This window comes from Thermococcus alcaliphilus, from assembly GCF_024054535.1.
GTDB classification, from domain to species: domain Archaea; phylum Methanobacteriota_B; class Thermococci; order Thermococcales; family Thermococcaceae; genus Thermococcus_A; species Thermococcus_A alcaliphilus.
This window is the reverse complement of the sequence record NZ_JAMXLV010000020.1, coordinates 56,363-112,916: the sequence shown is the minus strand read 5'-3', so window position 1 is coordinate 112,916 and position 56,554 is coordinate 56,363. Positions and strand designations below refer to the sequence as shown.

Annotated in this window: 56 protein-coding genes and 3 tRNA genes (1 of these 59 only partly in view); 31 read left to right on the top strand and 28 right to left on the bottom strand. The window is 42.4% G+C overall.

The genetic code is table 11. The features are described 5' to 3' along the window. Together NF859_RS05225 and tes are read right to left on the bottom strand one after the other, a co-directional pair. A protein-coding gene (locus tag NF859_RS05225) for a DUF3213 domain-containing protein (protein ID WP_252743316.1) crosses the window boundary here: on the bottom strand, positions 1-118 show its beginning. 155 nt of this gene lie to the left of the window's left edge; 118 of the gene's 273 nt are visible here — the first part of the coding sequence; its start codon is at positions 116-118; its stop codon lies beyond the left edge, outside the window. A 5-nt stretch (positions 119-123) separates the two neighbouring features. Then, the gene (gene tes / locus NF859_RS05220) at positions 124-1,875 is read right to left on the bottom strand and encodes a tetraether lipid synthase Tes (protein ID WP_252743315.1); all 1,752 of its coding nucleotides are present in this window, start codon (positions 1,873-1,875) and stop codon (positions 124-126) included. Positions 1,876-2,074: 199 nt separating this feature from the next. On the opposite strand from tes, the gene NF859_RS05215 reads away from it, so the two are divergent. The 3 genes from NF859_RS05215 to NF859_RS05205 all read left to right on the top strand — a co-directional run bounded on the left by NF859_RS05215 (position 2,075) and on the right by NF859_RS05205 (position 4,943). Then, positions 2,075-2,443, top strand: coding sequence for a hypothetical protein (locus tag NF859_RS05215; protein ID WP_004068096.1), 369 nt, complete (start codon positions 2,075-2,077; stop codon positions 2,441-2,443). Further along, positions 2,430-3,017, top strand: coding sequence for a type-4 uracil-DNA glycosylase (gene udg, locus NF859_RS05210; protein WP_087037833.1), 588 nt, complete (start codon positions 2,430-2,432; stop codon positions 3,015-3,017). Before NF859_RS05215 ends, udg begins: the two co-directional genes overlap by 14 nt. A 327-nt stretch (positions 3,018-3,344) precedes the next feature. After that, on the top strand, positions 3,345-4,943 hold the full coding sequence (locus tag NF859_RS05205) for a Na+/H+ antiporter NhaC family protein (RefSeq protein WP_252743314.1): 1,599 nt from the start codon (positions 3,345-3,347) through the stop codon (positions 4,941-4,943). A gap of 72 nt (positions 4,944-5,015) precedes the next feature. Here NF859_RS05205 and NF859_RS05200 read toward each other — a convergent pair whose 3' ends face one another. Further along, positions 5,016-5,807 carry a dimethylarginine dimethylaminohydrolase family protein gene (locus NF859_RS05200; RefSeq protein ID WP_252743313.1) on the bottom strand — a complete coding sequence of 264 codons (792 nt, stop codon included), beginning with the start codon at positions 5,805-5,807 and terminating at the stop codon, positions 5,016-5,018. A gap of 144 nt (positions 5,808-5,951) precedes the next feature. Here NF859_RS05200 and NF859_RS05195 point away from each other — a divergent pair, with 144 nt between their 5' ends. Genes NF859_RS05195 through NF859_RS05185 form a run of 3 tightly spaced genes read left to right on the top strand, consistent with a single transcriptional unit; the run spans position 5,952 to position 8,818 of the window. Then, on the top strand, positions 5,952-6,866 hold the full coding sequence (locus NF859_RS05195) for a pantoate kinase (protein WP_252743312.1): 915 nt from the start codon (positions 5,952-5,954) through the stop codon (positions 6,864-6,866). Then, positions 6,863-7,093, top strand: a complete 231-nt coding sequence (locus tag NF859_RS05190; RefSeq protein WP_252743311.1) for a hypothetical protein — start codon at positions 6,863-6,865, stop codon at positions 7,091-7,093. Before NF859_RS05195 ends, NF859_RS05190 begins: the two co-directional genes overlap by 4 nt. A gap of 42 nt (positions 7,094-7,135) precedes the next feature. Then, positions 7,136-8,818 (top strand): ATP-dependent DNA ligase, encoded by a 1,683-nt coding sequence (locus tag NF859_RS05185; RefSeq protein WP_252743521.1) that lies wholly within the window; start codon positions 7,136-7,138, stop codon positions 8,816-8,818. 25 nt (positions 8,819-8,843) lie between these two features. Here the strand turns inward: NF859_RS05185 and NF859_RS05180 are convergent, their stop codons facing one another. After that, on the bottom strand, positions 8,844-9,374 hold the full coding sequence (locus NF859_RS05180; protein ID WP_252743310.1) for a flavin reductase family protein: 531 nt from the start codon (positions 9,372-9,374) through the stop codon (positions 8,844-8,846). Between the two features lie 100 nt (positions 9,375-9,474). Here NF859_RS05180 and NF859_RS05175 point away from each other — a divergent pair. The 3 genes from NF859_RS05175 to NF859_RS05165 all read left to right on the top strand — a co-directional run bounded on the left by NF859_RS05175 (position 9,475) and on the right by NF859_RS05165 (position 10,750). Then, a tRNA-Ala gene (locus tag NF859_RS05175) sits at positions 9,475-9,552 on the top strand. Positions 9,553-9,565: 13 nt separating this feature from the next. Next, a tRNA-Val gene (locus NF859_RS05170) sits at positions 9,566-9,643 on the top strand. A gap of 51 nt (positions 9,644-9,694) precedes the next feature. Continuing rightward, complete coding sequence (locus NF859_RS05165) at positions 9,695-10,750, top strand: hypothetical protein (protein ID WP_252743309.1); 1,056 nt, start codon at positions 9,695-9,697, stop codon at positions 10,748-10,750. Between the two features lie 242 nt (positions 10,751-10,992). On the opposite strand, the gene NF859_RS05160 is transcribed toward NF859_RS05165, so the two are convergent. The 4 genes from NF859_RS05160 to serK all read right to left on the bottom strand — a co-directional run bounded on the left by NF859_RS05160 (position 10,993) and on the right by serK (position 14,692). Next, positions 10,993-11,658: an HAD family hydrolase gene (locus tag NF859_RS05160; protein WP_252743308.1), complete on the bottom strand. Its 666-nt coding sequence runs from the start codon at positions 11,656-11,658 to the stop codon at positions 10,993-10,995. 126 nt (positions 11,659-11,784) lie between these two features. Further along, positions 11,785-12,744: a threonine/serine dehydratase gene (locus NF859_RS05155; protein WP_252743307.1), complete on the bottom strand. Its 960-nt coding sequence runs from the start codon at positions 12,742-12,744 to the stop codon at positions 11,785-11,787. A gap of 1 nt (position 12,745) precedes the next feature. Next, the gene (locus NF859_RS05150; RefSeq protein WP_252743306.1) at positions 12,746-13,873 is read right to left on the bottom strand and encodes an aminotransferase class I/II-fold pyridoxal phosphate-dependent enzyme; all 1,128 of its coding nucleotides are present in this window, start codon (positions 13,871-13,873) and stop codon (positions 12,746-12,748) included. An 87-nt stretch (positions 13,874-13,960) separates the two neighbouring features. Continuing rightward, positions 13,961-14,692 carry an L-serine kinase SerK gene (serK, locus tag NF859_RS05145; protein WP_252743305.1) on the bottom strand — a complete coding sequence of 244 codons (732 nt, stop codon included), beginning with the start codon at positions 14,690-14,692 and terminating at the stop codon, positions 13,961-13,963. 186 nt (positions 14,693-14,878) lie between these two features. Between serK and psmB the strand changes: the two genes are divergently transcribed. The 8 genes from psmB (at position 14,879) to NF859_RS05105 (ending at position 21,330) form a co-directional block, all read left to right on the top strand. Next, the gene (psmB, locus tag NF859_RS05140; RefSeq protein ID WP_252743304.1) at positions 14,879-15,502 is read left to right on the top strand and encodes an archaeal proteasome endopeptidase complex subunit beta; all 624 of its coding nucleotides are present in this window, start codon (positions 14,879-14,881) and stop codon (positions 15,500-15,502) included. Positions 15,503-15,519: 17 nt separating this feature from the next. Beyond that, a complete protein-coding gene (locus NF859_RS05135) occupies positions 15,520-17,466 on the top strand; it encodes a beta-CASP ribonuclease aCPSF1 (RefSeq protein ID WP_252743303.1) in 1,947 nt (648 codons plus the stop codon). 24 nt (positions 17,467-17,490) lie between these two features. Further along, a complete protein-coding gene (locus NF859_RS05130) occupies positions 17,491-18,822 on the top strand; it encodes a pyridoxal-phosphate dependent enzyme (RefSeq protein ID WP_252743302.1) in 1,332 nt (443 codons plus the stop codon). Positions 18,823-18,871: 49 nt separating this feature from the next. Further along, complete coding sequence (locus NF859_RS05125) at positions 18,872-19,195, top strand: hypothetical protein (protein WP_252743301.1); 324 nt, start codon at positions 18,872-18,874, stop codon at positions 19,193-19,195. A 3-nt stretch (positions 19,196-19,198) separates the two neighbouring features. Then, positions 19,199-19,882: a ribose-5-phosphate isomerase RpiA gene (rpiA, locus tag NF859_RS05120; RefSeq protein WP_252743300.1), complete on the top strand. Its 684-nt coding sequence runs from the start codon at positions 19,199-19,201 to the stop codon at positions 19,880-19,882. A gap of 150 nt (positions 19,883-20,032) precedes the next feature. Continuing rightward, positions 20,033-20,120 (top strand) — tRNA-Leu (locus NF859_RS05115). A gap of 59 nt (positions 20,121-20,179) precedes the next feature. Continuing rightward, positions 20,180-20,761, top strand: a complete 582-nt coding sequence (locus tag NF859_RS05110) for a hypothetical protein (RefSeq protein WP_252743520.1) — start codon at positions 20,180-20,182, stop codon at positions 20,759-20,761. Continuing rightward, positions 20,758-21,330, top strand: coding sequence for an aldolase (locus tag NF859_RS05105; RefSeq protein ID WP_252743299.1), 573 nt, complete (start codon positions 20,758-20,760; stop codon positions 21,328-21,330). Before NF859_RS05110 ends, NF859_RS05105 begins: the two co-directional genes overlap by 4 nt. Here NF859_RS05105 and NF859_RS05100 read toward each other — a convergent pair. Beyond that, positions 21,323-21,577, bottom strand: a complete 255-nt coding sequence (locus NF859_RS05100) for a stationary phase-response protein (RefSeq protein WP_435371997.1) — start codon at positions 21,575-21,577, stop codon at positions 21,323-21,325. The genes NF859_RS05105 and NF859_RS05100 overlap by 8 nt on opposite strands. A gap of 89 nt (positions 21,578-21,666) precedes the next feature. Further along, positions 21,667-22,206, bottom strand: coding sequence for a cob(I)yrinic acid a,c-diamide adenosyltransferase (cobO, locus tag NF859_RS05095; RefSeq protein WP_353936093.1), 540 nt, complete (start codon positions 22,204-22,206; stop codon positions 21,667-21,669). A 79-nt stretch (positions 22,207-22,285) separates the two neighbouring features. On the opposite strand from cobO, the gene NF859_RS05090 reads away from it, so the two are divergent. Beyond that, on the top strand, positions 22,286-23,374 hold the full coding sequence (locus NF859_RS05090; protein WP_252743296.1) for a DmpA family aminopeptidase: 1,089 nt from the start codon (positions 22,286-22,288) through the stop codon (positions 23,372-23,374). A gap of 9 nt (positions 23,375-23,383) precedes the next feature. After that, positions 23,384-24,580 (top strand): aminotransferase class V-fold PLP-dependent enzyme, encoded by a 1,197-nt coding sequence (locus NF859_RS05085; protein WP_252743295.1) that lies wholly within the window; start codon positions 23,384-23,386, stop codon positions 24,578-24,580. Here the strand turns inward: NF859_RS05085 and NF859_RS05080 are convergent. From NF859_RS05080 to NF859_RS05065, 4 genes are read right to left on the bottom strand one after another with little or no spacing between them, the layout of a single operon-like run. After that, on the bottom strand, positions 24,570-25,415 hold the full coding sequence (locus NF859_RS05080; RefSeq protein WP_252743294.1) for a deoxyribonuclease IV: 846 nt from the start codon (positions 25,413-25,415) through the stop codon (positions 24,570-24,572). The two genes, NF859_RS05085 and NF859_RS05080, sit on opposite strands and share 11 nt — an antisense overlap. A 42-nt stretch (positions 25,416-25,457) precedes the next feature. Then, positions 25,458-26,522, bottom strand: a complete 1,065-nt coding sequence (locus tag NF859_RS05075) for a hypothetical protein (RefSeq protein WP_252743293.1) — start codon at positions 26,520-26,522, stop codon at positions 25,458-25,460. Continuing rightward, entirely contained in the window at positions 26,491-27,618 is a 1,128-nt protein-coding gene (locus NF859_RS05070; RefSeq protein ID WP_252743519.1) for a DUF373 family protein, read from the bottom strand. Before NF859_RS05070 ends, NF859_RS05075 begins: the two co-directional genes overlap by 32 nt. 7 nt (positions 27,619-27,625) lie before the next feature. Next, positions 27,626-27,937, bottom strand: a complete 312-nt coding sequence (locus NF859_RS05065; RefSeq protein ID WP_252743292.1) for an MTH1187 family thiamine-binding protein — start codon at positions 27,935-27,937, stop codon at positions 27,626-27,628. A 96-nt stretch (positions 27,938-28,033) separates the two neighbouring features. Between NF859_RS05065 and NF859_RS05060 the strand changes: the two genes are divergently transcribed. Then, positions 28,034-28,651: a TIGR00296 family protein gene (locus tag NF859_RS05060; RefSeq protein WP_252743291.1), complete on the top strand. Its 618-nt coding sequence runs from the start codon at positions 28,034-28,036 to the stop codon at positions 28,649-28,651. Positions 28,652-28,765: 114 nt separating this feature from the next. Beyond that, the gene (locus NF859_RS05055) at positions 28,766-29,836 is read left to right on the top strand and encodes a choice-of-anchor L domain-containing protein (RefSeq protein WP_252743290.1); all 1,071 of its coding nucleotides are present in this window, start codon (positions 28,766-28,768) and stop codon (positions 29,834-29,836) included. 4 nt (positions 29,837-29,840) lie between these two features. Here NF859_RS05055 and NF859_RS05050 read toward each other — a convergent pair whose 3' ends face one another. Then, the gene (locus NF859_RS05050; protein ID WP_252743289.1) at positions 29,841-31,193 is read right to left on the bottom strand and encodes an RsmB/NOP family class I SAM-dependent RNA methyltransferase; all 1,353 of its coding nucleotides are present in this window, start codon (positions 31,191-31,193) and stop codon (positions 29,841-29,843) included. An 81-nt stretch (positions 31,194-31,274) separates the two neighbouring features. Here NF859_RS05050 and NF859_RS05045 point away from each other — a divergent pair, with 81 nt between their 5' ends. After that, positions 31,275-33,599 (top strand): DNA-directed DNA polymerase, encoded by a 2,325-nt coding sequence (locus NF859_RS05045; RefSeq protein WP_252743288.1) that lies wholly within the window; start codon positions 31,275-31,277, stop codon positions 33,597-33,599. Here the strand turns inward: NF859_RS05045 and NF859_RS05040 are convergent. Both NF859_RS05040 and NF859_RS05035 read right to left on the bottom strand, forming a co-directional pair. After that, positions 33,589-34,161 carry a dephospho-CoA kinase gene (locus NF859_RS05040; protein ID WP_252743287.1) on the bottom strand — a complete coding sequence of 191 codons (573 nt, stop codon included), beginning with the start codon at positions 34,159-34,161 and terminating at the stop codon, positions 33,589-33,591. The two genes, NF859_RS05045 and NF859_RS05040, sit on opposite strands and share 11 nt — an antisense overlap. A 41-nt stretch (positions 34,162-34,202) precedes the next feature. Next, the gene (locus NF859_RS05035) at positions 34,203-36,377 is read right to left on the bottom strand and encodes an ATP-dependent DNA helicase (RefSeq protein ID WP_252743518.1); all 2,175 of its coding nucleotides are present in this window, start codon (positions 36,375-36,377) and stop codon (positions 34,203-34,205) included. Between the two features lie 58 nt (positions 36,378-36,435). Between NF859_RS05035 and NF859_RS05030 the strand changes: the two genes are divergently transcribed. Next, positions 36,436-37,023 (top strand): hypothetical protein, encoded by a 588-nt coding sequence (locus tag NF859_RS05030; protein ID WP_252743286.1) that lies wholly within the window; start codon positions 36,436-36,438, stop codon positions 37,021-37,023. Here the strand turns inward: NF859_RS05030 and NF859_RS05025 are convergent. The 5 genes from NF859_RS05025 to NF859_RS05005 are packed head-to-tail and all read right to left on the bottom strand — an operon-like array spanning position 36,990 to position 43,288. Next, positions 36,990-37,964 carry an ABC transporter ATP-binding protein gene (locus NF859_RS05025; protein WP_252743285.1) on the bottom strand — a complete coding sequence of 325 codons (975 nt, stop codon included), beginning with the start codon at positions 37,962-37,964 and terminating at the stop codon, positions 36,990-36,992. The two genes, NF859_RS05030 and NF859_RS05025, sit on opposite strands and share 34 nt — an antisense overlap. A gap of 9 nt (positions 37,965-37,973) precedes the next feature. Continuing rightward, positions 37,974-38,951 carry an ABC transporter ATP-binding protein gene (locus NF859_RS05020; RefSeq protein ID WP_087037876.1) on the bottom strand — a complete coding sequence of 326 codons (978 nt, stop codon included), beginning with the start codon at positions 38,949-38,951 and terminating at the stop codon, positions 37,974-37,976. Further along, positions 38,944-40,098 (bottom strand): ABC transporter permease, encoded by a 1,155-nt coding sequence (locus NF859_RS05015; RefSeq protein WP_087037878.1) that lies wholly within the window; start codon positions 40,096-40,098, stop codon positions 38,944-38,946. The genes NF859_RS05020 and NF859_RS05015 overlap by 8 nt, the downstream gene beginning before the upstream one ends. An 11-nt stretch (positions 40,099-40,109) precedes the next feature. Then, positions 40,110-41,111: an ABC transporter permease gene (locus NF859_RS05010; RefSeq protein WP_087037880.1), complete on the bottom strand. Its 1,002-nt coding sequence runs from the start codon at positions 41,109-41,111 to the stop codon at positions 40,110-40,112. A 59-nt stretch (positions 41,112-41,170) separates the two neighbouring features. Then, entirely contained in the window at positions 41,171-43,288 is a 2,118-nt protein-coding gene (locus NF859_RS05005; RefSeq protein WP_252743284.1) for an ABC transporter substrate-binding protein, read from the bottom strand. Between the two features lie 243 nt (positions 43,289-43,531). Here NF859_RS05005 and NF859_RS05000 point away from each other — a divergent pair, with 243 nt between their 5' ends. Next, positions 43,532-43,771: an Lrp/AsnC family transcriptional regulator gene (locus NF859_RS05000; RefSeq protein ID WP_087037882.1), complete on the top strand. Its 240-nt coding sequence runs from the start codon at positions 43,532-43,534 to the stop codon at positions 43,769-43,771. A 2-nt stretch (positions 43,772-43,773) separates the two neighbouring features. On the opposite strand, the gene NF859_RS04995 is transcribed toward NF859_RS05000, so the two are convergent. Continuing rightward, a complete protein-coding gene (locus tag NF859_RS04995) occupies positions 43,774-44,082 on the bottom strand; it encodes a signal recognition particle protein Srp19 (protein ID WP_252743283.1) in 309 nt (102 codons plus the stop codon). 55 nt (positions 44,083-44,137) lie between these two features. Here NF859_RS04995 and NF859_RS04990 point away from each other — a divergent pair, with 55 nt between their 5' ends. The 5 genes from NF859_RS04990 to NF859_RS04970 all read left to right on the top strand — a co-directional run bounded on the left by NF859_RS04990 (position 44,138) and on the right by NF859_RS04970 (position 48,916). Beyond that, the gene (locus tag NF859_RS04990; RefSeq protein ID WP_252743282.1) at positions 44,138-44,755 is read left to right on the top strand and encodes a DUF257 family protein; all 618 of its coding nucleotides are present in this window, start codon (positions 44,138-44,140) and stop codon (positions 44,753-44,755) included. 13 nt (positions 44,756-44,768) lie between these two features. Next, the gene (locus NF859_RS04985; RefSeq protein ID WP_252743517.1) at positions 44,769-45,530 is read left to right on the top strand and encodes a tRNA (adenine-N1)-methyltransferase; all 762 of its coding nucleotides are present in this window, start codon (positions 44,769-44,771) and stop codon (positions 45,528-45,530) included. Positions 45,531-45,703: 173 nt separating this feature from the next. Continuing rightward, positions 45,704-46,573 (top strand): sulfide/dihydroorotate dehydrogenase-like FAD/NAD-binding protein, encoded by an 870-nt coding sequence (locus tag NF859_RS04980; RefSeq protein WP_252743281.1) that lies wholly within the window; start codon positions 45,704-45,706, stop codon positions 46,571-46,573. Continuing rightward, entirely contained in the window at positions 46,570-48,000 is a 1,431-nt protein-coding gene (gene gltA / locus NF859_RS04975) for an NADPH-dependent glutamate synthase (RefSeq protein WP_252743280.1), read from the top strand. The genes NF859_RS04980 and gltA overlap by 4 nt, the downstream gene beginning before the upstream one ends. A 166-nt stretch (positions 48,001-48,166) precedes the next feature. Continuing rightward, positions 48,167-48,916: a class I SAM-dependent methyltransferase gene (locus NF859_RS04970; protein WP_252743279.1), complete on the top strand. Its 750-nt coding sequence runs from the start codon at positions 48,167-48,169 to the stop codon at positions 48,914-48,916. Here the strand turns inward: NF859_RS04970 and NF859_RS04965 are convergent. Together NF859_RS04965 and NF859_RS04960 are read right to left on the bottom strand one after the other, a co-directional pair. Next, complete coding sequence (locus NF859_RS04965) at positions 48,909-49,274, bottom strand: DUF7132 family protein (RefSeq protein WP_252743278.1); 366 nt, start codon at positions 49,272-49,274, stop codon at positions 48,909-48,911. The genes NF859_RS04970 and NF859_RS04965 overlap by 8 nt on opposite strands. 47 nt (positions 49,275-49,321) lie before the next feature. Continuing rightward, positions 49,322-50,623 (bottom strand): TldD/PmbA family protein, encoded by a 1,302-nt coding sequence (locus tag NF859_RS04960; protein WP_252743277.1) that lies wholly within the window; start codon positions 50,621-50,623, stop codon positions 49,322-49,324. A 304-nt stretch (positions 50,624-50,927) separates the two neighbouring features. Between NF859_RS04960 and NF859_RS04955 the strand changes: the two genes are divergently transcribed. Together NF859_RS04955 and NF859_RS04950 are read left to right on the top strand one after the other, a co-directional pair. Continuing rightward, complete coding sequence (locus tag NF859_RS04955; protein WP_252743276.1) at positions 50,928-51,443, top strand: hypothetical protein; 516 nt, start codon at positions 50,928-50,930, stop codon at positions 51,441-51,443. Positions 51,444-51,628: 185 nt separating this feature from the next. Next, positions 51,629-52,207 carry a hypothetical protein gene (locus NF859_RS04950; protein WP_252743275.1) on the top strand — a complete coding sequence of 193 codons (579 nt, stop codon included), beginning with the start codon at positions 51,629-51,631 and terminating at the stop codon, positions 52,205-52,207. Here the strand turns inward: NF859_RS04950 and NF859_RS04945 are convergent. The 3 genes from NF859_RS04945 to gcvPA all read right to left on the bottom strand — a co-directional run bounded on the left by NF859_RS04945 (position 52,187) and on the right by gcvPA (position 56,489). Continuing rightward, entirely contained in the window at positions 52,187-53,554 is a 1,368-nt protein-coding gene (locus tag NF859_RS04945) for a TldD/PmbA family protein (RefSeq protein WP_252743274.1), read from the bottom strand. The genes NF859_RS04950 and NF859_RS04945 overlap by 21 nt on opposite strands. 69 nt (positions 53,555-53,623) lie before the next feature. Next, a complete protein-coding gene (gene gcvPB / locus NF859_RS04940) occupies positions 53,624-55,123 on the bottom strand; it encodes an aminomethyl-transferring glycine dehydrogenase subunit GcvPB (RefSeq protein WP_252743273.1) in 1,500 nt (499 codons plus the stop codon). A gap of 10 nt (positions 55,124-55,133) precedes the next feature. Next, entirely contained in the window at positions 55,134-56,489 is a 1,356-nt protein-coding gene (gene gcvPA / locus NF859_RS04935; protein ID WP_252743272.1) for an aminomethyl-transferring glycine dehydrogenase subunit GcvPA, read from the bottom strand. Positions 56,490-56,554 lie beyond the last annotated feature (65 nt).

Genomic DNA, 56,554 nt, shown 5'->3' with positions numbered 1-56,554 from the left:
TCTTGGAATATCCATTGATAAAGACTCTGTAGACCGCTAGATCTAGTGAGAGTTTGTACTGCATCTCTCTGGCTTCGTCTGGGGTTATTTTGCCGAATTTAAGATCTACCCTTATCATCCCCATCACCCGAAGTAGTTCTTTATGTCGACGTAGGTCTTTCTATAGAGCTCACTCTCCTTCATTTTTTCAATGAACTCCTTGGTTCTCACGTATTTGTCCTTCTGATACTCCCAGTCTGGATGGAGGGCTTTCCATTCTTCCCAAGTGTAGCTGAATTGGGCTTGAACTTTGTCCCTGTAGAGCTCTGGTATTACGTTAAAGGTACAGAAGGGCACAATTCTTCCGTCGGGCATTGCATAGTGAATTACACAGCGCTCCACTCTTTCAACATCGTAGTTGTACTCGTCCATGAAGTGCATCATTCCGAGGAAGAGCGTCTTGTAGTGGAACTGACCAAGTGCCTCGTAAGTTCCATGAGTGAACGCTTCTCTCATGATCTTTAACACGTCAAAGCTTTTTGGAGCGTATTTTTCGTCATAGAAGCTCTTGAACTTGAGGAATATCTCCGCCCCAAGCTTGAGCTTCTGAAGCTTTCCTAGAGTTTTCCATTTTTCAATCTCCTCAGCCTTGCTCTCAAGGAACTCCACGAATCCCTCAACGTCGAGGAATCTCGAAATCGGGATCACTCTGTCCTCATCGAGGAAGACATATGTTGCAGCTCCACAGCCAAAGTGGGATGTCATATAGTATTTTCTACCGGCAAATGCTTCAAAAAACCTTGCAATATGCCCGGCAATTGGTATTGGGTACCAGTCCTCCTTTGCTATGGCACCGTTTGTCTGTTCCTCTATTCTCTTTATTGCCCCAGGAATGGTAATCCTGAAGCGCTGTCTTTCTTTCTTTGGAACTCTTCCCACAAGGGAAATCGGTTGGAAGTTGACTCCTCTAACTATGTCGAGGTGGTTGAGGCCGAAGTTAATTATAGCCCCAAGCTCGTGGTCGTTTACGTTTCTTATGGTTGTGGGCACGAGAACGATTCCAGGTCCGCCAGCTTTTCTCACGTTTTCGAAGATCAACGGAATCTCCCAGTGGTTCTTCCAATTTGTTTTTGGAGTCATTCCATCGTAGCTTAGGTATAGGGTATTGACGCCTGCTTCCCTAATCTTCTTTACAAGCTCAGGATCAAAGGCAAGCTTTATTCCATCAGTATTAAGCTGAACGTGGTCGTACCCTTCTTCCTTTGCAATCTTTATGATCTCTATGAGGTCATCCCTCAGTGTTGGCTCCCCTCCAGTGAACTGGACGGCATTAGCTCCAATGGGTTGCTCTTTCTTTGCGTTGCGGAGCATCATGCGTATCTGCTCGAGAGTGGGCTCATAGATTGGCTGGCCCTCCTTGGCGTAGAAGAAACAATACCAGCAGCTCAAATTACATCTATTTGTCAAAACTATGTTGAGCAAGCTGGTGTGGGAGCGGTGCCTTGGACAGAGACCACAATCAAAGGGACAGTTTACACCGGTGTTCTCAACGTTGTAGCTCTTTATCTTAAAATCATACCTCCACTCCTCAAAACGCTTATACATCTCGGCGTCTTCATAATAAACATCAGTTATCATGCCCTCTGGGCATTTTTTCGTTATCCATACTTTTCCATCCTTTTCCCAAACCACAGCAGGGACAACTTTTCTAGTCTCGGGGCAGAGGGACCATGTTCTATGGGGGAGAGGTCCACCGTAACCTCTGCTGGCTTTTGTAAGGAGCTCGTGAAATTCCTCCTCACTTATTTCGGGGTATTCGATGAGATCGCGAACCCTTTTAGTAAGCTCACCAAATTCTCTCTCCCCACTAGGTACTCCCTCTGTTATCTCTTCCATTCTAATCACCTCTACAATTTTTTTACAAGTATGGAGTATAAAAACTTTTGCGTAAATATGAAGATTTACTTTCATAGGTGTACCAAAAGTCCTGTAGTATAATCCCTACTGCGGAATATTTATAGATATTCCCTCACATGTGCGATCCCTTGAAAAGGGTTAAAAACACCAAGACTCCCAAATAAGATGGTGGTGAAAAATGCCAGCACGGGAGATGAGAATGGAAATGTTCCTCAGAGCACTGATGAGGGGGGACTACACCAAGGCGAAAGCTCATCTGGACAAACTTGAGAAGATAGTGGGAGATGACGAGTGGGGTAGGGGATACAGCAAGGCTATAAATGGCTTTTTATCTGCGTTAAAGGACAATGATACTGATTCCCTGATAGTCCAGCTTGTAAGAAATCCGGACAATGAAAAAGCTCAAAAACTCCTTGAACATTTTGAGAGCATACTCCAGCATGAATTTAGGGATGATTATGAGAAGGGATACTACACGGCATGGAAAGAACTTTTGACAGCTTATCTCTCTCAAGAAAGGCTGGGTGTTAGGCATGGGAAAAAATGAAGCTATGAAAAAGCTTGAAGAAAAGATAAAAGCTTGTAAAAAGTGTCCATTGGGAGAATTAAGGACAAACGCAGTCCCCGGCTCGGGAAGTTATGATGCTAAAATAATGTTTGTTGGAGAAGCCCCGGGTTACTGGGAAGATCAAAAGGGCTTGCCTTTTGTTGGAAGAGCCGGGAAAGTGCTTGATGAGCTTTTAGAAAGTATTGGGCTTAGGCGGGAGGAGGTGTATATTACTAACGTTGTAAAGTGCCGACCTCCCAATAATAGAGATCCAACGGAAGAGGAAATCAAGGCTTGTTCTCCATATTTGGACAAGCAAATAGACATAATCCGGCCGAAAGTCATAGTTCCCCTGGGAAGACATTCAATGGCTTACATTCTTAAGAAATTTGGCTTTGAGCCCGAGCCCATAAGTAAAATGCATGGAAAAGTACTTGAAGCTAGAACCCTTTTTGGGAAGATTGTCATTATGCCAATGTACCATCCAGCGGTGGCTCTTTATAAACCCCAGCTTAGAGAAGAACTTGAAAAAGACTTTAAAAAGCTGAAAGAAACATTGGAGAGCTTATCTTAACTTTGTAATTTCACTTCGAATTCTTTTTTGCTATTGCTCTCTTTAATCTAATAACCTTCGTGAGGATTTTCAAAAAGCGTCAAAAAACGTTAGGAAAACGTTTTTATGGTAAGAGAGCAGTATTGTATAATGTTAAACACAATGTACCGTTGGCATGCAATGAGGAACAAAAACCTGCAACATTTTACCCCGAATTTATTTCAGTAAATCGCGGCAAATATACAAAAAAATTCGGAAATTACCACAGAGACAACAATATTTGCGAAAAACTTATAAAGAGTTCGAAAAATTTGAGCTCACGAAAAATGTGTATGGAGGTGTTAAATGGTGTCGGACTTTGGAGTGCTGTCTCTGCTACCACCGCTGGTAGCTATTATATTGGCTATATGGTCCAAAAGAGTGTTGTTCGCTTTATTTGCTGGTGTTTGGGTTGGCGGAGTTATGGCCTCCGGATGGAATCCAGTAACGGGTACTATAACAACTTGGCAGTGGGTTATTGAGAATGTGACAGACAGCTGGAACGCAACGATATTGGTTTTTGATTTTCTGATCGGTGCTGGTGTTGGATTGATTTACAAATCAGGAGGCGCTCATGCAATCGCAAGAGCTTTGACAAAGAGAGTGAACAGCAGCAGAGCAGCTTCAGTACTTGGATGGCTCCTTGGTGTTCTTGTGTTCTTTGATGACTATACCAACACAATCATTGTTGGTAACACAATGAGACCAATAACAGATAGAGCAAGAGTTTCAAGAGAAATGCTTGCCTACATCGATGACTCTACTGCAGCTCCTGTAGCGGGATTGGCATTGGTCTCTACATGGATTGGTTACGAGATAGGGCTTATTGGTGAGTCCTTTGATAGCCTTGGAATTACTCTCGGTTCATACGCAGCGTGGCTTTCTAGCGTTCCCTACAGGTTCTACTCAATACTTGCGATACTCTTGGTGCTTATTGTCGCTTATACTCACAGGCACTATGGCCCAATGCTTCATGCCGAGTATAGGGCTAGAACAACAGGTAAAGTCCTCCGTGATGGGGCAAAGCCATTGATGACAACCGAAGTAGACTTGGGAGCACCCAAAGAAGGAGGGGACGTCTGGAACTTTATCTTACCCATCTTCAGCCTTGTCTTTGTAACACTCTATGGAATGTGGTACACTGGTGGTGGAGGTGCCACATATGCAGAAGAGGGCTTAATGGGAGTACTCTCAAATTCTGATGCTGCAACTGCACTTCTATGGGGATCATTCAGCATGGTGCTTGTTGGACTAGTATTAGTACTTGGAAGGAAGCAAATGACAGTTGAAGAGGCTGAGACGGCAATTGTACAAGGTATGAAACAAATGATGATGGCTACTGCAATTTTAGTCCTTGCGTGGAGTATCAAGAGCGCCACAAGCGCTGTTGGAACGGCAGACTATGTAGTAAACTTGGCCACCAGCGCAAACATCCCAGCGGGTATAGTTCCGCTTATAGTGTTCTTGGTTGCAATGTTCATATCATTTACAACGGGAACTTCATGGGGAACATTCGGTATTTTAATGCCAATTGCAATTCCCTTGGCATACCAAATTACAGGTGGGCAAATCGGCCCAGTGTTGTATGCATCAATAGGTGCCGTCTTTGCAGGCGGTATTTTCGGTGACCACTGTTCACCAATAAGCGATACAACAATCATGAGTTCAATGTTCTCTGGAAGTGACCACATAGACCACGTTAATACTCAAATTCCATATGCAGTAACCGCTGCAGGAAGTGGAATAATACTTTACCTCCTCTTTGCTATAGGAATCCACAGCTGGCCAATTTTGCTTCCAATAGGAATAGTTCTCTTAGTAGCTGCATGGTACGTCCTCAGCGAATGGTACGGCAAGAAATACGGCATTCCGCACGGAAAAGTGCCAATATACGTTGTTGAAGAGTGAACTCTTTTATCTTTTTTCTTCTTCAATTGAACTTTTTTCTTTGAAAACTCTGTTTCAATGTGAGATCAGCTGTTATAAAACTGTATAAAATGGGGAACTAAGGCAGGTGACACCTCCATCTCCTTTCCAAAACTCGGAAACATCCACCTCAACAGGTTTAAACCCTGCTTTTCTCAATTTTTCTTTAGTTTTTGGATATCCCGCGGGTATTAGAACATTTTTGTCGCCGAGATACAGCATATTGTTTGCGTATAGCTCGTCTTCTGGTATCGTGATAAGTTTAAATCCTCTGAAATAATCCACATCGACAACCTGAGGGGATATTGCAACTGTTTTATCTCTTAAATAACTTACTCCTGAGAGAAGATGGAATATTTTTGTAATTGGAATAGCAACAACTTTTACATGGGGGAAATATCGAGCAAATTGGCTTATCCCCTCTTCGTTGGTTCTTTGAGAAAGTCCGATAAACACAATATTGTGATCCGTTACTAAAACGTCTCCTCCCTCTAAGGTTCCTGGAGCTTTGATAGCCTTTATTTCGAATCCTTCCTTTTCCAGAACTTCTTTAATGCCCTCTTCTTCCCCTCTTCTGCTTGGCTCCCCAAACCTGCTGATAACTGCAACATTTGACTTAACTCCTACAACTGCCGTATCTTGAACGAAAACGCTGTCTGGGTGGCTTTCAAGAGGTTCAAGCTCAATGACGTCTATTCCATACTCCTTCAGGATTTTAACATATTCTCTGTGTTGCTTTTTAGCTAAGCGGACATCAATGGTTTCATGCTCGGGGTTTGTTGAAACACAATTCACATAGCTTTTTTCAGGTGGTCTAACAATTATGCGATCGAACAATCTGTCCATTGGTACCACCAAATTTTACTCAAATTTTTTTGTCCTAAAATCTAAAAAAGGTTTCTGGCATTATATTCCAGCACTTGCCTTAACAGTTTAGACTTAGGCTCACATTTAAAAGCATGATGTATAAGTGTTCAGAGGGGTGAGAAAATGCTAATAAGGGCTTTCGTTCCTGCACACATTACAGCTTTTTTTGTTCCCAAATTCAATGAAGAACCTCTTTTAGCCGGTTCACTTGGAGCCGGCATAAATTTAAGCAAAGGAACCAACGTCTTTGTAAGCTTGGAAGAAGGCTTAGAGAAGCATATACACATTGCTTTTAATGGAGAACCCGTTAAAAAAGAAAATGCCATTATCAGCTACTCCGTCGCTAATGAAATTGTTCCGGAGAATTTTATCGGAGAGGTTGAAATCTGGCAGTATTTTGACTTTCCAAATGGTCATGGTTTTGGAAACAGTGCTGGTGGGGCTCTAGGGAGTGCTCTTTCTTTGGCTTTTGCCTTTAAAGAGAAAACTTTTCTCCAAGCCGCTCAAATAGCCCACAAGTATGAGGTCATTCACAAAGGCGGGTTAGGGGATGTTATAGCCCAAATTCATGGAGGGATAGAAATTAGGATAAAACCCGGTGCACCAGGGATTGGAATAGTAGATAACATCTTTTTCGAAGGATACAAGGTTCTGGCAGTGCCGATGGGAAGGCTATCCACAAGAGAGGTGCTTGACAGCGACGTTATTAGACTAATTGAGAAAGAGGGAGAGAAAGCTCTTAACGCACTTCTCTCAAATCCTAAGGTTGATGTTTTGATGAAAGAGGCTAGAGGATTTGCTGAGCGTACGGGTCTGCTCTCCGGTGAGCTCTTGGAAATTGCTAAGGAAATTGATAAGGTTCTTCATCTGCCATCATCAATGATCATGCTTGGAAAGAGCTTATTTGCTCTTTTGAAGGAAAATGAGGTAGAGAATGTGAAATCCCTCTTAAACGATCTTTCCATAGACGAGTACCACATATGTGAGGTTTACACCCAAAGGCCTGGTGTTGAAAGATGGGTGGGGGATGGGAGATGAACCCGTTGTATCTTACCCTTTCAATCCTCTCCCTTCTTTTAGCAATATACTTGAACAAAAGCAACCAGCGAGAAATTGGTCTCCTTGCATCCGGGTTTGCTGGAGGGTTTGCATTCTTATTTGCTTTTGAAAAAAGCGGATACCCTCTCCCACTTATATTTGCTGGTGGCTTTGTGGCAACGATATTTTTTGAATTCCTGAGGTTCAGACCAATGCAGAGAGACTAATCTTTTTATCCTTTGATGCGATACTTCAGTATGGTGGTGTTGATGCTATACAAAGAGCTTGCTGAACTGTATAAAAGACTTGAAAAAACAACCCTAAAGACCCTTAAGACAAAATTTGTGGCGGACTTTTTAAAGAAAGTTGAAGACCCAGAGCTGTTGGAAATTGTTCCCTATTTAATCCTTGGAAAGGTCTTTCCAGATTGGGACGAGAGAGAGCTTGGCGTAGGTGAGAAGTTATTGATAAGAGCCGTTTCTATGGCTACTGGAATAAACAGCGAGGAAATAGAAAACTCCGTAAAAGATACTGGAGATTTGGGAGAGAGTGTTGCACTCGCTCTTCAAAGGAGGAAGCAAAAAAGCTTTTTCTCCCAGCCGCTTACAATAAAAAGGGTCTATAACACTTTAGTTAAAGTTGCCGAAACCACTGGCGAAGGAAGTCAAGATAGAAAGCTGAAATACCTCGCCAATCTCTTCATGGATGCTTCTCCAGAGGAAGGGAAGTATTTGGCAAGGACGATACTTGGGACTATGAGGACGGGAGTTGCGGAGGGGCTACTGAGGGATGCAATAGCAGAGGCGTTTAGGGTAAAGGTTGAGCTTGTTGAGAGGGCTTACATGCTTACGAGCGACTTCGGATTTGTGGCTAAAGTAGCAAAGCTTGAGGGAGACGAGGGGCTTTCGAAAGTAAAAATCCAAGTAGGGAAACCAATTAAGCCGATGCTCGCCCAGATGGCAGCCAACGTTAGAGAGGCTCTAATGGAAATGGGTGGAGAGGCAGAGTTTGAGATTAAATATGACGGTGCGAGGGTTCAGGTTCACAAAGACGGAGAGAAGGTTATCGTTTATTCAAGGCGTCTTGAAAACGTTACGAGATCAATCCCAGAGGTCGTTGAGAGGATTAAAGAGTCTCTAAAGCCAGAGAAAGTTATCGTAGAGGGCGAACTTGTTGCTGTTGGAGAGGAAGGAAGACCGAGACCGTTCCAGTACGTGCTGAGGAGATTTAGAAGGAAGTACAACATAGATGAGATGATTGAAAAAATACCCCTCGAGCTCAACCTTTTTGATGTTCTCTACGTTGATGGCAAAAGCATGATAGACGTTCAGTTCATAGAGAGGAGGAAAACCCTTGAGGGCATTGTGACCACAAACGAATGGATAAAAATCGCTGAGAATTTGATAACAAAGAATCCAGAAGAGGCTGAGGAGTTCTATCACAGAGCCCTTGACCTAGGTCATGAAGGACTAATGGCAAAAAGGCTCGACTCAGTTTACGAACCCGGTAACAGAGGAAAGAAGTGGCTGAAGATTAAGCCAACAATGGAGAATCTCGATTTAGTTATTATAGGCGCGGAATGGGGCGAAGGGAGGAGAAGTGGAGTCTTGAGCTCGTTCCTTTTAGGTGCATATGATCCTGTAAAGGGAGACTTCGTTCCTGTTGGTAAAGTCGGGAGCGGATTTACTGATGAAGACCTAGTAGAGTTCACAAAGATGCTTAAGCCCTTGATAAAAAGAGAACACGGCAAGTTCGTTGAAATAGAGCCTAAGATCGTGATCGAGGTAACTTATCAGGAAATTCAGAAGAGCCCCAAGTACGAGAGCGGCTTTGCACTGAGGTTCCCGAGATACGTTGCGCTAAGAGAGGATAAGGGACCGGAAGATGCGGATACCGTACAGAGGATAGCTGAGCTCTATCAATTGCAGGAGAGAATGAAGGGGGGCAAGTGATCGCCCTTTCACTTTTTTAAATCAATTAAAGCTCTCTGGTTGGGATTTCATATATTTTGTCATCAAACACCACGAACTTGTTCGTTCCGGGGGCTAAATGCGCCATAAAGCCGAATTTTACGTCCGGCTGGTTGTTTTTGAAAGCCTCTTCGTTTTGGACAAAGTTAACTATCTCCGCGGCAAAGAAAGTATAGTTGCCGTAGGACTTTTCTTCTATAACCTTACATTCAATGTTTGCGGCAGCTTCTTTTATGCTTGGCGTTTTTACTTTCTTTGACGGAATAAAGGTTATATTCATTTTCTTGAGCTTTTCTGGACCGCTTTTCCTTCCGGCGATCAAAACATCTCTGAGCATGTTTATCGTGGGAACGCTGATCACAAACTCTTTGTACTTCTTTATTAAGCCATGAGTATAACGGGCTGGGTGGATAGATACTCCGATAATCGGCGGCTTTGTGGAGAGATACGTTAACCAGTCAGCCGCCATCACGTTTAGTTCATTCTCCTGCCCTGAAACTATCAAAAAAGTTCTCATTGGGTACAAAAGATGCCACATAGAATCACCTCACTTATTGTTATTATGTTTTCTTTAAAAAGTTGCTTTAGCGTAAAGTTTTTAAACTCATTTCTAGGATACGTATCTGGCTTGAAGAAGTGGGCCGGTAGCTCAGCCTGGGATGAGCGCCGCCTTGGCAAGGCGGAGGCCCCGGGTTCAAATCCCGGCCGGTCCACCATAACTTTTAGGGCGGGCCCGTGGTCTAGACTGGTTATGACGCCACCCTGACAAGGTGGAGGTCCGGGGTTCGAATCCCCGCGGGCCCACCAATCACCGAAAAGAATTTTTGTGAAAAGTTCCTAATTTTCTGATGATGCCTTATGATAAGTAGACTTTATTATGCCGCTAAAGTTTATTTTTCCAGCTATGGAATTGCATGGTTCGATGTAGACACCTTTTTGAAACTTCTTAGTTTCATTGACTCAAAGAAGGTTTTGAGCACTAATGAAATGGACTCTTTTTTAAAGAAAAACAGCCAACATCCATTTGCTAAGACCGGAAGGGAAGGTTATTACTTCGCTAGACTATTATGGCATCTGGGGATTTTGGTCAAAAGTTCTGGAAGCAGATATAAACTAAGCTCGTATGGTCAGAATTTGTTGGATAAACTAAAGGGCAATCGAGAGAATATTTTAAGATTGATTTTCAAAAAATGGTACCCTCTGATAGTTTTTCTAAAATACATTGATTACAAAGGCTCAGTAGGTATGCGAGTTATATCTTCTGAACTAGGAGGAGAAATGAAACACTGGACATCGATACTTCATCAGTTGGGAGTTCTTAAGAGGGGGAACATTGCAAAACCTTATAATAAATTTGTTGTAAGTTCTCTTTTCATACCCCTTTCCTTAGACTTAGGGTTAATAGACAAGAAAGGTAATGAAGTAAAACTGACAAAAGATGGAAAGGAAGTAATTAGAGATCGTGTTGAGTCTTCTGATATAATTCGAACAATGCCTGGTGATTACACAATTTATGCTGGAATAGCTGATGTCCTTTATGATGCTGAGGAACCGGTAATAGTCTCTCCATGGATAAACGGCACTGTTGAGAAGTTAATAATGCTTATAGGCAGTATCAATGAAGATTTGTCTAAAATAACTCTTGTTGTTAGGAACACCCAAAAGAACAGGGATGTTATAAAGAGAATATCAAAAACTACTCCCCTCGATGTTGAGTGCCGATATTATCAAAATTTGCATTCCAAGATTACCGCAAATTATCAAGGGCCGAGTATAGAGTCCTCCGCAAATTTACTTATCACTAGTCTTAAAAGAAACTATGAAATCGGTACATATTATCCTAAAACCCCGGAAGAGCTAGCACTAGCTGTAGAGGAGCTAATCTCCATATCCAAACCATTAGAAATTTTCTAAGAAAATGTGGCCCGCCCGTAACGACCGCTCTCATTGAAGCCATAGGGCAATCTCAAGCGGCTTAACCCAGGCGGGCCAGAAGAGTGTACTCGGCCAGGGTTACCCACGGTCATGGGGCTCCGTGACGCGGAATGCTCTCCCGTGGGGACCTCGCTATGGCCGAGCTGTTGCCCCCGCATCGCCCCCACCTTCATTAATTAGGTGGGTCCTCGCGCAGGGGCATTATAAATTAGGTCGTTCCTTTATAAATCCTTATCCATTAATGACCTCACTAATTGTACAAGTTCGTTCAAATCTTTCACGTAATAGTCTGCCCCCTCTATTTTCCCGAACCTCATCACTTGAACAGCTTTAACACCAGCACCATGGGCTGCTAAGATATCCGATGCAGAGTCTCCCACAACCAAAGCTTCACTTGGAAGAACTCTGAGGGCATCGAGGGCTTTTTTGATTAGATACGGATTCGGCTTAGCACCATCCAAATATCTGTAGTCCTTTCCAAGAATGACATCAAAATATTTCTTCAAGTCATAAAGCTCCAGCACGAATTCCGTGCAATCTTGGGAAGCATTGCTAACAGCCGCCATCTTTAGGCCTATTTGCTTGAAATTCTCCAAATCATCCACATCGGGAAAGGCTTTTATTAATCCCCTTTCTGCGGCCCATTTTCTGTAGTCGAGTTTTGCCCTGTCTATGGCTTTCCAGAATTCCACATGATCAACTCCAAGCTTTTCGACCCAGCTCCTTGGGAGTTCTCCTTTAACCATTTTTTTGTACGTTTCGTAGTCAACGCTTATCCCAAGTTTTTCTATCTCCCTCTTCCCCCATTTTTCAAACCATTCCCTATCGTTGTAGTGTTCATAATAAACAAGCGTTTCATCAACGTCAAATATCAATGCCTTCAACATCCTTATCCCCCGGATGCATCTCAGATAGGCTAGACTTCCTCATCTTTCAGTCGGTTGATCCTTCATCATCGATTGAAAGAATATAAGGCGTGATGGATAAAAAGTTTTGGAAAGGGCATTGTCCTATCAACATCCCAAGACTTTTCTAAGGGTGTCCAAACTTATTCTGCACCCACTGATAACCAAAACGATATTTCTGCCTCTAAAACGCTCTAACTCTTTTAGATAGGCTGCAACTGGAAGTGCCGCTGCTCCTTCAATTAGCATGTGGTGCCTCTCCAGCATTAAAACAATCGCCTTTGCTATCTTATTTTCATTCACCAGAATGAAATCGTCCACGTATCTCCTGCAGAGTTCAAATGTTATGGAGTCTTTCTCGACTCCTCCAGCCGTGCCGTCTGCCAACGTAGGCTTTGACTCCATTTCAACGATTTTTCCCTTTTCTATTGAATGATACATAACGGCAGAATTCTCTGGTTGAACTCCTATTACTTCTATGTTTTTGGTTTTTTCCTTTAGATATCCGGCAATACCGGAAATAAGGCCTCCTCCGCCAACAGGGGCTAAAACAACGTCAATGTTTTCAAGCTGTCTTTCTAGTTCAAGGGCTATAGTGCCTTGACCACCTATGATTTTTGGGTCGTTGTAGGGAGGTACATAGATCATCCCATTTTTCTCGGCAAACTTTCTAGCGAATTCCTCTGTTTTGACAACATCATTTCCATAAAACCTAATTTCCACACCATATTGCCCTATATCTTGAACTTTTGCAGGGGATGCGTTTTCTGGAAGAAAAACAATTCCTCTAAGACCTAAGAAGCTGGTAGCATAGGCAAACGCAACTCCATGGTTTCCGCTAGATGCTGTAACAAGTCCTTTTCTTTTCTCTTCTTCGCTCAGTGAGAGCAATTTGTTAAGAACACCTCGTATTTTAAACGACCCCGTTACTTGAAAATTCTCAAGCTTCAAATAAACGTTTGTGTCTTCTTTCTTGCTTAAAAATGGGGAATATTCCAAGGGAGTCTCTCTTATGTGCTCTCTAATCCTCTTCTCTGCTTCTAAAACTTCCTTGAGTATATCAATCACTTTAACTTGCCTCCAAAGCCCTTAGGAACTCTTTAAAGCGTTTAAGCCCTTCTATCATAACCTTCGTTGGGTTCCCGTAACCAATTCTGAGGTGCTTCTCTATTCCAAAGCACGATCCGGGCACAAGGAACGTACTCTTTTCTTTTATGAGCCTTATGGCAAGTTCTTCCGATGGAATCTCAAGGTTGTATCTCAAAAAGGCAACGGTGCCAGCTTTGGGAGGAACCCACTCTATCAGGGGCTCTTCTTTTATCCATTCCTCCAAGAGCTTAAAGTTCGTGCGAAGTATCTTTAGGTTGCGGTTGTATATTTTTTCCGAATTTTTGACTGCAAGGGCGGCTAATTTTTCTATGAGAATGCTAATGCTTATCGTGGTATAATCCCGATGAAGGGTTAATTCCTTAGCAACCTCTTCACTGGATGTGGCTATCCATCCAAGGCGTAGACCCGTTAGAGATAGAGGCTTTGAGAAAGAGCTCGTTGCTATTGCCCTATCGGAGATATCCACTATCGACGGTACCTGATCTTTTGGATCAATGTAAAGCCCCCTGTAGGATTCATCATTTAGAACGTAAGCCCCTGCATCTTCGGCTATCTCGGCAATTCCTTTCAGCATTTTCTCGTCCAAGAGGGCTCCGGTTGGATTGTTGGGGCTGTTTATCACTATGAGCTTTGTATTTTTGTCTACCAGTTCGTTTAGCTCGTCAAGATCGGGCATCCAGTTTTTCTCTTCGTAGAGATGCCAAAACTTCACCTTAGCCCCAAATGATTCTGGCACACCATAAAGTTGCTGATAGGTAGGGAATATAGAGATAACCATATCTCCGGGCTCAACGAGGCTGTAAAAAACCTGAAAGTTTGCATCTATTGCGCCGTGTGTTATAAAGATGTTCTCGGGTTTTATGTTTTGATAAAACCTGCTTAAGCCCTCTTTTAGCTCCGGAAGTCCCTCAACGTATCCATAAGTTAGTTTCAAATCTTTGATCTTTTCGAGAAAATCTGGTTCACCTACAAATTCTAGAAATTCTCTTAGAGTGAAGGGCTGCACACACGTTTCTGCAATGTTTACCTCTACTTGGTGTTCATATTCCCCCATAAATCTTTCAACAAGAAACGGCTTGACTTTCAAGACAGATGCACCCTTTTACAACTATGCATGGATGTATATAAGCGTTGCTTAAAGTCCTAGTAAGACGAGAAAGAAAAGGGAAGAACATCAGAAGAGATCCTCAAGCTTTACGTCAATTTTATCCGGGATAAATGGCAGAACGTGTCTGGTTGTCTTTGGAGAATATACTTCCCCTCTCTTTACGAGTTCCATGACCTCCTCTTTGCTTGGGGCCTTTCTGATGAAGACATAGTCAATTTCGCCCTTGTCCATATCTTCTCTAGCATCTTCTTTGAGACCATAGTAAATAAGCTCTATCTCTCCCTCAACACTCATTTCATCAAGCACTTTGCTGACCTTCTTCTGTTCATCGAGTGCTCCTGGAATGGCAAAGCTCTTCTCTTTGCCAACAAGGGCAAAAGCTATTTCTCCCTTTTCTGCCTTTTCTTCAGCCTCTTCGTCCTCAATTATTTCCAGGCCTTCTGCTTTTAATCTTTCCAGAACCTTGTTGAGGTCTCCTTTAAACGCCGGATACCAGGTGTATACTTTAACATCATCACTGAAATAGTCGAGAATTACAGAAGGAGCCCTCTTTGCTCCGAGTTTCTCTAAGCCCGCCCATCTGTGGTGACCATCAACGATGAGGTACATATCTTCCCCGGGAACTTTTGCCAAAAGCATTGGCTTCCAGAAAATACCGGAGCCTGTTACGCTTTCAATAAATGCCTCAAGCTCTTTTTGGACGAGCTGCTCGTGAGGTTTCATCTTCTCCAGCTCAATAAAAACATATTCGACTTTCTTTACTGGCATGTCGTATTTAGGAACTTTTTCGACACCCATTTTATCATACCTCCTAAGGGTTACACTATTGTAAAACAATTCATGGAATAAAAACCTTTTTCTTTTAGCTGCCCATCTGAAAGGGAGCAACTCATATTGCTTTGCGAAAACTTTAAATACTCCCTCAGTCAAACCCCCATTGTAACATTTGTTTCTATTCTCAGGCAAAACGAATATCCTAAAGGGGTGTTGGCTTTGGACAAAATTAAAGGGACAACAACAGTAGGCATTGTTTGTAAGGATGGGGTAGTATTAGCTGCGGACATGAGGGCTTCACTGGGCAACATGGTCTTATCCAAAGGAGTTAGCAAGATATTCCAAATAGACGACCATCTGGCACTAGCAGGAGCTGGAAGTGTAGGAGACATACTGAGCCTTGTAAGGCTTTTGAGGGCAGAAGCAAAGCTTTACAGAGCGAGAGTTGGCAGGGAGATGAGCACAAAGGCATTGGCAACGCTGACTTCTAACATCTTAAGTGGAAGAAGGTACTTCCCCTATTTTGGCTGGTTTTTAGTAGGAGGTTACGATGAGAAGCCAGGTCTTTATTCAATTGATATGGCTGGAGGAATTACTGAAGATAAATATGTTTCTGCAGGTTCTGGTATGGAGTTTGCTTACTCTGTTTTGGATAACGAATACGATGAAAAAATGACTGTTAAAAAAGGCGTTAAATTGGCCATAAAGGCTATAAATACCGCAATAAAAAGGGATGTCTTTACTGGAGATGGTATAATGGTTGTTGTTATTACAAAAGAGGGCTATAGCGAGCTTTCTAAAGAAGAAGTCGAGAAGATCATTAAGAAGCTTTGATTCTAGGGGTGATTGGTGTGATAAAAAGAGAAACAAACGTTGATGAAGTTCTAAAGGAAATTAGAGAGATTATTAACCAAATGGTGCCTAAGGAAGCCAAGATAACTGAAGTTGAATTTGAGGGACCGGAGCTGGTTATTTACGTGAAAAACCCTGAAGTTGTAATGCAGGATGGAGATCTTATAAAAAACCTTGCAAAGGTTCTCAAGAAGAGAATTAGTGTGAGGCCGGATCCAGATGTTCTTCTTCCCCCTGAAAAGGCTGAGGAGTTAATTAAGCAGATAGTTCCGCCAGAAGCGGAAATAACGAATATAAGTTTCGATCCTTCTGTTGGTGAGGTAATAATTGAAGCTAAAAAGCCTGGACTTGTAATTGGAAAGAATGGAGAGACACTTAGGGAGATAACCCAAAAAGTTTACTGGGCGCCAAAAGTCGTTAGAACACCGCCTTTGCAATCCCAGACCATATACTCTATTAGGGGGATTTTGCAGTCTGAGAGTAAAGATAGGAGAAAATTCCTGAGACAGGTTGGGAGAAACATCTATAGGAAGCCGGAACTTAAGAGTGACTGGATAAGGATAACGGGGCTTGGAGGATTCAGAGAAGTTGGAAGAAGTGCCCTCTTGCTCCAAACAAATGAGAGTTTTGTGCTGGTTGACTTTGGTGTTAACGTTGCGGCGTTGAATGACCCCAAGAAGGGATTCCCGCACTTTGATGCTCCAGAATTTACTTACGTTCTTAAAGAAGGACTTTTGGATGCGATAATAATTACCCACGCACACCTTGACCACTCTGGTTTGTTGCCTTACCTCTTCAGGTACAACCTATTTGATGGCCCCATTTATGCAACTCCGCCTACGAGAGATTTAATGGTTCTTCTTCAAAAGGACTTCATTGAAATACAGCAGAGCAACGGTATTGATCCGCTTTACAGAATGAGAGACATAAAAGAGGTCGTTAAGCACACAATAACCCTTGATTATGGAGAAGTTAGAGACATCTCGCCAGATTTGAGACTTACCCTGCACAATGCGGGTCACATTCTGGGCTCTTCAATAGTTCACCTTCACGTTGGAAACGGTCTCCACAACATAGCTGTCACTGGAGACTTTAAGTTCATTCCGACAAGGCTCTTTGAGCCAGCAAATGCAAAGTTCCCAAGACTTGAGACTCTAATAATGGAATCAACTTATGGAGGAAGCAGAGATTACCAGATGCCGAGAGAAGAGGCTGAAAAACGGCTTATAGAGGTTATTCTTCAGACGATCAAGCGCAAAGGAAAGGTCCTCATCCCTGCAATGGCCGTTGGAAGGGCTCAAGAGATAATGATAGCCCTTGAAGATTATGCGAGGGTAGGGGGCTTGGACGTTCCAATATATTTGGATGGCATGATATGGGAGGCGACGGCAATCCATACGGCATATCCCGAATATTTAAGCAAGAACCTCAGAAATCAGATATTCCACGAAGGCTATAATCCGTTCTTAAACGAGATATTCAAACCGGTCGCAAATGCAAACGAAAGGAAGGACATAATAGAGAGTGAAGAACCAGCAATAATCATAGCTTCCTCTGGTATGTTGGTTGGTGGACCTAGCGTGGAGTACTTTAAGCATCTTGCCCCCGATCCTAGGAACTCCCTAATATTCGTAAGCTACCAGGCAGAAGGGACTTTGGGAAGACAGGTTCAAAGAGGCTTGAGGGAAATACCAACAGTCGGTGAAGGTGGAAAGACGGAAGTTATTCAAGTAAACATGGAAATCCACATGATAGATGGATTTTCAGGTCACGCCGATAGAAGGGAGTTAATGAGCTATGTGGCGAGGGTAAAGCCAAGGCCAGAAAGGGTAATAACAGTTCACGGAGAACCTCAAAAGTGCCTTGACTTGGCTTCAAGCATCCACAAGAAGTTTGGTCTTTCTACAAGAGCCCCGAATAACCTTGACGCCATCAGGCTCAAGTGATTTTTAATTTTTTGGTGGGTGATGATGATAAAGTGTCCCAAATGTGGAAGAGAGTATAAGCAGATAATACCCCCAAGATGTTCATGTGGGGCTTTCCTTGAGGTGTCATATGATTATTCTAAAGTAGATGTCAAAAGATGGAAAAACAGAGAGAAAGGGGTATGGAGGTACAAAGAGTTACTTCCCAATGTAACCAAGATAATTTCCCTAAAAGAAGGTGGGACACCTTTAGTTAGAGCAAAACTCAGCGAAGAGCTCGGAGTAGACGTTTTTATTAAAGACGAGACGAGGAATCCAACGGGCTCATTTAGGGATAGGCTTGCTACGGTAGGGGTTTCATATGGCTTGCCATATGCCGGCAATGGATTCATAGTTGCCAGCGATGGCAACGCAGCAGCTTCCCTAGCAGCTTACGCCGCTAGAGCCAATAAAGAGGCCTTTGTTGTTGTTCCCAAAAAAGTTGACAAGGGAAAGCTCATTCAGATGATAGCTTTTGGTGCTAAGATAATTCGCTATGGAGACAGCGTGGATGAGTGTATAGAATATGCTAGAGAACTCTCCCGGTTAAATGGTCTCTATGACATAACTCCTGAAAACAATATAATCGGGCTTGAAGGACAGAAAACCCTCGCGTTTGAGCTATGGGAAGAAATAAACCCAACCCATGTAATTGTGCCAACGGGAAGTGGAAGCAACATCTACAGCATCTACAAGGGCTTTAGGGAGCTTTTAGAAATTGGGGCTATTGAAGAGCTCCCCAAACTAATTGCAGTGCAAACTGAAAACTGCTCTCCAATAGCGGCAGAGATATTGGGAAAAGAAAGTAGAAGGGAGTTTACCAAAGCCCTTGGATTATACGTCAAAGACCCAATAAACAAGGAACTTGCAATAAAAGCTGTTAAAGAAAGCAATGGAACAGCCGTGGTTGTAAGTGAAGATGAGCTTGATTTTGGAGAGAGGGCTCTTGCCAAAGAGGGCGTTTTTGCTGAGTATTCTTCAGCCGTTGTTATTCCGGCTCTAGTAAAGCTCCACGAAAGCGGGTATTTTGAAAAAGGAGACAAAGTGGCTTTGATAGTTACGGGCTCGGGATTAAAAAGCTACTATGTAGAAGAGAGGGAGCGTTTTTCAATTGGCGGGACAAAGCTGGAAATTCTAAAGCTCCTAAGAGAGAAGCCCATGTATGGTTATGAAATCTGGGAGAACCTCGAAAAGCCAATGAAGTATCAAGCAGTTTATCAGCACATAAAAGAACTCGAAGCCCTTGGTTTGATAGAAGAGGCGTACAAGAGGGGAAGAAGGGTTTACTATAAGCTCACTGAAAAAGGGGAGCGACTGCTAGAGAACTTTGAGGAGTAATGGAAAGTATTTTAAATGAATCCTTAAACTAAGTTTTAGGTGATAGAGGGTGAATGCTGAAAACAAGATGTCGCTCATATTTTACGCAATCGGAACAATAGCAGGGATAGTGAGTGGAATCCTGTCAACTCAAGCTCAAATGGGTTACATCGCAGGTTTGTTAATTTATCTGCTCTCACCAAAGATAGTCATCGCTCTCGTTAAGGATCTTCCAGATGAGTTGAAAGACGAGAGAGTTCTGCTTAAGAAAGGCTTCTGGGGATTCTTCTTGTTCTGGCTGTACTTCACGATCTTTAGCTATAACCTCATCCTGCAGCCTGAACCGAAATTTTACTCAAACCAATCCCTCCTATACAATATAACGAAGGGATGAAGGATGGAAGAAATGAAAAGAATGGTCGCTAAGGAAGCCCTAAAATACATTGACGATGATATGATAATCGGGTTAGGTACAGGTTCTACAACGGCTTACTTTATTCAAATGCTTGGAAAAAAGCTCATGACTGGGGAACTTGAAGATGTTTATGGCATCCCTACCTCACATCAATCACGCCTTTTGGCTCTTGAGAGTGGAGTTCCCGTTGTGAGCCTTGATGAAGTTGATGCCATTGATTTAGCTATAGATGGTGCGGATGAAGTCGACCCTCACCTTAATCTCATCAAAGGAAGGGGTGCGGCATTAACGATGGAAAAAATCATCGAGTATAGGGCTGGAACGTTTATAGTGCTCGTTGATGAGAGCAAGCTTGTAGAATATCTCGGCCAGAAAATGCCAGTCCCCATAGAAGTTATCCCTGTAGCATGGAGAGCTATTAAGGAGGAACTCGAAGTCTTCAATGCAACGGCTGAGCTTAGGATGGGTGTTAAAAAAGACGGGCCCGTAATAACTGACAACGGGAACTTTATCCTTGATGCAAAATTTGAAAAAATCGAAGACCCACTCGACATGGAGATCGAGCTGAACAACATTCCTGGAGTTGTCGAAAACGGCATCTTTGCAGATATCGCGGATATCGTTCTTGTTGGTACGAAGGATGGCGTTAAGAAAATGGAGAGATGATGCTTTTTTGTTCTGAACTTATAACTTATCACTTGTAAGTTATAACTTATAACTCTTGTGATATATCAAGTGAGGCAGGCCTATAATCAAGATTTGGGACCACAAGGTTTTTAAAACCGAATTGGTGTATAGAGAAATGAAGCCCCACGCGCGGGGGTTGCCGAGCCTGGTCAAAGGCGGTGGACTCAAGATCCACTCCCGTAGGGGTTCCGGGGTTCAAATCCCCGCCCCCGCACCAAATCTCTTGTAACAACAAAATCTAAAAGCCAAGACTACCACTCTTCTATGGTGATAGCAATGATAATCTACGAACCAATAATGCTTGCGATGCCCCTTGCGGAAAAAATTAAGGATCAGATATTACAAGAAAAGGAAATCCCGGATGGAGAGAGTCTTCGAAAAATATTAGTCTCTCTTGGTCTCGAAGAGGTGTGTTTGGGAAAAGGGCTTGCCCTATTCCGTTCTAAGTATGTTCTCGCCCTTTTGATCCCATCTGCAAAGTATATAACTGTGGATATATTCTCTTCCTCCGGAGATCTAAGCGATGCCCTGCAACTCATGGTGTATTACGACAAAACACTCAATGCCTATATAGTTGATATAATACCAGCTAATGAGCTCGAATTTGAAGGAAACATTGGCTTAGAGCCTGTTATAATAGACGCAGAGACCTTTGAACTAAAAAGCACTCCTGTTTTGGGATATTTTGAAAAAGATGGGGATATCCTTCTTGTAATAAGTGAGAAAACCTATGAGGCATGGAAAGAAAGCGGTAAACTTGAAGTGTGCCCTGTATGTGGGGCTGATGAGCTCGTCTGGCAGAAAGATATTGCTTACTGCAACTCTTGTGGCTTTGGAGTAAAGGTGGTGAAAAAATGAGTAGAATTGTTAAGGAGATGCTTGTTAGGTACTCTAGACTAGCTCACGAAAGAGGGCTAACCGCAGCATTTGGAGGCAATTTAAGTGTTCTTTTTAACGGAAAAGTTTTCATAAAGGCAACTGGGTCTGTTATGGATGAACTTACGCAAGAGCAAATATCCGTAATTGACCTTGATGGGAACGTTCTAAGCTTAGTAAGGCCTTCTTCAGAATGGAAGCTTCATGTTGAAAGCTACAAGCGGAGAGGGGATATAAGAGCTATAGTTCATCTCCATCCCCCTTATTCGATAGTTGCATCTACGTTGCTTAGTGAAGAACTCCCCATAATAACACCCGAGGCTGAGATATATCTAAAAAAGATTCCCATAGCTGAGTTCAAACCAGCTGGGAGCTGGGAATTGGCTAAAGAGACTGCAAAGTATCTAGAATATCATGATGCAGTTATTTTACAGAATCATGGAATAGTAACCGTCGGAAAAAGCTTAAGGGAAGCTTATTACAAAGCGGAATTGGTAGAAGAAAGTGCAAAGCTATGGTATCTAAAAGAAAAAGGCAAGCAAATCATTTAATCTGCTCCAAAGCGCCCAATACTTCCCAGATTATAGTTCTCGTGTGCATTGGCATGTTTGGATCCTCGCTAATCTCCTCAAGAATAGCGATAGCATCCGCGGCTCTCACAGTTGGATCTTTGCTGGTATCCATTAGGGCTTCAATGGCTTGTTCAGCAGCCCTCCTAATATTTCTTGGGACGATTGTATCTTGAACAACCTGCTCTTTCAGAACTTGGATAATCTGTTGGATCCTTTCCTCGCTCATTTCCATCACCTCCAATTTAAGTAAGAATTCGTAACTAAAATTTTCCCACCATATATTGCACATTGGTTATTAAAACCTTTTCGGTTCTTTTAGTACTCTACACCCTTTCTGGCAACTACTCCCTTGGTATAGGGATGTTTTATTTCCCTCATTTCCGTTACATAGTCTGCTAATTCATAAAGCTCTTCCGGACAATATCTGCCTGTTAGAACAAGTTCAGTATTTGGAGCTTTTTCTTTTATGAGCTCTTTAACCTCTTCGATTTTTATCATCTCAAATCCCAAAGCTACGCATATTTCGTCTAGAATTACGAGATCCCATTTGCCACTTTTAACAACTTCCTTAGCTCTTTCTAATGCTTTTTTTGCAGCTTCAATCTCTTCTGGCTCAGGTTTTCCGTGAACGAACTTTGGTAAACCATAGGATTCAACAACAACCCCGCATTCTTTGGCTTTTCTCTGTTCGCCATAGACATTAGCTGATTTCAAAAACTGTATCATAATCACTTTTCCTCCGTTTCCAAGCATTCTTAATGCTAAGCCCAAGGCAGCTGTGGTTTTTCCTTTTCCGTTTCCTGTGTATATGTGTACCAAGCCGAGTTTCTCTTTCCAGTCAACCATTTTAGTCACCGAAGAAACTTGGTGTTGGAGTATTTATCCATTGCGGAAGAGCTTTTATTTTTCGGGCGTATTCTTATTGGTGGTTTGTATGAAAGCCCCTGAACTTGGCATCAAGATTGGAGTTTTTGAACATGGAAAGAAAAACTCAATGAGCGATGTTAAAGGCGTCAAAGTTGGTCACGTCACGCTAATCCGAGGCGAAGGAAAACTTATCCCAGGTAAAGGTCCTGTAAGAACGGGAGTGACAGCGATAATCCCTCATAATGGAAACATCTATAAGGAAAAGCTTCTGGCAAGTGCTTTCGTTATGAACGGTTACGCCAAACCAGTTGGCTTAGCTCAAGTGCAAGAACTGGGAACCCTTGAGACGCCGATAATACTAACCAACACTCTAAGCATCGGCACTGTTGCTGATGCCCTTATAGATTACATGCTTGAGCAAAATGAGGACATAGGAGTGAGTACAGGTTCAGTTAATCCAGTGGTCATGGAATGCAACGACTCCTACCTAAATGACATCAGAGGTAAGCACGTCAAAAGAGAGCACATATTTGAAGCAATTGAAAATGCAAAAGAAGACTTTGAAGAAGGTGCCGTTGGCGCTGGAACTGGGATGAGTGCCTTCGAGTTTAAGGGAGGTATTGGCTCTTCTTCTAGGGTTGTGCATATTGAGGGCAGAAAGTACACCGTTGGAGCTTTGGTTTTGAGCAATTTTGGTAAAAGGGAGGATTTAACGATAGCTGGAGTTCCCGTAGGGCTGGAGCTGAAGAACTGGCCTGGAAAAGGGGGAGAAGGAAAGGGAAGCATAATAATGATTGTTGCAACAGATTCTCCTCTTACTTCAAGACAGCTGTACAGGGTCGCTAAGAGGGGAACCGTAGGGTTAGCAAGAACCGGGGGTTATGCATATAATGGAAGCGGAGATATAGTTTTTGCCTTTTCGACTGCTCAGAGAGTAAAACACTACCAAAACGATCCGCTAAGCATAAAAGCACTCCCTGATAGCATCCTGTCACCCCTCTTTAAAGCTACAGCTGAGGCTGTTGAGGAGGCGATAATTAACTCCCTTCTCCATGCAAAGACCATGAGCGGAAGAGACAATCACATCCGCTACGCTCTTCCCAAAGAAGAGCTCATAAAAATAATGGAAAAGTATGGAAGGTTAGAAAAAAGCTGAGGTGGAAGCATGAGCATTAAACATCTTTTTCCCGGATTAAAGAATTTTAAAGCTTATTTGAACACGGCAAGTGCTGGATTTTTGCCTTTAACTGCTCTCAAAAGAATTATGGATTTTTCGTCTTATCTGGCAGATTTCAAGGAAGGAGCTGACTCAGTGGACTTTTTAGACAGAGAAATCATGGAAAAAGTCCTCGAAGAGGGAGCAAAGCTTTTTCATACCAGCAAAGAGAATCTAACCCTAACAATCCAGACAACAGAGGGGCTGAAAAGATTACTCTCATCGCTGGAGCCGAGAAAGGGTATGAATATTGTTTCCTTTGATATAGAGTTTCCCTCACTCGCCTGTCTTCTTAAAAGCTATGCAAAAAAGCACCGTCTGGAGCTCAGGATCGTCAAAAACAGAGGTGGCTGGTACTTCATTGAAGATGCTGAGAAAGCTGTAGATGATAACACCTTTGCAGTAATCGGGAGCAGTGTCCAGTGGATCTCGGGCCAAAGGATGAACCTAAAGGAAATATCCAAAATTGCCCACGAGCATGGGGCATGGCTCATAGCGGATGCTGTTCAGCATGCTGGTGGTTTGGTATTATATCCAGAAAGAGAAGGAGTTGATGCCTTTGCTGCTGGGGGTGAGAAGTGGTTACTTAACCCCTCTATTGGTTCAGGGATTATGTATATCTCCAATGAGCTTATCGAAGAAGCCTCGCCACTGCCCGGACTGTTGAATATGAAGCCTCCTATGGGAGAGTGGTCATCGTGGTGGGGAATGCCTGAAAAGAATCCTTGGGGAGAATTCGAGCTTAAAAACGATGCGAGAAAGCTTGACTTTGGTGGTGGCCCGCCTTACCTTATGGCAACAGCTCTCTGGGGAGCCCTTGAGTTGATAAACGCTCTAAACATAGAGAAAATTGAGAAGCACAACACCAAGCTCGCAGGAAAGATTAGAGATGAAGCTCTGAGCTTGGGGTTAGAGGTTATTGGTAACGAAAACTGGGAAAACTCGGCAATAGTTACAATAAAAACAGGCTTGAGCTATGAGAAAGAAGAAGAAATTTACCAACAGATGATCGCTGAAGAGATAAAGGTCAGTCACAGGGGAGCGTTGGGTCATTACGGTATACGGGTTTCTCCTCACTTGTACAACGAAATGGAGGATGTTGAGATATTTTTGAATTTCCTCGTGGATTATCTTTCTAAACTCTGATTTCCTCATATTTTTTCTTCATTAACAGAGCATCGCCCTCTATGTTGGGGCTCTCGCTTATAACGACTCCTTTAACCCTGAACTCTTTCAAAACCCTTAGCAAATCCTCCCACTTCATGTCACTTTCTTGCAGATTCAGATGATTCTTTTCGCCCTTTTCGGAGTAGTTTATTCCGCTTATGTGGATATGCATGTTATCTAAAGCCTCTCTTCCAAGTTCCTTCTCGATGAGTGACAGCATCTCCCTCCACTCTTCAGCACTGTTGTACTTTCCTTTGTTTCTAGCATGACAGTGGGCGAAATCTATAGCCGGTAAAACTTGTTCAACATCTTGGCTTAGCTTTATTAGCTCCTTAAGGTTTCCAAACTGGGTTGGCTTTCCAGTCAGCTCTGGCCTTATCCACACGTCTATTCCTTTGTCCTGCAGGACTTTCACAATGTCCTTTATTTCATTCTTAATTTTCTCATAGACCTTTGAAGGGTCTTGTTTTAAATAGTAGCCTGCGTGAAACACTACGCTCCAGCCTCCAGCCTCGTGCAAACGCTCGGCACTCTGGATTATCCTCCTTTTGCTTGCTTCCACTTTCGCTTTCTCTGTTGCGTTTAGGTTTATGTAATAAGGCGCATGTGCCGTGAGAAGAACATCGTTCTTTTGTGCAACATATTTTATTTTTTTGGCCATTTCGGGTTTTATATTAACTCCCCTCACAAACTCAAGCTCCATTGCATCTAAGCCAAGCTTTCTAACCTGTTCTATGCCAGAGATCGTTGAGGGCTTTGGTGTTGAAAGAGGTATTCCGGCTGTTCCGAATCTCAGCCTGTCAATCTTTATCATTTTCACCACCCAGAATTAGGTAATCCTAAAAATATAAAAACTTTAACTCCTCTCGATTTTTTCTCCCAAGATGCGTTCAAGTTTTGAAATGCTTTTTCTAAGCTCTTCCTCTAGCTCATGTATCTGCTTCTTGAACGATCTTATTTTTTCTTCCTTTTCTTGGATTTTTTTCTTTAGCTCCTCAATTTCCCGTTTTTTGGCTTCTTCTTCACCTATGAAAGTTGAGAGTTTCTCTTCGATTTTTGTTAATCTTTCTTTCATCACAGCCAGTTCTTGAGACTCCTTTACCAAATTTGTCTTAGCCCATTCTGCAGTTTTCCTATACTTTTTGTCAAGATTGTCTTTAATTTTATCGAGCAGCTTCAGAAACTCTTCTGGATGATGAATGGCATAGGCAGAGTTCTCTAAAAATTCTCTCGCAGTCGCATCTGGCATTCTCATTCTTTTTATTGGTTTTTGAAGCTTGGAAACCTTAGAACGGATCTTTATTTCCTTTTGCGATATTTCTCTTTTGAGCTTTTCTTCTGATTCTTTAAGGGCTTTAAACTCTGGCTTATTTTCGAGCTCCTCAATCTGTTCCTGAAGCCTTTTTAACTGCGTCATGAGATTTTCTTTTGAACGTTCCTCATCTTTTATATGGCTTTTAAGATCTTCCAATTCTTTTAGTAGCTCTTTAGCCTTCACGTTTTCAATACCAACTTTATTTATCTCTTCAAGGTATGTGGAATACTCCTTAGATAGGGACTTTAAAAGGGCGTTTATTTCATACACTTCCTTCTCAAAGATCAGGAGTAAATGACGCCCATGGGCAACATGAAACTTGGAGATTTCTGGCAGTATCTTTTTGACATCTTCAATGTTTTCTATCTTTTTCACCATATTTCGAAGCGCAGTTATGTATCTCTCCTTCTCAACCTCTACAATTCTTGCTAATTGGGGGTCAATCTTTTTGGGCAACTCTTTCTGCTCAAGTTTCTCTAGATTTTTGAGAATTTTTGAGACAATCTCCTTAGAGGTCTTTGTGTATTTTTCCGCTATTTTTTGTCTTTGTTTTTTGACATCTTCTTTTATTTTTTCATACTCCCGGAGTGCTTCTTTCAGTTTCAACTTTCTCCCATCCTCTTACTTTATCCCTTAGATACATTCCAACAAGGGTTGCAAGGGCTATATCGGCAATTGCTATGAGCCCTTTCTTCAGGAATTCGATGGAATAGAAGGATACTATTGAGAGGGCATAGAGTGTAGTAACATCAATTGTTATCCACAATGCCGGCAACAGCAAAATGCCGCTTATGTAATACCATATATGGTAATCCTTTCTCAGGTAAGAATGAACGATCTTGCCTATCATTAAAACGCCCAGTGCAACGATAAATGGGGTGTTTATGGCATTTAGAAAAATAACTACTCCTAAGAGCTCCGTCCCAGGATACCTCCCGGTTAATTGGAGTGCAATGCTTTCTAAGTTAAGATAAGCGTTCACTGCTCCAGCGAAGAGAACGAATATTGCTGCAACAGCAGAAACAAACTGTATAAATCCCTTGGTTAGGAAGTGCCCTAAAACTTCCCTTATTCGGAAAGCCTTTGCGAAGAAGTATCCTCCTATGAGAAAGAGTATTAACCCGGTAACGGTTGAGGAAATTATTGCAACACTCTGTTGATATTTTATAGAAAGCAACCGGGCAACGCCATAAATGAGTAATATCATTCCAGGGAGCCCAAAGAAGATTTTTGCTGCTTCAGGATCACTTAAGATTTCTTTTAGATAGCGATACAGAATGTAATACGTTGTCTCAATGCTTTCGCTTTGTTTTACTACAACCCTGCGAGTGCTTATGATAGGAATTCTTGAAGTTATTATGGGGAATATTTGCTCATCTTCTGCTCCATCTGTCACTGGTATAACTCCATCAGCGGGAAAACGCTTAAGAACCTCTTCTAACTGTTTTTGTAGTTCCAGATCGCTCTTAACACCTACATCTGGATGCCCTGTAATGAGTGCTACTTCAACCCCTTCAAATTCTCCCCTTTCTTTAAGCTCGTCGTAGAGCTTTACTGCAGCATATAAAACGTTGGCATCGCTGTCTTCAGGGTCGGCAAGGCTAAGTTTCAGAGCGGCATCTATGCATGCATCCCTTCCAATAACAGGTCCCCTAACCCCAGCTTTTTTTCCAAAATCATCATCTCTATCGATGGCAAGCACCAATACTTTAATCTTTATCCCCCCGGACTTTCTCAAAAACTGATTTTACCTTATCCTCCATTTTTCTATCCTTGTCCCTTCTGTCATCAATTCTTATCGTTGTTGAAACTCTCTTTGCACCTAGTACAAACATCGCCTCATGAGCCTCTTCAACTATCTTTAGGCCCTCTCTGAGAGTTGGGACTTCAATGATTGTGCCCATAGGAGTCAATTGATATTTTACCCCCTTCTCCTCTAAAAGCTTTACTACATGAGCGATATATTTGCTTAAGCTTAGTTCTCCCAACGGAACAATGACAAATTCAATAATTACCCCCACTTTCGACACCTGGCTAAATTAGAATCGACGATTTTTTAAGCTTAACGGTGGAAAGCCTTATTTTGTCCAACGAACAAAAGAGTGTTGGTGAGATAGATGTATAAGATAAAAGATGAGTGGGGAGAACTTCTAGTGAAGCTTGCCAGAAAAGCCATAGAGGAGTACCTGAAGTCCGGTAAGGAAATAGAACCTCCTAAAGACACTCCTCCCGAGCTCTGGGAAAAAATGGGGGTTTTTGTAACTCTCAATAGGGTAGGTGTTCCCCCTACGCAGGCATTACGTGGGTGCATAGGTTTTCCATATCCAATATATCCTCTAGTCAGAGCCACTATAAAAGCTGCTATTTATGCAGCCGTTGATGATCCGCGATTTCCTCCCGTAACACTTGACGAACTTGATAATCTAACGATAGAAGTCAGTGTTCTAACTCCTCCAGAGCCTGTAGAGGGGCCTCCTCATGAAAGACCTAAAAAGATAAAGGTTGGAAGGGATGGACTTATCATTAAAAAGGGGATTTACAGCGGGCTTTTGCTTCCTCAAGTTCCTATTGAATGGGGATGGGATGAAGAGGAATTCTTGAGTGAAACATGCTGGAAAGCAGGTCTTCCACCGGATTGCTGGCTAGATGAAGATACGGAAGTTTACCGTTTTACAGCGGAGATTTTTGAGGAGGAGTATCCTAAGGGGCCTGTGAAGAGAAAGCCACTTCCATAGCATTGTTTGTTTTATTATATCCTCTTTTGGAGATTTTTGTTGAATTTAAAAAGGGTAATGACCAATTACCTAAATACTTTCAGTTTCTAAAATTAGATTGAAGAAGCATGGAAGGTGTGTGAATTGAAAAAGTTGATAACCCTAGGAATTCTGTTTTTGTTCCTGGCTAGTTTAGGAAGTTTTGCAGTTAGTTTGCCTGCTCCTAGAGATGCAAAACAAGAAGCTCTTGCCATTCTAAGTAAGGATTCTAGGAATACTCTCGTAAGTGCTACTTTTGAAGGAGGGGATGGTCAGATTTTTATATCCAATATTGACAAGCTGGGATTCCCAATAGAGGGAGATTCATACGTAATTTTAAGTTCTGGAATCGCAAGCAGTGCAGTAAATGGGGACATTGGATCAGAAGGAGGAATCTCAATACCGAATGGACACCCAGTATTTGGAACCGAAATAAATGACGTCGCAACTTTAACCATTAAGCTAAAAGTTCCTGCTAATGCCGAAACCTTGTCTTTCAAGTGGCTCTTTGGTTCAAACGAGATTCCAAGTTATGTAGATGAGTATAGGGATTTCTTTAGGGCATATGTTATATTACCCGATGGTTCTACTAAAGATATGGCTCTTTTGCCTAATGGCAATATACCCTATGTGGGAGATGGAATTCAAAACTATACAGCTCCTCCAGCAGACCCAACCGTAAATATTAATGAAGTCACATCAATCTACACAGCGAGTCTAGATGTAAGTAGGTATAGAGGAAAAGTAATAACTCTGGTATTTCAAATAGCTGACGAATATGATAGTGCAGTAGACACTTTCGCATTCATTGATGACTTGAAATTCATTGGGGGTAAAGGAAAGGCAGATAGAAGAAGCTACATAATGATGATCCAGATCTGGAGCAAGTACTTTTTTAACAAATACGATCAGTTTGCAGCGCTATATGCAAGCTCCGAAGAAGTTGGGGTCAGTAATGAAACTTTAAAAAAGGCATTGGAACTCCACCTTAATGCGACCGAGCAAATGCTCTATGCTTGGCACACTGATGATCTTGAGAGCATAAGGGTAAAGATTTGGAAACAGTATGTGCCTTTACCCAGAGTTTATGCAGTAAGAAGAGCGTATCTTTATGAGAGAGATGCGATAAGCCTATTAGAAAGTGCCATCCAAGAAATAGAGTCTTAATTTTTTATTTTTTCAATTTTGCAATGAAAAAGCTGTTACAGTCGTGTAAATGGGTGAAACTCCTAAAAACTTTATCTCCGATCTCAGTGAACCCCTTCTCTCCCCAGGTGAACGGATAATCGAGGAGTTCAAAACCTACCTTATTTATGGCGTACTTTATGTTCTCCTCATTTTCATCGACTCTTATTGAGCACGTGGAATACGTCATTTCCCCGCCTTCTCTTAGATTTTTGTAAGCGTTTCTTATCATAGCTTTTTGAACCTGAATAACCTTCTTTATCTTTTTCTCATCAAAGCGCCATTTAACCTCCGGGAATTGCCTGTATGTTCCGGAAGAAGAGCAGGGAGCATCGAGAATTATCTTGTCAAATGGCTCTTTATCTTTAAATTTCATTCCATCTGCGTGCACAAGTTTGACGTTTTTGACGCCAAGAACTTTCATTTTTGCCTTCATTTTTTGGAGCCTTTCGACGGAATAATCAACGGCAACTATCTCCCCAGTATTTTCCATTAAATGGGCCACGTGGAAGGTTTTGCTTCCCGGGGCAGCGGCAAGATCTAAAACCCTCTCACCTTTTTCTGGGGCAAGGACGTGGGCTACGTATGCGCTCGCAAGGTCTTGAATAACAAAATAGCCCTCTTTATACCAATCCAAGCGGGTTATAGGTGTTTCGTATTCCAAAATCTTTAGAACGTCATCAACTGGGGTTCTTGCCGTTCTAACGCCATGTTCTTCCAAATATTCCGCAAGCTTGTCTATGTTAGTTTTTAATGGATTGACTCTAACGTAGTATCTTTGAGGTCTGTTATTGCTCAGCAAGAGTCTTATAGCATTTTCATAGCCGAGAAGGTCAATTACGTATTCAACATACCAGCGTGGATGGGAAAATTTTACGCTTAGATATTCTATCCTATCCTTTTCTTTAAGCTTTTTTAGAGCTTTTTCCAGATCGAATTTTTCTGTCTCTCTAAGAACAGCATTTACAAATTTTGCTCTGTTTAAGTCGTATTTTTCCTTTACAACTCTAACTACCGAATCTGTGGCTATTGCTGGATTAACACCCTTAAACTTCATTTCAAATATACCAATCCTAAGAAGGTTCGCAAGGTAAAGGTCGAGATCCTCGATTCTGGTTCCTTTGAGGAGAGAATTCGCAATAAAATCTATTTTTTTCCTCCATTTTTCAATTTCAAAGACGTAAGCATGAGCCAAACCTCTCGCCCTTTCTCTGTCCTTTCCACTAACCCTCTTGAAAACTCTCTCCAAAGCATTTTTTGATGAAAGCTCACGCTCCTCTATGAGGGTCAGTATATCTGCAATGAGTTCGTGAAGGGTTATTCTGTAGAACAACTCCATGATTTTCGATTTGGATGGGGGTTTAAAAATTTGGCGGAACTTTTATTTAATTTGAATTCCAGTTTATATCTGGTGGTATTTATGATACTGGACACTGATTACATAACAAAAGATGGCAAGCCTATAATCCGAATTTTTAAGAAAGAGAACGGGGAGTTTAAAATAGAACTTGACCCTCATTTTCAGCCCTATATATATGCTCTTCTCAAAGATGACTCCGCTATTGAGGAGATAAAGGCAATAAAGGGCGAGAGACATGGAAAAACTGTGAGAGTGCTCGATGCAGTGAAAGTCAGGAAAAAATTTTTGGGAAGGGAATTTGAAGTCTGGAAGCTCATTTTCGAGCATCCCCAAGACGTTCCAGCCATGAGGGGCAAAATAAGGGAACATCCAGCTGTGGTTGACATTTACGAATATGACATACCCTTTGCCAAGCGTTATCTCATAGACAAGGGCTTGATTCCCATGGAGGGAGACGAGGAGCTTAAGCTTTTTGCCTTTGATATTGAAACGTTTTATCATGAGGGAGATGAATTTGGAAAGGGCGAGATAATAATGATCAGTTATGCCGATGAAGAAGAAGCCAGAGTAATCACATGGAAAAATATCGATTTGCCGTATGTTGATGTTGTATCCAATGAAAGAGAAATGATAAAGCGTTTTGTTCAAGTTGTTAAAGAAAAAGACCCCGATGTGATAATAACTTACAATGGGGACAATTTTGATTTGCCGTATCTCATAAAACGGGCAGAAAAGCTGGGAGTTCGGCTTGTCTTGGGAAGAGACAAAGAACATCCCGAACCCAAGATCCAAAGGATGGGAGATAGCTTCGCTGTAGAAATCAAGGGTAGAATACACTTTGATCTTTTCCCAGTTGTGCGAAGGACGATAAACCTCCCAACGTATACGCTTGAGGCGGTTTATGAAGCAGTTTTAGGAAAAACCAAAAGTAAATTAGGAGCAGAGGAAATTGCCGCTATCTGGGAAACAGAAGAAAGCATGAAAAAACTAGCTCAGTACTCAATGGAAGATGCTAGGGCAACTTATGAGCTCGGAAAGGAATTCTTCCCTATGGAAGCTGAGCTGGCAAAGCTGATAGGTCAAAGTGTATGGGACGTCTCGAGATCAAGCACCGGCAACCTCGTGGAGTGGTATCTTTTAAGGGTGGCATACGCGAGGAATGAACTTGCACCGAACAAACCTGATGAGGAAGAGTATAAACGGCGCTTAAGAACAACTTACCTGGGAGGATATGTAAAAGAGCCAGAAAAGGGTTTGTGGGAAAATATCATTTATTTGGATTTCCGCAGTCTGTACCCTTCAATAATAGTTACTCACAACGTATCCCCAGATACCCTTGAAAAAGAGGGCTGTAAGAATTACGATGTTGCTCCGATAGTAGGATATAGGTTCTGCAAGGACTTTCCGGGTTTTATTCCCTCCATACTCGGGGACTTAATTGCAATGAGGCAAGATATAAAGAAGAAAATGAAAGCTACAATTGACCCAATCGAAAAGAAAATGCTTGATTATAGGCAAAGGGCCGTTAAATTGCTTGCAAACAGTTACTACGGCTATATGGGGTATCCTAAGGCAAGATGGTACTCGAAGGAATGTGCCGAAAGTGTTACCGCATGGGGAAGACACTACATAGAGATGACGATAAGAGAAATAGAGGAAAAATTCGGTTTTAAGGTTCTTTATGCTGATACAGACGGGTTTTATGCCACAATACCCGGGGAAAAGCCTGAAATCATTAAAAAGAAAGCCAAGGAATTCCTAAACTACATAAACTCTAAACTTCCAGGTCTGCTTGAGCTTGAGTATGAGGGCTTTTACTTGAGAGGATTCTTTGTTACAAAAAAGCGCTATGCAGTCATAGATGAAGAGGGTAGAATAACAACAAGGGGCTTGGAAGTAGTAAGGAGAGATTGGAGTGAGATAGCTAAGGAGACTCAGGCAAAAGTTTTAGAGGCTATACTTAAAGAGGGAAGTGTTGAAAAAGCTGTAGAAATTGTCAGAGATGTTGTAGAGAAAATAGCAAAATACAGGGTTCCACTTGAAAAGCTTGTTATCCATGAGCAGATTACCAGGGATTTAAAGGACTACAAAGCCATTGGCCCTCATGTAGCGATAGCAAAAAGGCTCGCCGCAAGAGGGATAAAAGTGAAACCGGGCACAATAATAAGTTATATCGTTCTCAAAGGAAGCGGAAAGATAAGCGATAGGGTAATTTTACTTACAGAATACGATCCTAGAAAACACAGGTACGATCCGGACTACTACATAGAAAACCAAGTTTTGCCGGCAGTACTTAGGATACTCGAAGCATTTGGATACAGAAAAGAGGATTTAAGGTATCAAAGCTCAAAACAAACTGGCTTAGATGCATGGCTCAAGAGGTAGCTCTGCTGCTTTTTAGTCCAAGTTTCTCCGCGAGTCTCTCTATCTCTTTTTTGTACTCTGCTATGTGGTTTTCATTCACTATTAAGTAGTCCGCTAAAGCTATGACATTTCCAATTCCAAACTTGAGCTCTTTCCAGTCTCTAGCCTCAAACTCACTCCATGTTTTTGGGTCGTCACTCCTCCCTCTTCTGCTGAGCCTCTCAAATCTTTTTCTTGGCGAAGAGTGCACGGCTATTATGATTATCTTTTCATCTGGAAACGCATCTTTAAACGTCTGAATTTCCTCTAGAGACCTCACTCCGTCGATTATAACTGCTTTGTGCTTCTTTAGTAGTTCTTTTACCTTTGGGATAGTTAATTTTGCCACGGCATTGTCCCCAAGCTCCTGCCTAAGCTGAATGCTCACACTGTTCATTCCTTCGGGAGTTCTTGGGATCCCCCTCTTATCAGCTTCTTCCCTTACAATGTCCCCCATAGAAACGTGAGGCACTCCGTACTTTCCAAAAATTTTCACTATCTGACCTTTCCCAGAACCAGGCATTCCTACTATACAGATTATCATTGCCCACACCCACCTAAAGCTAATTGATTTAAAAAGGTTGCTCATTTGAAAAACTCATCTAAAGTTCCTTTTCTTGCTTTTTTCTTTGCTTTGACTTTTGGAAGTTCCACTCCAAAGTGTTGGTATAGCTTTTCCAAGATTCCGACTCCAATTCCCTCCACCTTTAGGAGTTCACTGGGCTTTGCTTTTACGATGTCTTCTATGCTCTTAAATCCTGCATTGTATAGGGCTCTTGCTCTCTTTCTGCCTATCATTGGAAGGCTTGTAAGCTCAAGAAGCTCTTCTCTTACTCCATATTCCACTCTTAAATGAAGCTGCTTTAAGAATTCTAAAATCTCTTTTTTGGGGCTGGAAAGCTTGTATAATTCAATTAGGGAATACATAAGCCAATCTGCCAATTCCAGTATCCTGTAGAGATCTCCTGTGTCTATGTCGTAAGTTTCCAAGATTCTTGCCTCGGGAACTTCGTTAATCCAGTCAAGGAGAAGTTTTGCCGTTTTTACCTCTCCAAGGAACTTCTCAAATTTGTAGTCTTCCCAATAGGGAATGTTTTGGTAGAGGTAGCTCTCCATCTCATAGGCATAGTCAAGGATATCCTCCTGTTCTTTGCGTCTTATCCTTAAAGATGCCATATCCGGGGTGGAAGCCAAAAGATGAAAAACTCCTAGCGGGTTTGGATTCGTCTCAAGCTTCTCAAAAGCATCTTTGAACTTTTTAGCCGTCAATGGATCAAGATACAGCTGGGAAGTTCTTATTCCGAATGGGAGCGGCATGAACTGGTCGTTTAGGTCAATATCGATGAACTCATTTTCAAGTAGGAAGTAGACTATGTCCTTGGCCTTTCCTTCAAGGGCTTCGAGGTTCTTTCGCTGGTGATAGTAGAAGGTCTTTTCCAAGAATTCTATTAGCCCTCTAAAGTTCTTAACTCCAAAGTTTGTTATTAGGGCAAGAATTTGGCTCCTAAAGGAGGCTTCATTTGAGAGCATTGAAAAGAGATTTTCTGGCTTGCCAAAGATGTATCTCTTCATTAGGTCTTCTGGCTTTTCAGTCTTTGCAATTATTATTGCCTGCCCCTCTTTGTCGTATTTAGGTCTTCCTGCCCTTCCCATCATCTGCTGTATTTCTAAAACGGGAATGTCACTCCATCCAAAGTTAGAATAGCGCTTTGTGTCTCTAATTATGACGCGGTACGCGGGTAAATTTACGCCAGCGGACAAGGTCGGGGTAGCTGTAATCACCTTTATAAGCCCTTCTCTAAAGGCCTCTTCCACAATGGAGCGCTCTTCTCTTCCCAAGCCTGCATGGTGAAAGGCTACTCCTTTCTTCAGAGCCTCTTTAAGTTTCTCGTTGGTTGGAGTGCTCTCAAGTTCATCCGCTATTTGGCTCAGTCTCCTCTCTTCGGGCTTGCTTAAAAATCTCTGGACTTTCCCCCCTAATAGAAGGGCTTCTTTTTCGGCACTTCTTCGGGTATTGACAAAGACAAGCACCTGTTTGTCTTTTTTTAAAGCGTCAATAACGAGAGAATCCCACTGGCTTGGGAATTTTTCAATACTCCCATCTTCCCAGAAAAGCTGTCCATGGTGAAAAACACCCCTTTTTAGGCTTACGGGACGCCATTCACTCACCACTAGCTCAGCATTTAACCACTCCGCAAGCTCTTCGGCATTTCCAATTGTTGCACTCAGCCCTAAAATCTGGGCTTTATCCCTTAAGTGAGCGAGAATCATCTCCAAGGTAGCCCCTCTGTCGTATGAGCCGAGAAGATGAATTTCATCCGCAACTATGAGCTTAACATCGTTTATCCATGGAGACTTGTGGCGAAGCAGAGAGTCAAATTTTTCTGATGTTGCTATTATAATGTCATATCTCCCAAGCCACTCTTCTGCACTGTCGTAATCCCCAGTTGTCACTGCTATCCTAATTCCAAGCTTTTCCCAGAACTTGAATTCCTTGTACTTTTCCTCGGCAAGTGCCTTTAATGGGACGAGATATACTGCCTTTCCCCCCTCACGGAGAATCTTGTTTATCATCACTATTTCCGCAACAAGGGTCTTTCCAGAGGCAGTAGGGATGGCTAAAATCAAGTTACCTCCGCTAAGCACCTTAGTTTTTAATGCCTCTGCTTGAGGGGGATACAGCTCTTCTATACCTCTCTCGAGTATCAGCCTTATGACTCTCTCATCGACTCCCAGTGATTTAAGTTCCTTTACCTTCATACCCATCAGCCCAAATAAAAGAAAAGCGTTTATATAGCTTTTTGAAATATTAAGCCTCATGAGGATTGAGGTACCATATCTCGTTTTCGAGGTAAAGGGAAGACGCTTTATGCTAGACGCCTACTTTTCCAGAAAAGTTGAGAAAGCAGAACACATTAGTGTCCTTATAAGAAAATTTGACAGCAACCTCCCGAGAGATGCAGAAAATCCGCTTCCAAAGCTGATTGATGAAGAAACTATTGAGGAATTCCTTAAGACAACCTTTGAGAGAATATACGAACTTTCAGGAAGAAGACTTGACGAGAGACTCAGACATATACGGAAGTGGAATGTCCTCAGGATTCTTGGAATTCCTAGCGGATTTCGAAGACATAAGGAAAAAGATGAAGCACTTGCAAAAGAAAATCGAGAAGCATTATTGGCACTCTCTCTTCTTCAAGAGGTTTTGGGGGTTAAAAGTCCAGCTGAACTTACGGATGTGGAATTACGACCAATAGAATGGAGATACTATACAATTGAGCTTAAGGGGGATGAAATATATAACGAAAAAGGGGAAAAAGACCCCATTTATACAGAGCTTTTAAAGCGGGATAGCGGGTTTAGGCAAGCACTCTATGCCTTGGAGTACAGCCAGCAAGCCACGTAGTGATCTTGCTCCACTTCCACTAATGGGGGTTCTTCCTTCTTACAAATCTCCTTTGCATATGGGCATCTTGGGTGGAAGCGACATCCACTGGGTGGGTTTATTGGACTTGGCGGCTCGCCAGTAATCTTTTGTCTCTTTGCTTTTAGTTCCCTAGCAAGCTCAGGGTCGGGAACTGGGATTGCGGAGAGTAAAAACTGAGTATATGGGTGTAATGGGTTTTCAAATATTCTTTCTGCTGGACCAACTTCCACGAGCTTTCCAAGGTACATCACTCCCATTCTGTGGCTCATATACTTGACTACACCAAGATCGTGGGAGATGAAGAGATACGTAAAGCCGAACTCCTGCTGAAGGTCTTTTAAGGTGTTTAGGATATTTGCTTGTACTGATACATCAAGTGCTGAAGTGGGCTCATCCAACACGATGAATTCTGGTCTTAGAGCCAGCAACCTTGCTAATGCGATTCTCTGTCTCTGCCCACCGCTAAACTCGTGAGGATAACGATAGAGATGCATTTCGTTAAGACCTACGCTTTCAAGCAACTTTATTACGAAGTCTTCTGGGTCATCTACGTGAATCCCGTGAAATCTTACGGGTTCCATTATAATCTCGAATACCGTTTGTCTCGGATTTAGGGAAGAATAGGGATCCTGAAACATTATTTGGGCTTCTCTGCGGAATTGCTTGAGTTCATCTCCCTTGAGCTCCATTACGTTTTTCCCCTTGAAGATAATTTCACCACTCGTTGGTTCTATAAGGCGGAGGATTGTTCTTCCGGTGGTTGTTTTCCCACATCCGCTTTCTCCTACCAAACCAAAGGTTTCTCCTTTATATATTTCAAAGCTTATGTCATCAACTGCTTTTACGTACCCTTTGGTGAAGAATAACCCTTTAACTGGGAAGTATTTCTTCAGATGTTTAACCTCAAGTACTTTCTCCATGTTCTCACCTCAGTAAAGGTGGCATGCAACAAAGTGTCCATCTTCTATTTCAACTAGCTCGGGAACCTTCTGTTTGCATACTTCCATGGCGTATGGGCATCTCGGATGGAATCTGCAGCCTCCTGGGGGAGTTATCAAGTTAGGCACTGTACCGGGAATAGCTTCTAGGCGTTCAATTTTTGTCATTGGGTTGGGAACGGCTTTCAATAGCCCTTTGGTGTAGGGATGGAGAGGATTTTTGAAAATTTGCTCTACGCTCCCTATCTCCACTATTTTACCTGCATACATCACTGCTACTCTGTCAGCAGTTTCGGCAACAACACCCAAGTTGTGAGTAATTAGTATAACCGTCGCGTGGTACTTCTCTTTTAGACTATTTATCAAATCTAGGATTTGGGCTTGAACCGTAACGTCTAAGGCTGTTGTAGGCTCATCTGCAATGAGGATCTTTGGATTGTTTGCAATTCCGGTTCCAATAACGACTCTCTGCTTCATTCCTCCACTTAATTCGTGAGGATAGTTGTGGACTCTTTTTTCTGGATCCGGGATTAAAACTGCTCTTAATATGTCCACGGCTTTTTTAATTCCCTCTTTTATGTTTTTAACTTTCCCATGAACCTCCATAGCTTCTGCTATTTGGTAGCCCACGGTGTATAGCGGGTCAAGAGAAGCGTGAGGGTCTTGGAAGATGTATGCTATTTCATTTCCTCTTATTTCCCTTATTTCTTCTTCACTGAGCTTTAGCAGATCGATAGGTCCTTTTTCCGAGTGATAAATAACTTCTCCATTTACTATTCTGCCAGGGCTTTCTATTAGTTGGGTTAACGCTCTGGATGTGACGCTTTTCCCACATCCGGTTTCCCCTACGAGTGCAAAAGTCTCTCCCTTATAGACATCAAAGGATACGTTTTCAATGGCCTTTACAATTCCGGCGTAGGTGTAAAAGTGGACGGTTAAATTTCTAACTTGGAGTATTGGTTCAGGCATTTTCCTCTCCCTCCTTCTTGCTCTTCTTAACTTTGAACTCTATGCTTCTTCTTGTCTTTGGATCTAGGACATCTCTGAGACCGTCTCCGAGGAGGTTCCATCCCAGGGCAACCAGCATGACTATGAGACCTGGATAGAATACTAACCACCAGGCTTTTGGGAAGTACTGTGCTCCATCATAGACTATTCTACCCCAATCGGCAATTGGGGGTGTCGCACCCAGCCCTAAAAAGCTCAGACCTGCTTCCATTAAAACCACACTACCAAAATCAAGGGTTATGTATACTAGTATAGGCCCAATGATATTCGGCAAGATGTGCTTGAACATTATTGTCCATGAGCTTAGTCCAATAGCTCTGGCGGCTTCTATATATAGCTTCTCTTTTTCGGTGAGAGTCGAACCTCTAGTTATTCTTGCATAAACTGGCCACCATACGATAATCATTGCAAGTATCACCGAAAGCAATCTGCCCAAGTTTCCAGCTTCCCTAGTATCAAGGGCAAATATCCAGAGAACGAACTTCTGCAGAAGTGCATGGCTTTCTATAAACCCTTGTATTCTTTCGGGAAGTACTGCTGATAGTGCTATCGCTAGTATTAACGCTGGAAATGCTAGGAACATGTCAGTTATACGCATTAAGAGCTCATCAACTTTACCTCCTTTGTAGCCTGCTATCAGCCCTAGGACTATGCCTAAAGGCACTCCGAGAGAAATAACTATTATGGAGACTACGAAAGACGTTCTCGCACCGCTCAGGATCAAACTTAGGAGGTCTCTTCCGAAGTGATCAGCTCCTAATGGGTAGGTTATTGTTGTATTTGCAAACTCCAAGTATGCCTTACTTCCGGGTGGTGCAAGCACTACTTGTGTAAAATTCATTGTATAAAGTGAGGGGAAGAAATTGTATCTCCAAGTTGCCATCCTTGGTCCGAAAACTCCCAACAAGATAAAAATTATAACTAGGAAGACGCCTATTAAAGCAGGTGGAGAGCGGTTGAGGGCATAAAGCATTAATCTCCATTCTTCCATTTTGGATTTATTCTTTACTTTCCAGTCTTTCTTAAAGATGCTTATAAATGATGCAATTCCATAGACAAGCTTGTCAGCGATTTTGTCAAATATGTTCTTTTTATACTCTTCCTGCATTTTTCTCACCTCTAATACCTAACCCTTGGGTCTATTACTGCGTACAGAATATCGACCACTAGATTGGCAGTAACGTAGATTAAGGCGTAAATGAACGTTATTGCAACTATAACTGGGAAGTCAAGATTCTGGATTGACTGGATCGCATAACTTCCCATTCCTGGGAGTGCAAATACCGTCTCTGTTATAGGTGTTCCACCAAGGAGGCCTCCAAATTGAAGGCCTAATACTGTGACTATTGGTACCAAAGCATTCTTGAGGGCATGTCTGTAAATCCTGAGCTTGGGAACACCTTTTGCTTTTAGAAATTCGATGTAATCTCCGCTGATGGCCTCAAGGAAGGAGTTTCTAACAAATCTTGCTAATACTCCAGTCCCCATAAAACCAAGCACAAAGCCGGGAAGCCAGAACCTTGCTAGGTGTTGCTTAAATAACGTAAAATCCCCCGTAAGAAGGGCGTCTATTATCGGAACATGAGTTATTTGGGTGGCGGGAGTAGGAGGAACTCCGGCCAAGTTCGTTATTCTAAACTTCACAAAGAACACGAAAATCAGAAGATACCCTAGCCAGAACACTGGAGTTGAAACTCCAATTAAGGCAAAAATTCTAACTATCGTATCCACAATACTATTCCTCTTTAGGGCGGAAATCAGCCCAAGAGGAATTCCAATGATGAGTGTGAATACAAACGCTATTATAGCCAGTTGAAAAGTGACGGGAAATCTATCTCTAATATCATCCAAAACGGGGTTTGAGGTTCTTGGGTCTATAAGGGTGTTTGTTGCAATCCCTTTTACCAGGAAGATATACTGGGCATACCACGGATCGTTTAGGTGATATCTTTCTTTTATTCTCTCAACTGCTTCCGGAGACGCTTTTTCTCCACCAGCCCAAGCTTTAGCCGGGTCGGCTGGAATAACATAAGCTATCAGAAAGACTATCAATGTCACTCCTATTATTGTGGGGATGAATGTTAGGAGCCTTCTTATTAGGAATTTTTTGAGTTCAGCCATTCTTCTCCCTCCTTTAGTTCTCTTTTTTATGGAAGAATTTTAAAAAGAAAGAAAAGGCATCAAGACTCAACAGAAATTTCAATCTTGCTGAATTCTGTAGCACCGTAGAGGAATGGTCCAACCCAGTTGTCCGAGTCTAGGTAATCTGGTACCCATCCTACCACATAGACATCGTAGTCTCCCTTCGATGTCTTGGACAAGTAGACTGGCCACTCGTAGCTTCCTACCGTAACTTGGAATCCAAGCTGGCTCCAAATGTTTTGCAATAGTGTCATGATCTTCTCACGAGCGCTGTTTCCAGCGTTGTAGATAAGCTCAATCTTATAGTCACTTGGATTGATTCCAGCTTCTTGCAAGAGTTGTTGTGCCTTGTTTATATTGTAGTTGTACTTGATAATTCCATACTCTGTGTATCCTGGCCATGGTTTTGGAATTGGACCCCAGTTCCTCTCGAGCAGTCCGGAGTAAACTACTTGGGCTATCTGGTCGTATGGAATTGCGTAGGCTAAAGCTTGTCTGACCTTTGGATTGTTGAATGGCTCTTTCTGGGTGTTGAAGACTATGAATGTCAGAATTGGTTGGAGAATGTCAGTTTGAACAATTGACTTGAATCCTTGGAATTCGAGGCCTTTGACATCATTTACTCTCTCTGGTGGAGTAGCAACCGTATCGACTGTTCCTGTCTGGAAGAGTTGGATTCTTGAAACAGCATCATTGTTTATGACGTAGATAACCCTCTGGTGTCCGGGCTTTATGCTCTTGTCCCAGTAATATGGGTTGTGCTCAAGCACGATGTAGGCGTTTTCTTTGTACTCCTTAACATAGAAGGGACCTGTTCCAACCGGTTGCTTGTGCATGAGCTGGTGGGTTGGGTCTTGCTCACCTTCTTGTACATATGGCTCCCAAGCGTCGGGGTTCTTTCCGTTGTTTGAGGCTTTTAGAGCCTCTTCATACTTGTCACCAAGGAGGTACTCCATTGGAACTACTGAGAGGAATGGATCTGCCAATATACCAAGAACTGCTGCGTATGGTGCTGGTAGAACAAGCTTGAAGACACCGGCGGTTTCTCCGCTGTATCCAAAGGCGTCTAGCAAGTCTTGGAGAGACTTAACTTCCACAGTTTTTCCATTGTATTCTGCAATAAGCTTCTTGCTCTTGATAACATCTTCGAATTCTTTTTCAGTTAGAGCTTGTGACTTGCTAACGTCCATAAAGCTTGAGACCATCCATGAAACGCTGTGCCCTAATCTTTGGACACGCCAGAATGTAAAGGCAACGTCTGTAGCATCAATTGGGTATGTTTTGTCGTTCCATGGGTCATAAGCTTTTACTCCTCCTCTGATAACAAAATACCATTCGGTACCATCTTCGTTGTGTGCCCATGCAACGGCCAAATCTGGTGTTACCTTTTCGGTTTCTTCTTTCCAATATGTGACAAGGGTGTCACCAATCTCGTGCCAGATTTCCCATCCAAAGGTCTCGTATGTCCATGCTGGGTCAAAGCTCTCTGGCCATCCGATTGTACCTATAACGTAGGTTTGAGCATCGTTCTTGTAGTCACCAATTCCAATGGGCACACTCGGGGCGTTTGGATCTTCCCAAATGAGATCGTATCTCTCTGGGAATGTTGGGTGATAGTATCTTCCCTTGACCCATTCCCAGTAGACACGTAGTTGTCTGTTTTGTCCAAGGATCACCTCAGGCACAAGTCTGTTACCGAGTATATAGAGTGCCTTAAAGAGTTCTGTTCTTATTTCAGGGTTAGTCTCTCTTCTTGCAGCAATTACGAGGGCATCAACAGTGGTATTTCTAAAGAACGCGGGGTTAATAGCACCAAATCCTTGACCTTGCTCCATCAATTCCTTGACGGATGGAGTATTAGCTTCATCCACGACGTAGGTTACTTTAATTATTTTCTTCCCACTTGGCAAGGAAGCTGGCATTTGAGAGCCTTCAGGACCAACCAATATGACACTCTTGTCAGTTTCGATAACTTCATAAGTTGGCCCTGTTGGTTGAGTGGTTGTTTGGGTTGGGGAGCTTGTGGTTGTAGTTTGTGTTGTTTGAGTGGGGCTTGATGTTTGGGTTGTTGTTCCTCCACCACCAATACACCCACTTGCAACTACTGCAAAAACCAAAACGCTTATCACTAACAGTGTTGCCAACTGCTTCTTCATTTACACACCTCCACGGAATTGAGCATTAATAACTTCATCGTAGGGCTTTAATAAATTTTTCTACACCTAAGAGCTTGGTTGTGCAACAAATAACAGAATATGACCCGGTTATTTCTTTCTATTGAGCAATGTTTTTGCACCCAATAACGAAATAATTTTTGTCAGATATACTGAAAATAAATGCGAAAACCTTAAATTATAGAACATCTCTAAAAAGACTGACAACAAAATCTGGTGATGTAAATGGTTAGGGCATACATTTTGTTAACAATTGAAATCGGGAAGGTTGAGAAGGTAATAGAAGAAATAAAAGCGATTCCAGGAGTTTTGAAAGCCGATGCTGTTACCGGCCCCTACGATGCAATAGTTGAGCTTGAGGCTGCAGATTTAGGGGAGCTTACAAGAAAAATCCTGCACGACATACACAACATAGACGGGGTAATTGACACAACAACTGCAATAGTTGTAGAAACAGAGGAGTAAAGTTACTTTTTCCTACGTGCTTTCCTAAATTCTCTAACCTTTTGGGCTATTAGCTTTAGAGTTTTTGATTTTCCATGCTTGCTTTCTACTATAATCCTTCCTTTAACTCGTAGTTCATCGTCTAGTCCTGCGAGCTTTGGATTAAGAGCCTCTCTATTGATCTCAATAACGGTAATTCCCAGACTTTTGGCCGCATCTATTATTTCATCTATGTTTGGCTTTTCTACTGCAAGGTTTTTCGGAACTTCTCTGCCGTACTTCCTTGGAATCCTAGAATCTATTTCGTTTGTCCATATTACGAACTTGCTCATTTTGAACACCTAAAAAGTTTAAAAGCTTTGGCATTAAAAATTCTTTGGTGAGAGCATGGAAGTGAATTCACTTACTGAGTTTTTAAAAACACAGGCTACACCTGGCGATTTCATTCTCATAGAATATCCTTCGCTGTACCCTCTTGAAAACTTAATATGGGGAGAGCTTATACCCTCACTCTCCAATCGTGAGATCTTAATAGACGACTTTTTTGGTGTGGGTGATCTGCTGTTTAGGGATTATCTAAGAAAAAGCTCTCCCGAAAAATATAAGGGGTTAATGGAGTCTACAAAGAAGATAAGGGCAATAAGAATAGGCCCTGGTAGAACAAGCTATGCCTCTGTAGTTGAAGAGATGCCGGTTACATATGAGATCTCCGAGTTTATGAGGAATTATTACAATGCTCTGATGAAGCTTTTTTCTCCTTCAACAAAAGTTGAGTACTCAATAACCCTTGGTATATCTCAGTATATCTACTTTGGCAAAGATAAGGCACTTAGAGCAATTTTGTTTACAAGAAGCACGCTCCCCTTTGAAGACTGGACTTCTATTTATTTTGTAAATAACGATATCTTGGATAAGCAGCAAATTGCTGTTTTAAGGGAGCTCGCAAGCAAATCAATAAAGATTCAAAAAGAGGGAACTCTCTACAAGCTTGAAATAGAGGAGTAGTTTGGTGGTTAAAATGATAAAACAGGGAGATAAAGTTGTGCTGCTTGATCCTAGGGGAAAGAGGTATCTTATAACGGTAAAAGAGGGGGAATTTCATACAGATCTAGGCAAAATAGATTTAAACGAGCTTTTAGGGAGGGAGTTTGGGACTTTTGTCGAATCGCATAAGGGATATCAATTTAGGATTCTCAAGCCAAGAATAATAGACTACATCGACAAGATGAAAAGAGGTCCCCAGATAATTCATCCCAAAGATGCCGCCCAGATAGTAGCATTTGCTGGAATCTCCCCTGGAGATGTCATAGTGGAAGCAGGGGTTGGGAGTGGGGCATTGACGCTTTTTTTAGCCAACATTATTGGCCCCCAGGGGAAGATAATTGGCTATGAAGTGAGGGAAGATTTCGCAAAGCTTGCATGGAGGAATATAGAGTGGGCAGGTTTTGCGAATAGGGTCGAGATAAAGCTAAAGAACATCTATGATGGAATTGATGAGGAAAATGTTGACCATATCATCCTAGATCTTCCACAGCCAGAGAACGTTGTGGAACATGCGATAAAAGCTCTAAAGCCGGGAGGATTTTTTGTTGCGTACACTCCCTGTATAAATCAGGTTGACAGACTGTATAAGAAGTTGAGAGAACATAAAGCTCACTTTACGAAGCCGAAGACAATTGAGTGTTTGGTGAGGGAGCAGGAAGTTAAGGAAGAATGTATAAGACCAAGAACTACCATGCTTGCCCATACGGGCTATATTACCTTTGCTAGAAAAAGATAAACCGTCTTTGTTTCTTTCTATCTCTATTAGCCTTTTTTGTGAGTGTTTATCCCCTTAGCCTTTCTCCTGTTAGTATGCTTCTCAACCTTTGGTTTACAATAATTTTATAAATACCTTAAGTTTTGAACAAAAGTAGATGATCAAATCTGAACTCATGTACGGAGGTGTTCATTATGTACGAGATATTGGAAAAGAGGGAAATAGCCGCCAAGAATGTCCTGTATAAAATTCACGCTCCACATATAGCTAGAAAAGTCCAACCAGGTCAATTTGTAGTAGTTAGGGCATTCGAGAACGGTGAAAGGATTCCTCTAACCCCTGTAATGTGGGATCCTGAGGAAGGGTGGATAATACTGGTAGTGTTCATAAGAGGAAAGACCACTCTTAGAATGAACGTGGAATTAAAAGAAGGAGACAAAATATTGAACATAGCCGGTCCCCTTGGAAACCCAGCGCCGATGAAAAAATTTGGGAAGATTTTGGCAATAGGGATGATGACTGGGATAGTAGAGGTTTACCCAATAGCCAAAGCGTGGCAAGAAATTGGAAACGAGGTAATAACCCTTCACATAGCTCCAGAACCCATGGTTCTCCTTAAAGAAGAGTTGGAAAATGCAGTTTCAAAACATGTAATAGAGAGCTTTCCACTTAAAGAGGGCATGGGAATGCCAGAAATATTCAAAGAACTTGTCACAAGGGGACAAGCAAAGGTAAGGGAGCTCATTGAAAAAGAAAAGCCAGATTTAGTCTTCATGGTTGGACCCGCAGGAGGGCAGAAGGCTATTTTTGAAGTGGTTAAAGAATATGGAATACCCATGGAAGTTGATCTCCACCCCATAATGGTTGATGGGACTGGAATGTGCGGTGCATGTAGAGTTACCGTTGGAGGGGAAGTTAAATTTGCATGTGTAGATGGTCCAAGCTTTGATGCTTATGAAGTAAACTGGGACGAGCTTATTGCTAGGTCTGGATTCTACACTGACTTAGAAAGGAAGGCTTTGGAGGATTACCTTGCTAAACTCCAACAAGGAGGTGTTCAATGATGGCGCTTATCAAGGAAAGAGTCCCCACTCCAGAAAGATCTGTGGAAGAAAGGCTTAAAGGTTTTATGGAAGTTAATTTAGGTTATACGTTTGAGCTTGCCGTTAAAGAAGCGGAAAGATGTCTCCAGTGTAATCCCGCTCCCTGCACTCAGGGATGCCCCGTTCACATAGACATTCCCGGTTTTATAAGGAAGCTCCGCGAGAACAAGGACAATCCAGAAAAAGCCGTTAAAGAGGCATTAGAAGTTATCTGGGCGTGCAATACTTTGCCCGCAATTACCGGTAGAGTTTGCCCTCAAGAAGACCAGTGTGAAGCTCCGTGTGTTATGGGCAAAGTTGGTGAGCCCATTAACATCGGAAAGCTTGAGCGTTTTGTGGCAGATTATGCAAGGGAAAAAGGCATAGATGAAAAATTGCTTCAGGAAATTATTCCAAAAATTGAAAAGAAGAAGGAAAAAGTTGCTGTTATTGGGGCTGGACCTGCTGGGCTTACTTGTGCCGCTGAGCTGGCAAAAGAGGGCTACCAAGTTACAATATTTGAAGCCCTCCACAAGCCTGGAGGGGTTCTGGTTTACGGAATCCCCGAGTTCAGATTACCAAATGACACCATAGAAAAGGAGCTTGAAAAACTCAAAAAACTTGGCGTTGAGATAAAAACTGACTACATTGTAGGAAGGACTGTAACATTCGATGAACTCCTTGAGGAGTACGATGCTATCTTCATAGGAACCGGCGCTGGGACCCCTAAACTTCCAGATATTCCTGGAATAAACCTGAATGGTATCTATTCAGCGAACGAGTTCCTAACAAGGGTCAACCTCATGAAAGCCTATGCATTCCCAGAATACGATACCCCCATCAAAGTGGGCAAGAAAGTTATAGTCATTGGAGCCGGCAACACTGCAATGGATGCAGCGAGAACTGCAAGGAGGCTTGGAGCGGAGGTCACAATAGCTTATAGAAGGGGAGAGGAAGACGTTACGGCGAGAGTTGAAGAAGTTGCACATGCTAAGGAGGAAGGGGTCAAGTTTGAGTTCTTCCTCAATCCAATTGAGTTCATTGGCGACAAAAACGGAAGAGTGAAGGCAGTGAAGTTCATGAAAATGAAACCCCTTGAAGAGAGAGACGCAAGAGGAAAGAGAAAAATTGTGCCCACCGGAGAAACAGTAACACTTGAGGCAGACACGGTTGTGATAGCAATAGGTAAAACAACGAGCAAGCTTCTTAGGATGACACTTCCGCAAATAGAGGCTGATGAGTATGGAGTAATAAAGGTCGATGAGAACCTAATGACCAACATCCCTGGTGTTTTTGCTGGTGGGGATGCTATAAGGGGAGAAGCCACGGTAATTCTGGCAATGGGCGACGGAAGAAAAGCCGCAAAGGGAATAAAGCAATATTTGGAAGAAAAACGGAAGAACGCCTGATGTTTCTTCTTTATTTAATTTCTCGGCTTCTCCAATAATTTTTATAAGGCCTCTTCTAGATTTAGAGTAGGCGATGAAGAACTCTAGGGTATCTGAACTGTGATGATGGTCAACCCCTGAGCCGCTAAACGTATAAACTTTTGTGCCTTATCCTTTTCGATGAGTTATGAGCTTGGAAGAAATTTTAGAGGAAGAAGATTTGGGAATTGAAATCCTTCATCCCGGCGGATTGGAGATTACAAGAGAGTTAGCAGAACTCTGCGGCATTAATGAAAAATCCAAAGTTTTGGATGTGGCATGCGGCACTGGCGAAACTGCATGCTTTTTAGCGGAAACCTTTGGTTGTGAGGTCGTGGGAATTGACGTTTCTCATGTAATGATAGAGAAAGCAAAGAAGAAAGCAAAAATGAGAGGATTGGAAGGTAGAACTACTTTCATCTTAGCAGATGCCCACGAATTGCCCTTCCCAGATAACACTTTTGATGTTGTCATTTCAGAGTGCACGCTCTGTCTCCTTAACAAGGAGGTTGCATTAAAGGAAATGGTCCGTGTAGTTAAGCCAAATGGCTGTGTGGGAATACACGACGTTGCTTGGAGAGGGAATGTACCTGAAAAACTGAAGCTAAAACTTAAGGAGATTGAGGGAGAAGAGCCGGAAACTCCCGACGGGTGGAGAAGGCTTTTTGAGAAAGCTGGGCTCATAAATGTTGTCGTGATTGATAAATTCCACCTAATTCCCGAGTGGATGAAAGAAATGAGAAAAGAGATTGGTTTCTGGAGAGAGGTGAAAATATTCCTGAAGATACTTAGAAAAGAAGGATTAAAGGGTCTGAAAAATGCCTGGGAGTCAATGAAGATTTTTGAAAGCCCTTATACCGGTTATGTTATTGTCGTGGGAAGGAAGCCGGCTAAATAGTTGTCTTTTCCTCCTTTTCCTCTTCTTCCTCCTCTTCGATTTCTTCAAGTATGTGCTCAAATTTCTTGAACTCATCTGTCTGAGCGACCAGCGTAATGAATTCGTCTATTTCTTCTTTTTCAAGGAAAGAACCTACCAAAAGTCTTCCTGTGTACCGGTTGTTCTTGATCTCCCAGAACATATAAAATTCGGGGAACTTGTTCTTTATTTTCCTATAAGCTACACCGTACTTTGAATCCTTAAGCGGGTTCTGTTCGAGGAAGAAATGGTTCTTTGAGATTTCTATCATGTGGAGGAGAGCTCCTCTTCTTGTTCTAACTACTTTAATCTTCACGGGCTTTTCTTCCAGAACTCTCATGCTATCACCAAATAAAAAATATGTAATTGAATAACTTAAACCTTTCTTCAGACAATTCTTCCCACACCAAGCACTCTGGGAGATATAAAAGCCCCAAGTTCCTCTTTCTTCTTCCCTACTGCTGTTATAGACTTTACGAACTCAAAAACGTTTCCCACAAACATGTTGTCCTTGAATGGAATGACTTCACCGTTTTTGATAACATAACCAAGCTCAACCGTTAGTGAAAAATCTCCGCTTATTGGGTTTGCAGTGTGCTCACCAAAGACTTTCTTTATTATAACCCCTTCAAAATCCTCGAGGTTCTCTTTTTCTCCCTCCACGATTATGTTGCTCGTTCCTATGTGGGGAGGAGTCCTAAAGTCTCTCACGGCATTTCCCGTGCTCTCCATTTTAAGGAGCCTTGCATATGTTTCATCCAAGATAAAGTTCTTTAAAATACCGCTTTCAACCAGAACAGTTCTCTGAGAAGGATTTCCTTCGCCATCGAAAGAGTAGCTCGCGATTTTGCCTTCCAGCGTGGCATCATCAATGAGGGTGAACGCTTCACTTGCAACGCTTTCACCCAGTTTGTTAAATCTGCTCCTTTTGTGATATACGTTGTCCCCCCTTAGGTTTGAAATGAACAGTCCAAGGATTGATGCAACTGAGTGCGGCTCTAGAACGAGCCCTCCATCAAAAGACTCCAGCGGTTTTGCATTGTAGCTTAGCTCAACCTCCTGCATAGCCTTTTCTAGCCCTTCCTCAAGCTCTCTTTCGAAGTCCATCATAGTTCTTGAGGCTTTGTAGTAATCCCCAGTTCCAACTTTTCCATCTTTTCTAACGATGTAAACGCTAAAGCTCATTGCTGTGCCTTCTTCTTCCATCTCGATTCCGTTTGAGTTCGCTATGCCGTCTTTTGCCACACCAAAGGCCAATCTCCCCGAAAAAGTATAGCTTCTTCCATATTTATCTCTCAGCTCGCTCTCTTTTTTAGAAATCTCCCTTCCTAGCTCCAAAGCTTCTTCAAACTCCAGCTCCGCTATCCGCTTATCATAAATCCCGCTAACTTTTTTAATGGACTTTTTTTCGGGGAACCCGTAAAACTTTACCTCTCCGACCTTTGCAAGTTTTATGGTCTTTTTAACAAACTTTTCAAGGTCTTCTTTTGAGTGGGTTAGCCCGGTAATATAAGAAAAGCCCTGTTTTCCGTTGTATCCCACCCTAAGGCCAATGCCGGAATGATATTTCCTTTGGGCTCTCTCAAGCTCACACTTCTCAATTTTAAATGAACTTCCCCTACCAATCTCCCAGTAAACTTCCCACTCGACGTTCTCGCGGTTTAGGATTTTAATCAGCTCATCTATCATTTTTCCACCCGGCTTTCATAAGCCAGAGAAGATTATTAAAGATTTTGTGTTGCATCCCTAATTCTAATCATATTGGTAGGATGATTATGAAGTACCTACAGGTTTTCTTATTGGCAATTACGAACTGAAGAAACAGCACAACTGACTAATTCCCCGCCATTGGGGAAATCAGAATAAGAATCAGGAGAATAAGGACTTTTCATCCCTCCTCTCATCCAGTCACGATAGCTCGGCTACCACCTCACTAACACATAATTCTCAAGTTTTAAATAATTTGAATGCAAATTATTGGTGAGTGAAGTGAATGAAGAAGATTTTATTTGGAAGTTTGTTTTTCTTGGCGATTGGGATTGGAGTACTTAACATTCTTGTGCCCTTCAAGGAGTTGAATTACTTAACTTTATTCGCTCTCATAACTCTCATTCTCCTCCGTACGGTTCTCCCAAACAGGTTCAAAAACAGGATTATAACTTTCGCGTGGCATTTTGGGATAATATTCACAATAGGCTCCCTCATTTATCCATACAATAGACACCTTGCGTACTCTTACTTTGCTGGCGCTGGCGTGGCTGCAACATTCTACGCTTTTGGCGACAAACTCTTCTACTACGCCCCCCAAATAACTTACGCTTGGATTGGCCTTGCAGCGGGCTTTTTGCTTTCATTAACAGTCTTCAGGGATGAAGTTCGAAGGAATAATGGATTATTCTTCATTCTCACATTAGGGCTCAGCTTTACAACACTTCTCATTGGGAAACTCCTCAATTACAAACCATTCTCTGATAGAGTATTAAGAGTAAAAGTGCCTAAAGAATGGTGATTTTATCTCTAGCTCTTTCATACTCTTGTTTTAGAAATCCCTGTAACTATCTGAGAGGTTACCCAAAAGGGTGGTTAGGGGAAGCAATACGTCAAATCGCTTCAAAAGGTGATACCATAATTATCCCACCAGTCTCAAATAGAAATATATATCCCCTCAGCAGAAATTAGTATTGGCGAAAAACAATGAGACTTCCTTGGTTGGTCTTGGTTCTCATGGTTGTTATAGCAGGATGCTTGGAGATGAATGAGACCTCTAAAAGTACTCAAAGCAGTTCCTTGGAGTCATCCTTCTCGTGTCCAGTTATTTATCCAGGTTATGGGGAGTTCAACGCGAATAATCTCCTTTTTGAAAAACTCGACGGCAAAGTGCTGCAGACTCCAGCGTTTCTAATGCCACCCAATGCCACTATAAGAATTAGAGGCGAAATCTTTGCCAAGGAGTATAAAGTAGGCAACATAACGTGCTACTACGCAGGGAAAGTAGAGATAAAGGCCTTTCTGGGAAGTCCCAGTACGAGTGAAAGCTGGAGTCGTACGGCAGAGAATCTTAAAGATATTGAAAACATAAGCGTCGAGATAACTCCGAGAGAGCTTTTTATCCCCCCAGAGAAAAATGCGACCTTCGAGGTGGAAATCAATACTAAAAACACCCACGTTGGTCAGAAATATTATGTTTACATAGTGGCATTTGGAGAAAACGGGTGGAAGAGCTGGGGCAGAATTGAGATAAAAATCTGGGGATCAAAGGAATCCTCCCACTAGTGCCCTCGTCAAAACGTGGGGGCCTCCGTCGTCAACAGATACCCATTGACCTTTTCCGCAGTAGCCGGGGAACTCGATTTTGAGGTCTCTTCCTATGGCTCTTATGTTCTTGAGGACGTCTAGAATCTTGCCCGAGAGCGCTACATCTCTTATGGGTGTCTTTATCTCCCCGTTCTCGATTATATATCCCTCCTTTGCCCCGAACATGAAGGTTCCGTTAGCTATGTCCACCTGCCCGCCTTTGTCTCCTATGAGGTAGAGCCCGTTTTTGACCTCTTCAACCATCTCCTCAAAGCTCCAGTCTCTGGGCTCTATATAGGTGTTGCTCATCCTCACGAGGGGCTGATAGTTGTAACTCTGTGCCCTTCCATGACCGTTAGGCTCAAGCCCAAAGAATGTTGCAGTTTCTCTGTCGAGGAGATATTCTTTAAGAACTCCATCCTTTATGATTTCTACTTTTCTCGCCTTAATCCCTTCATCATCGTAGATGTATGAGCCAAATTTTCCTGGCAAAGTGGGATCGTCTACAACGGTGAGCTCCTCAACGGCTATCTCTTTCCCAAGTTTTCCTTCCAGTATGCTTTCCCCGTTTTTAACGGCATCTCCCTCCGCTGCATGCCCAAGGGCTTCGTGAATGAAAACTCCAGCAAGCTCGGGGTCAACTATTACGTCAAACTCTCCCGAGGGGGGTAGGGATGCGTTTAGAAGTTCTTTGGCTTTATTTTTGACAAAAGACGTCCAGTACTCGAAGTCTATCCCTTCTATCATTTCCCACCCCACAGTTCCTCCAAAGACCTTCCAGTAGGTCTGCATGTCATTGCCTTTTTTTGCAGTGACAGAGAAGCTCAAACGTATTTTGGGAACTACTGTTCTGATTTCACTTCCCACGGAGTTAAAGTAGAACTGCTCTTTCACTCCATCTCCGTAGGCTATCCTTCTGTTGGGTAGCTCTTTTTCCACCAATAGAGAATCCAGCTCCTTTAGAAGGGTTATTTTTTCTTCCAAATCCACATCAGAAAATGGCTTCTTAACACTTATTTCCGCATCATCCTTAACCGGGTCTCCGACATAGATTTTCGAGTTCCCCTTTGTGGCTTTTGCAATTTTCATTGCAGTTTCAATTGCTCTTTCTGCCCTTCTAATGTCATTTGCCGATGAGAAACCCCAGGAACCGTCAAAAGCTCTAACACCAATCCCAATTTCCATGTTTGAAGAGATGTCCTCAAAGTGAGAATTCTGCATTTCAATATGGGTTGCACTTATTCTGGCTATTCTCACCTCGTAGTAAGGTATTCCATACTTTTGACTGAGCTCTTCGGCTTTTTTGATTAGCTTTTCAACTTCCATAGAACCCCCAAAGAAGAGAGCTAAAGAGGGTTTATATTGTTTTTGGAAAAGGAGAAGAAAAAAGGAAACTCAGTAGTCAACTTCCCCTTTTTCCTTAAGCTCTTTGTACATTCTCCACGTTATAACTGGCTTTTTAGCTGCGAGCACATCGTCAACTCTTCTAATTGCCGTGTTGTGTGGAGCACTCTTGACGATTTCTGGGTTTGTATATGCTTCCTCGCTGATCTTCTTGAGTGCTTTAACATATGCATCTAATTCCTCTTTGCTGACAGTTTCTGTTGGCTCGATCATCAATGCTTCATGCACTATGAGTGGGAAGTAAATCGTCGGTGCATGCAGTCCAAAGTCGAGCAATCTCTTAGCAACGTCTAAGGCCTTTACACCTGTTTCCTTCCTCATAGGTTCCGCTGAAAATACCACCTCGTGCTTCCTAAGTTCTTTGTGAGGTAGCTCATATCCTCTTGTACCCTTTAGTTTTTGTGTGAGGTAGTTGGCATTCAACACGGCAACCTCGGCGACTTCCCTAAGTCCTTCTCTTCCCATCATCTTAAGGTATGTGAGCGCTCTAACAAGTACTGCGAAGTTTCCATAGAACTCCTTAACTTTCCCAATGCTCTTTGGTAGATCGTAGTTTAGATAGTATCTTTCTCCGTCGAATTCCACTAATGGCACTGGTAAATAGTCTACGAGGTGCTCTTTTACACCGACAGGCCCTGCTCCGGGGCCGCCACCTCCGTGAGGCGTTGAAAACGTCTTGTGAAGGTTTATGTGAACAACATCAAAGCCCATATCTCCTGGTCTTATCTTTCCGAGAATTCCGTTCAAGTTTGCGCCATCATAGTACAGTAATCCTCCAGCTTTGTGGACTATCTTTGCTATCTCCAAAATGTCCTCCTCGAAAATTCCCAAAGTATTGGGATTTGTGAGCATTATTCCTGCCGTCCTCTCGCTTACAGCATTTTCTAAAGCCTCTAAGTCTACCATGCCCTGTTCGTTTGAGGGTATCTCAATGACTTTAAAGCCAGCCATCGCTGCTGAGGCTGGATTTGTACCGTGAGCTGAATCGGGAACAAGCATTTCAGTCCTTTGGGTCTCTCCGCGGTCGAGATGATAGGCACGAATTATCATGACTCCCGTGAACTCACCATTAGCACCGGCAGCCGGCTGAAGGGTGAAGCGATCCATTCCAGTGATTTCTTTAAGCCACTGCTCGAGCTCCCACATTATCTGCAGGGCACCTTGAACAGTTCTTTCATCTTGGTAGGGATGTATGAAGGCCACTTTAGGATGGTTGGCAAATTCCTCGTTTATTTTGGGGTTATATTTCATAGTACAAGAGCCGAGTGGGTATATGCCGGAATCCACGCCATAGTTCATCTCGCTTAGTCTTGTATAGTGTTTGACTATCTCCGGTTCACTAAGCTCCGGAAGCTCAAGGCTTTTCCTCTTTAAGCCTTCTGGAATTTGAACATCAACATCCTCAATAGGTTCTGGAAGAGTAAAGCCGATTCTTCCAGGCTTTGAGAGTTCAAAAATTAGAGGTTCATCCCATTTAGCTTGCCTGAACATCTTTATCACCTCACAGCTCCGCCTCGTTTATTATCTCTCTAACATTCTCTATGAGTGCATCTATCCATTCTCTCCTGGTTGTTTCAGTCACTGCCAATAGGACACTCTCGCCGAGCTCCGGGAAGTGTGGTTTTAGGTAGAAACCACCGTGTATTCCTTTTTCGAGGAGTCTCTCATGGATAACCGAGTAGGGAATCTCGAATTTAGCTGGAACATCCTTGAAGTTGATTGCATCAAACGGTATTTCAGCGACTTCACTTAATCTCTTCTTGAAATACGCCGTGTTCTTCAGGATTATTTCTCCAAGCTTCTGCAGTCCCTTTGGCCCAAGGGAAGCTAGGTGAATTGCAGCTGCAACTGCTACAAGGGCCTCATTTGAACAAATGTTTGATGTTGCCTTTGCCCTCCTTATGTGCTGTTCCCTTGTTTGAAGTGTCATGACAAAAGCCCTTTTGCCTTCTGCATCTTTCGTCATTCCAATAATTCTTCCTGGCATCTGTCTTACGAGGGCTCTTTCATTTTTAGTGGCGAATATACCCGCTCTTGGGCCTCCGAAGTTTAATGCACTTCCGAGGAAAGACGCCTCACCAACCACAATGTCAGCTCCTAAGTTACCTGGTGCTTCTATTACTCCCAAAATCGTTGGGTCTACTCCTACAACAAATAGGGCGTCGTTTTCATGAGCAATCTCTCCAATTTCTTTTACCTGTTCTTCGATTATTCCAAAGAAGTTGGGAAGCTCAACGTAAACTCCGGCGGCATCTTTTACCTTTTCCTTCAGATCCTCAAGATCAATCTGTCCCTTTTCATTCCATTTTACGTATTTTATCTCCATGTCCGCTCCTTCTACAAAGGTCTTGAGAACCTTATTTCTTTCCGGATGAAGATGCTTTGGAACCACGAATTTGTTCTTTTTCTTAACCCTTGCTGCCATTCTTGCCGCTTCACCGAGTGCAGTTCCCCAGTCATACATCGAGGCATTTACAATCTCCAGTCCTACCAGCTCTCCGATCAAACTCTGGTACTCAAAAAGTGCCTGCAGCATTCCCTGGCTTATCTCCGCTTGATAGGGGGTATAGGAAGTTATGAATTCGCTCCTCTCTATGAGGTACTTTACATGAGCTGGTACATAGTGGAAGTAAGCCCCAGCACCAAGAAAAGTTGGCATCTCAAGGACAGTCTTGTTTTTGCTGAGAATCTCGTTCATCTCAAGGAAAACTTCATATTCGCTCTTGCCTTCTGGAAGATTAAATTCCTTGACAAAGCCTTTCGGAACATCAGAGAAGAGATCTTCAATGCTCTTAAAGCCAATCTCTCTAAGCATTTCCTCCTTGTGTGCCGAGTTTGGAATGTAGTGTTTACCCATGTTCACCACCTTTTTGAAATTATCATCTGAATATTTTGTTTCACTAAAATATATGCTTTGTGGAG

What these genes read in the sequence shown, in the direction of transcription:
- NF859_RS05040 (WP_252743287.1), bottom strand. Translation starts at nt 34,161, where the DNA reads ATGATAATCTGTATAGTAGGAATGCCTGGTTCTGGGAAAGGTCAGATA.
- NF859_RS05020 (WP_087037876.1), bottom strand. Translation starts at nt 38,951, where the DNA reads ATGCCTGAACCAATACTCCAAGTTAGAAATTTAACCGTCCACTTTTAC.
- NF859_RS05180 (WP_252743310.1), bottom strand. Translation starts at nt 9,374, where the DNA reads ATGTGGCATCTTTTGTACCCAATGAGAACTTTTTTGATAGTTTCAGGG.
- NF859_RS05100 (WP_435371997.1), bottom strand. Translation starts at nt 21,577, where the DNA reads ATGAGCGAGGAAAGGATCCAACAGATTATCCAAGTTCTGAAAGAGCAG.
- NF859_RS04985 (WP_252743517.1), top strand. Translation starts at nt 44,769, where the DNA reads ATGATAAAACAGGGAGATAAAGTTGTGCTGCTTGATCCTAGGGGAAAG.
- NF859_RS05060 (WP_252743291.1), top strand. Translation starts at nt 28,034, where the DNA reads ATGTATAAGATAAAAGATGAGTGGGGAGAACTTCTAGTGAAGCTTGCC.
- serK (WP_252743305.1), bottom strand. Translation starts at nt 14,692, where the DNA reads ATGGGTGTCGAAAAAGTTCCTAAATACGACATGCCAGTAAAGAAAGTC.
- NF859_RS04960 (WP_252743277.1), bottom strand. Translation starts at nt 50,623, where the DNA reads ATGATAGATGAGCTGATTAAAATCCTAAACCGCGAGAACGTCGAGTGG.
- NF859_RS05010 (WP_087037880.1), bottom strand. Translation starts at nt 41,111, where the DNA reads ATGGCTGAACTCAAAAAATTCCTAATAAGAAGGCTCCTAACATTCATC.
- NF859_RS05045 (WP_252743288.1), top strand. Translation starts at nt 31,275, where the DNA reads ATGATACTGGACACTGATTACATAACAAAAGATGGCAAGCCTATAATC.
- NF859_RS04945 (WP_252743274.1), bottom strand. Translation starts at nt 53,554, where the DNA reads ATGGAAGTTGAAAAGCTAATCAAAAAAGCCGAAGAGCTCAGTCAAAAG.
- udg (WP_087037833.1), top strand. Translation starts at nt 2,430, where the DNA reads ATGGGAAAAAATGAAGCTATGAAAAAGCTTGAAGAAAAGATAAAAGCT.
- NF859_RS04995 (WP_252743283.1), bottom strand. Translation starts at nt 44,082, where the DNA reads ATGAGCAAGTTCGTAATATGGACAAACGAAATAGATTCTAGGATTCCA.
- NF859_RS05030 (WP_252743286.1), top strand. Translation starts at nt 36,436, where the DNA reads ATGAGGATTGAGGTACCATATCTCGTTTTCGAGGTAAAGGGAAGACGC.
- NF859_RS05085 (WP_252743295.1), top strand. Translation starts at nt 23,384, where the DNA reads ATGAGCATTAAACATCTTTTTCCCGGATTAAAGAATTTTAAAGCTTAT.
- NF859_RS05000 (WP_087037882.1), top strand. Translation starts at nt 43,532, where the DNA reads ATGGTTAGGGCATACATTTTGTTAACAATTGAAATCGGGAAGGTTGAG.
- gltA (WP_252743280.1), top strand. Translation starts at nt 46,570, where the DNA reads ATGATGGCGCTTATCAAGGAAAGAGTCCCCACTCCAGAAAGATCTGTG.
- NF859_RS05110 (WP_252743520.1), top strand. Translation starts at nt 20,180, where the DNA reads ATGATAATCTACGAACCAATAATGCTTGCGATGCCCCTTGCGGAAAAA.
- NF859_RS05215 (WP_004068096.1), top strand. Translation starts at nt 2,075, where the DNA reads ATGCCAGCACGGGAGATGAGAATGGAAATGTTCCTCAGAGCACTGATG.
- NF859_RS04955 (WP_252743276.1), top strand. Translation starts at nt 50,928, where the DNA reads ATGAAGAAGATTTTATTTGGAAGTTTGTTTTTCTTGGCGATTGGGATT.
- NF859_RS05015 (WP_087037878.1), bottom strand. Translation starts at nt 40,098, where the DNA reads ATGCAGGAAGAGTATAAAAAGAACATATTTGACAAAATCGCTGACAAG.
- gcvPA (WP_252743272.1), bottom strand. Translation starts at nt 56,489, where the DNA reads ATGGGTAAACACTACATTCCAAACTCGGCACACAAGGAGGAAATGCTT.
- gcvPB (WP_252743273.1), bottom strand. Translation starts at nt 55,123, where the DNA reads ATGTTCAGGCAAGCTAAATGGGATGAACCTCTAATTTTTGAACTCTCA.
- NF859_RS05160 (WP_252743308.1), bottom strand. Translation starts at nt 11,658, where the DNA reads ATGTTGAAGGCATTGATATTTGACGTTGATGAAACGCTTGTTTATTAT.
- NF859_RS05165 (WP_252743309.1), top strand. Translation starts at nt 9,695, where the DNA reads ATGATAAGTAGACTTTATTATGCCGCTAAAGTTTATTTTTCCAGCTAT.
- rpiA (WP_252743300.1), top strand. Translation starts at nt 19,199, where the DNA reads ATGGAAGAAATGAAAAGAATGGTCGCTAAGGAAGCCCTAAAATACATT.
- NF859_RS04990 (WP_252743282.1), top strand. Translation starts at nt 44,138, where the DNA reads ATGGAAGTGAATTCACTTACTGAGTTTTTAAAAACACAGGCTACACCT.
- tes (WP_252743315.1), bottom strand. Translation starts at nt 1,875, where the DNA reads ATGGAAGAGATAACAGAGGGAGTACCTAGTGGGGAGAGAGAATTTGGT.
- NF859_RS05025 (WP_252743285.1), bottom strand. Translation starts at nt 37,964, where the DNA reads ATGGAGAAAGTACTTGAGGTTAAACATCTGAAGAAATACTTCCCAGTT.
- NF859_RS04950 (WP_252743275.1), top strand. Translation starts at nt 51,629, where the DNA reads ATGAGACTTCCTTGGTTGGTCTTGGTTCTCATGGTTGTTATAGCAGGA.
- NF859_RS05105 (WP_252743299.1), top strand. Translation starts at nt 20,758, where the DNA reads ATGAGTAGAATTGTTAAGGAGATGCTTGTTAGGTACTCTAGACTAGCT.
- NF859_RS05050 (WP_252743289.1), bottom strand. Translation starts at nt 31,193, where the DNA reads ATGGAGTTGTTCTACAGAATAACCCTTCACGAACTCATTGCAGATATA.
- NF859_RS05130 (WP_252743302.1), top strand. Translation starts at nt 17,491, where the DNA reads ATGATAAAGTGTCCCAAATGTGGAAGAGAGTATAAGCAGATAATACCC.
- NF859_RS05190 (WP_252743311.1), top strand. Translation starts at nt 6,863, where the DNA reads ATGAACCCGTTGTATCTTACCCTTTCAATCCTCTCCCTTCTTTTAGCA.
- NF859_RS05185 (WP_252743521.1), top strand. Translation starts at nt 7,136, where the DNA reads ATGCTATACAAAGAGCTTGCTGAACTGTATAAAAGACTTGAAAAAACA.
- NF859_RS05080 (WP_252743294.1), bottom strand. Translation starts at nt 25,415, where the DNA reads ATGATAAAGATTGACAGGCTGAGATTCGGAACAGCCGGAATACCTCTT.
- NF859_RS05035 (WP_252743518.1), bottom strand. Translation starts at nt 36,377, where the DNA reads ATGAAGGTAAAGGAACTTAAATCACTGGGAGTCGATGAGAGAGTCATA.
- NF859_RS04980 (WP_252743281.1), top strand. Translation starts at nt 45,704, where the DNA reads ATGTACGAGATATTGGAAAAGAGGGAAATAGCCGCCAAGAATGTCCTG.
- NF859_RS05090 (WP_252743296.1), top strand. Translation starts at nt 22,286, where the DNA reads ATGAAAGCCCCTGAACTTGGCATCAAGATTGGAGTTTTTGAACATGGA.
- NF859_RS05005 (WP_252743284.1), bottom strand. Translation starts at nt 43,288, where the DNA reads ATGAAGAAGCAGTTGGCAACACTGTTAGTGATAAGCGTTTTGGTTTTT.
- NF859_RS04970 (WP_252743279.1), top strand. Translation starts at nt 48,167, where the DNA reads ATGAGCTTGGAAGAAATTTTAGAGGAAGAAGATTTGGGAATTGAAATC.
- NF859_RS04965 (WP_252743278.1), bottom strand. Translation starts at nt 49,274, where the DNA reads ATGAGAGTTCTGGAAGAAAAGCCCGTGAAGATTAAAGTAGTTAGAACA.
- NF859_RS05200 (WP_252743313.1), bottom strand. Translation starts at nt 5,807, where the DNA reads ATGGACAGATTGTTCGATCGCATAATTGTTAGACCACCTGAAAAAAGC.
- NF859_RS05195 (WP_252743312.1), top strand. Translation starts at nt 5,952, where the DNA reads ATGCTAATAAGGGCTTTCGTTCCTGCACACATTACAGCTTTTTTTGTT.